This window comes from Pseudoalteromonas sp. RB2-MNA-CIBAN-0110 (assembly GCF_040309305.1).
GTDB lineage: Bacteria > Pseudomonadota > Gammaproteobacteria > Enterobacterales > Alteromonadaceae > Pseudoalteromonas > Pseudoalteromonas arctica.
This window is the reverse complement of the sequence record NZ_JBEOOQ010000030.1, coordinates 1-57671: the sequence shown is the minus strand read 5'-3', so window position 1 is coordinate 57671 and position 57671 is coordinate 1. Positions and strand designations below refer to the sequence as shown.

The window sequence follows — 57671 nt, the reverse complement described above, 5'->3', positions numbered from 1 at the left end:
ACAAATGCGTAACAGAAAAAGGCACAGTTTTTTCTCAACTTCCCTGTGACGACGAAGCAACGACTTATAAAGTTAACACAACGGGTAATCAGTATTCTGGTCCTAAGGTTGACTACACTAAACAACTGAATGAGCTTGAACGTGAAAGGCTTCTATCTGGCTTACAGGCAGAGCTTCGCAGTAATAACCATAAACTAACAATACTTGATCGTAATAAAGAGCGTGCTGAATATAAACAACAAGAACGGTTAAATCATATTCTAGCCATTGATGATAAAAAGCGTATTACTAAAGACATTACTAAAAAACTAAAAATAATTAATAAAGAGTACAAAAAAGACGTATTGGTTATTACTAAACAAATTAAAATTCTCGAAAAAAAGATAGCTCAATACCAATAAATCACTCTTAATTAGCAAGTAATATTTATCTTGGTTTTAAACTTAAAATAACATACCCTTAACACAATAGAGTATAAGCTCTAGGGACTATTAAGGAGTGCAAATGCAGCCTCGCCATATTGCTGAATTAATTTTAACGGGTTTTAAAAGGCACTATCAGCTATTTCAAAAAACAACGGCCAAAGCCCCTCTCGCCTTTGCAAAAAAAGATTGGCAAGCAATTAATGATATCAGCCGTTTGCGTATCAGCTATTATGATGATCGTGTTAACGAAACCACACAAGCGCTAAAAAAAGAAACCCCAACAGAGCAATTAGATGAAAGCCTATGGCTCGAAGTTAAAAAGATATATCAGCACTTTTTATGTTTCCACCCTCAAGCAGAGCTCGCCGAAACCTTTTATAACTCTGTATTTTGCCGGCTGTACCACAGGCGCTATTTTCATAATGACTTTATATTTGTAGAAGCAACTTTGAAAGATGCTCCTTCAGTGCCTGTTGAGGCCGAATATAGGACATACTTTCCAGTAGTTGATGGCCTAAAGCCAACAATAAAGCGCATTATTAATCATTTTGATTTTAAAGCCCCATTTGTAAATTTAGAGCGTGATATTCGCCTTCTTGTTAAAGCTTTTTATAAACAAGCCCCCGATACACATCATCAACCTTGGCAAATGCGCTTTGATATTTTGCACACACCTTTTTACCGTAATAAAGCAGCTTACATAGTAGGACGTGTTGTTTCAAAAAGTGGTGTTCAGCCTTTTATAATCGCCGTATTACACGATGAAGATAACGGATTATATTTAGATGCACTTTTAACTAAATCGTCTCAAATGCGTGTCATTTTTGGCTTTGCCCGCGCCTACTTTATGGTAGAGACTCATGCGCCTTCAGCACTTGTCCGGTTTTTGAATCAGCTTATGCCAAACAAAACACTTGCTGAGCTCTATAATGCAGTGGGTTTTCACAAGCAGGGTAAAACTGAGTTTTATCGAGAGTTTTTAAATCACTTATCTCACTCAAGTGATGAGTTTACAATTGCACCGGGGACTCCCGGTATGGTGATGATGGTATTTACCCTTCCCTCATTTGGTTATGTTTTTAAAGTAATAAAAGACAAATTTGGTGAAAGTAAGCCCTTCGGCCGTGATACCGTATTAAAGCGTTATCAACTAGTAAAAAACCATGATCGCGTTGGCAGAATGGCCGATACCATAGAATATTCTAACGTCGTATTTCCTTTGGCGCGTTTTGATAGTAATTTACTTGCGCAATTACATAAAACAATTGGCTCATCAATGGTAATTGAAGGCGAATGGTTGATCATCAAGCATTTATATATTGAACGGCGAATGACACCTCTTAACTTGTTTTTAGAAAATGCTGATGAAGAAAGTGCCGCAGACGCGATTGAAGAATACGGGCAAGCTCTAAAAGAAATGATTGCCGTTAATATATTTCCTGGCGATATGCTCTTAAAAAACTTTGGTGTAAGCAAGCACAAACGTATTATTTTTTACGATTACGATGAAGTTCAATACCTAACAGATATGAACTTTAGAGCATTACCAAAAGCAAAGAGCTACGACGATTATTTAATGGATGAACAAAGTTACTCTGTTGCACCACAAGATGTATTCCCAGAGCAGTTATGTACATTTGTAATGCCTAATCCTATGTATAAAAAGTTTTTCCTCAGCACTCATCCAGAGCTTATAGATGTTAGCTTTTGGAAGCAGGCTCAACAAAATATAAAAAATGGGCAGGTAAGTCATATTTACCCTTACCCGACAGCACAGCGATTTATCCATCACTGGTAGACGCAAAGGACACACAATGAATATAAGTAAAATAGATTTAAATTTACTCGTTTATCTCGATACATTGCTTCGAGAATGCAATGTAACACGCGCTGCTAATCAATTGAGTATTACGCAGCCCGCAATGAGTAATGGCCTTAAACGTCTTCGTAACTTATTTAACGACCCTATTTTAGTTCGTACCAGCGATGGTATGGTCCCGACAGAGCGCGCTTTAGAGTTACAACCCGTTATTCGTGGCATATTAATGACGCTTGAAGAAACCCTAGCACCCAATAGAGAATTTGAGGCAAGCCAGAGTAAACGTGTATTTAGAATAATGGCCAGTGATTACGCTGCAAGTACGTTAGCGCCAAAGCTCTTAAGTAAACTACACGAAGAAGCCCCCGATACTACTTTAGATATACTCACACCAAGTGATGTAACCTTTCATGACGTAGAAAACGGCAAAGTAGATATGGCAATCAACCGCTTTGAAAACTTACCTCAGTCTTTTCATCATAAACGTATTTGGAAAGACAGTTTTTGCTGCTTAGTTAAGGCCGACAACCCTATTATTGAAAACTTTAGCCTCGACAGCTACTTAAAAGCGCGCCATATATGGGTGAGTAAAACAGGTTTTGGTGTAGGCGTGGGCATGGACCCTAAAGATGTGCAAAAACTTGGTTGGGTTGACGAAGCACTTGCCCACTTTGGTAAACATCGTAACATTGCCACTTTTACGCGTAACTACCATGTAGCGATTCATTTAGCTAAAGAGAAAAATTTGATTGCAACCCTTCCTTCAAAAGCCGCAAATATATATTTAGATGATCCGGGGCTTAAAATTTTAGAGCCACCATTTCCAATTCCTCCTTTTGAGCTTGATATGATTTGGAGCCCATTGTTACATCGCGATGCAAGTCACATTTGGTTACGTCAAAAAGTAGCTGAAGTAGCTGAAGAACTTAAATAACTTTATTACACAATATGATGTAAAAATTGCTAGGTTTAATATACCCGCCTAAACCTAGCAAATTTAAAAACCCATTTAAACCACTAACTATCAATAACTTAAATTAAATTTCAAATATTGGAACGTGCTTTGCTTTTATTAAATCGAACTATACATTCATTTAATAAAAGAGGTCATTATGAACACCCATCAAGGATCAGAAGTAAATCATATTACTGACATCATTCAAGTTATGAACAGCGGCATCGATTTTTATCAAAAAGCACAGGAAAAAGTTGAAGACCCTGCTATTGGCGCCCTTTTTCAGCGTATGATAGATGCCCGAAAAGTGAGTGTTGAGCGTTTGCAGCCATATGCAATTAATGAAAAAGGCGAACGCGAAGATGGTTCATCTTTCGCAGTTGAAGCACGTCGTGCATACACAGCCTTACTTACTACATTCACCTCACATAACGACAGCACGTATGTAAAAGAGCTTGAAGAAGTAGAAGATAAAACGCTTGTAGAAATTAAAGCCGCTATGGATAAACCACAACCGGCTGATTGCGAAGCTGCTCTGGCTAAAACATTATTAACGATGCAAAGCTGCCATGCAGAAATGAGCCGCATGCAAAAACATTAAGCTTACATAACGCATAAATACAACCCAGCCTAGCGCTGGGTTTTTTATTGCCTCTAATACCAACCTGCATAGATATTTAAGCAATTTAACGAATTAAATTACACTATAACGATGTTAAATAGACCCCATATATAAGCAAATTGGTATAAACACCACCTTATTTCGCCACATTTTGAATACATAATGAATACAAATATTTAATGTTATTAGAATATTTATTTAACCACGCTTTATTTTTGCTGTGCTAATTTTGTTAATAGGTACCTAAAACCTTGCTGTGGCGCCGCAGCATTTAATTAAAAATAAGGTCCAATATGAAAAGTAAACTAACTAAACTGCAAAATAATGCTGATGTAGATATGACCCCGATGTTAGACATAGTGTTCATATTACTAATTTTCTTTATTGTAACTACATCTTTTGTAAAACCTGTAGCTATTGAATTAAACCGACCACTCGACAGCCCTCAAATAGATAAGCCTGTTAAAAATGCTTTATTTAGAATTGATGAAAGCAACGGAGTATATTTTTCAGGGAGGTTAATTGATTTAGAGCAAGTTGCGACTAATTTAGCGATGTTCGCGGCTAAATATGAAATAAGTTCGGTACTTATAACCGCAGACGAAAACAGTACACATAATACTTTAATGAGTGTAATGAATAATATTAAGCAATACGATGATTATTCAATAAGTTTGATTTCTAAATAAAATCAGCCCAGGCTAAAACCAAAAAAAAGGGCCATACGGCCCTTTGAGTTAAATAACTAAAGGGAGGTTACTTAACCTAAATTCTGGCTAATAAATCTATCTCTAGCAGCTATTGTCAGCGTTAACTGCGTTGAATTTAATTGCAATAGGCCAGCTATTGACGCATAAATTCGCCTTGTTTTCACTGAAAATCTCTGGCTAGAGAAATCAAAGTTTAAATATCTTAACCAGAGTTCAGGTTATTAATTAAAAACGGTATTCTGCGCCTACGTAGTAGTAAGCACCGTTAAATCCAAATGGAGCAGAACGACGTGAGTAGTCAAACACACCTGAGCTACTTATTACTGTGTTGCCACTAGCATCCACAATAGTACCTGAGCGAGAGTTACCTATTTCGTTTTTATCTGGGTAAACATCAAACAAGTTATTTGCACCAATATTTACCGACAAATCTTCAGTAACGAAGTAGTTAACTTTAACGTCAGTTAAAATTTCTGCGCCATACGTTTGACGACCACCATCTTCTACTGTGTACTCACCAAAGCGATTAAGTGACAGGTTAACTGTCCAATCGTCACGTTGATAAAGCGCACTTAAGTTAATACGATCCTCTGGTTGCCACTCTTCAATAATAGAGATGTCTTCAGCTGAAAATATATCTTCTACGTTTACTGTCTCAAGGCTTGAGCCAGCAGGCGAAAATAACGATACAACATCTGTTTTAGTAAAGTTAGCTGCAAGTGTAAAATCAAGCGTGCCGCCTAAACCTTCAGTGTTCCACGTTGCTACAAAATCAACACCACGAGTTTCTGTATCAGCACCATTTAAGAAGAACTGACCTACGCCAGCACCCGCACTATTTAGTGCAGCATCAAGGCTTGTAGATAAACCTTTACCTAAGCGGTCACTAATTACAATACGGTCGTCAATATCAATTGAGTAGTAATCAACGGTTACATTAATATTATCTGTAACGTTATATACAATACCTAAACTACGGTTTTGTGATTTTTCTTCTTTAAGCTTTGGAATACCTAAGCTTTGCGCAAGTGTTGAATCATTTCTAAATGTACCAACCTCTTCTGCAACTAAATTACCATTAGTACCAACAACAAATTGCGTACTTACGTTATTAAAGTAAAGCTGCTGCATTGAAGGCGCTCTAAAACCTGAGCTTAATGCACCACGTAGTGAAATATCGTCGGTTACAGACCAGTTACCAGCAAGCTTAAAGTTTACTGTATCACCAAAGCCTTTGTAGTTATCGTAGCGAAGTGCACCCGATAAAATTACATCTTCAATCACATAAGCTTCTGCATCTACGTAAAATGAAATTACATCACGCGATTCATCAACTGATGATGCAGGAGCTGAACCACCAAATCCTTGTGAACCACCTGATGCATCTTCAGAACCAACACCACCACTTAAGCCGTTGTAAATACTTACACCGTTGGTTGTATCGTAATCGCGGTATGCGTACTCATTGCCTTCTAAAATGCGATATTCGTCAGTACGGATTTCAGCACCCATTGCTAAAGAATAATCATCAAAGTTTTGCGTAAAATCAATATTGATTGTTTGCAGTGATAATTCCATGCCGTAAGCGTACGCTTCACGTGGGATAGTTGTACGAATATCAGCAGCACTTAAACCTTGGTCATAACGTAAAAAGTTAGCGTATGAGGCATTGATAGTGTCACTTGTCGTGTAATCAATGCTGTTTTCACCATAGGTGTAAGATAAATCAAGGCTTGCATCGTTATCAAACTCAGTTTTATAACCAAAGTTGTACGAGATATCGTCGATAGTTGTATTAATTTTTGGTAAGAAACCTAGCGGAATCGTCGCATCATTATCTTGTAGTACTGGGTTACCACCTGCATTTGCATTATGACGGAAAAATGCAGCCGACTCATTTTCACGTGTTGAGTAAGTAATAAAGCCGTAAAGCTCGCCATCACCTAACTCGTAACCGGTATTAATTGTTAAACCAAACTGCTGAGAATCAGCATCACCAATTCTGAATGTATCACGATCGGCTGTCAGCTCACGCGGATCGCCAGCAAGTAAAGTACCGTCACTTAGTTCTGTACAACCATAAAACTGACAAGAGCCATGTAAACCTGCACGGTTAGTCGGTGCACGGTCACGGTAATTGATAGTTGTATTTAAATAACCGTCATCACCTAGCGCAAAGCCTTTATTAAAATCAAGGTTAATGGTTTCGCCATCGCCTTCAGAATATTGACCGTAGTTAATAGCCGCTTTGCCACCTTCGCTACCATCCTTAAGCACAATATTAATAACACCTGCAATTGCATCAGAACCATACTGAGCAGCAGCGCCATCACGTAATACTTCAATGCGTTTAATTGCAGAGGCTGGAATTGCATTCATGTCAGTACCTGCGGTACCACGCCCAACAGAGCCATTAATATGAATAATACTTGCTTGGTGACGACGTTTGCCGTTAATTAAAACCAATGTTTGATCGGGGCCCAAACCGCGAAGTGTCGCAGGTCTTAAAGCATCAGTACCGTCACTAATTGCAGAGCTTGAAAAGTTAAATGAAGGGGCGATAGACTGTAGCATACGACCTACTTCTGTTTGGCCTGTATTTTCAAGCGCTTCTGCACTTAAGATATCTACTGGAACGGGTAAATCTTCAACTGAACGTCCTGCTACACGGCTACCGACAATAGCAATTTTTTCAATTTTTTCTTGAGCGACTTCTTCTGCTGCGTTTACACCTTGCGAATTTACTGCAAGTAAAGCTGGTAATACTGCTGCACTGACCGCTGAAAGCTTCATCATGTTGTTATCATTCCTGTTGATTTGTTTGAGTTTTATACTCAGTAAACCATTTTGATCAACAACCGCATCGAGCTCAGTCCCACCTAATAATGCCTCTAGAGCATCTAGCTGAGTGTAAAATCCATAAACTGAATTTGCGTCATACTGCTTTGCCAACTCATAAGAAAACACCACGGTTTGCTCTGTTTGTTTAGCATATTCAATTAAGGCTTTGTCTGCTCGCTGCGCTTTTATATCAAATTGCACCATTTGCCCAGTGGTTTGAGTTGCTGCTTGTACACTCAAGCTAAAAATAGCCGGTACAAGCACACTAAATCCACTCAATAAATGCGTTTGGTTACTGCGCAACTTATATAAACAGCTGACAAACAAAAATCCTCTATGGTTTTGTTTCTTTTTTTTAATGTTTTTTTTACGTTCAATCTTTATTGATGCAACTTTATCTAACATTAGTTTGATTTGCATAACGTCTACTTATGATTCTGTATGGTGTTTTAGCGTTACTACATGCTCACCTAAACGCTCATGATCAATAGAAAAATTAGTCTGTAAACTCTCTAGTAAACCTTCAACGTCACCTGCTTTAAATACCCCAGCTACTTTAATACTGGCGAGCTCGGCTGATGAAAGCTCAAAACGTGTGGCGGTATAGCGACTTACTTCATTTAACGCATCACTTAGCTCTTCTCCATTAAAAATAAGCATGCCATTTTGCCATGCCAAATCGCGTTGTACGTCGTTCATTGAAAGCTGGGTAATTGGCTTTGTAACGCTTTGCTCTATAATTACTTTTTCGCCTGAGGTAACAATATTGGCATTAATTTGACGAATTTTTTGCGTGCTGTTATCTGCAAGCTGATAATCTTTAAAGTCATTTGCGTCAACCGCTACACTAGGATCGGTGATCATCACTTTGCCTTCGGTAACAACAAGCTCTAAATCTGATGAGGTATTACGCTGTACATTAAACACGGTACCGAGTGCTGTAAAGCTTTTGTCGCCGGCCATAACACTAAACGGACGCGTGGCATCTTTTGCTACATTAAAACGCCCTTCTCCTCGACTAAGTAACAACTGCCTGCGGCCTTTGCTATAAGCAACTTCTAGTAAGCTATTAGTATTAAGCTGCACTATAGTGCCGTCTGGCAATACATACGTTGCTTGCTCGCCTACTTTTGTTTTGTAAATTTTAGTGTAGTTAACTTTTGCAAGCTCTTGGTTATAGCCGTTTTCTAAATTAATTAATAAGTAGCTGCATACCATTAGTGCTGCAAATAAACTCGCTGCAATTGAGTAAGAAAACATCCACTTATTTTTTGATGCTTTAGTATTGTTACGCTGAGGAAATAAATGACTTAATTCATTTAATACCGAAAGCTCATCCCAAAGCTGAGCAAGCTCGTATATAGAGTCTTGATGGGCGATGCTTTGCATCATCCATAATTTAAATTGCTCTTTTTCATCATCAGTTAAACCACGATCAATCGCGCTTATCCAATCACATGACTTTTCTAAAATTAAATCTTTTGAATTAAATTGATGAACATTACTCATTCTGCGACCCTCTTAACTGATATAGGGTGTGCTTGAGCTTTAGGATGCGTTTGAGAGCCTTGCTCATGTTCACGCATGTACAACATGGTTTGTAACAACCCTTTGGCAATGTGTTTTTCAACAGTGCTTTGGCTTAACTGCATTTGGTCTGCGATCTCTTTTTGGCTCATGCCGTAAACTTTTTTTAATATAAAGCATTTACGGATCGATGAGCTTAGTTGCTCAGTAGCTCTACAAAAAAGTAAAAAGCGCTCTTTAGATGTGTATTCATCCTCAAGCTTCATTGATTTAAGTAATACGGGTAATTCGTTATCGTTTTCTAACGAATCATTAAATTTGTTGTCCCACTTAGCTATATGGTTAAGTGCTAGGTGTTTTGCTGTTTTAAGCATGTAACTGCGGGTAAACTGGATGTCTTGTTTTAAATCAGCTTCATAGCTTTTTACAAAGGTTTCTTGCACAATATCTTCTACATCGTCGGGTTGAACAATGCGCGATACAAAACGTTTGAGCTGTTTAGATATATCAACAAATGTTGACGTGAATTTTACTTTTTTCGTCATCCTTAACATCCACCTGTTGTTATTTTTGTTGTTATTTTTATTACCAATAGATTACGATTTTTTGATATAAAAACAAGCTCAAATGTTAATTCTGGGTTATTTAAATGGATAGGAAGATAAATGAGTAAATTTTTAGATTATATCCGACTTAGTTTCTTTGCATTCGGTTTACTACTTGGAGTGCAAATCCCTGCATTTATAAGCGATTTTGGCCAAGCATTATCAGCCCAATTAATTGAAGCTAATAGTGCCATTGCACCTTTTAAAAACGATGCAGCTAAGTATTTTAATAATGATTTAAATAAGCTAATTAAACACTATAAAAATATTGATGATGGGATTGTGAATAAAGGTGCAAGTAATATCAGTACACTTTACACACGACAACAAGACTTACAAATCGCTGTAAATAGGTTTGCGCAATCTCCATATATTTTTACTATGATCAGTGGCATGAGCGATGTAAAGCAACAAGTGTGGCAACGCTTTGAAGGTCAAATCATTTTAAAAAAAGACTCTATTATAGCCGCCATTGTTGCAGCTATTATAGTTGCCTTACTTGCCGAGCTTACTGGTTATTTGTTTTTAACTGGAGTAAAACGCTCATTTAAACGCTTATTCGCAGCTCAAAAATAGTGATTTCATAAAGTCATAAAATACATCGGTTTTGCGGGTAGTTAAGCTATTTTGCGGACGCAAAAACCAAACTGGTGCATCATCTTGTGCCATTACACCGGGCATAACTTCAACTAAAATGCCATTTTTAATATCTTCATGAATAGCTATCATTGATTTAATTGCAATGCCATGACCTGCAATGGCTGCTTGAGTCATATTGTCGGAATTAGAAATAGTAAAGCGTGTTCTTGCATTAAAAGTATGTGTTTTACCTTGTTCATCAAAAAGCTTTAATTGGCGCTGCCACGGCAGGCAAACCCAATAGTGTTCGCTCAATTGAGCTAAGCTTTTAGGCATGCCATATTTTTTTATGTAACTAGGAGCTGCGCAAAGTATACGTTTGTTGTTTACTATTTTCCGTGACAGTAAACCGGAATCATTTAATTGTCCTACACGAATTGCCACATCTTGTGCGTCATCAACCACATTTACAAAATGATCAGTAATTAAAAAATCAAGTTTTAGTTCAGGATAGGCCTGCTCTAACTCATTGAGTCTTGGCATTACGTATTTTGAAAAAATCCAAGGGGGCATAGTCACGCGTAATAAACCACTCACAGATGAACTACGCGCACCAATACTATGCTCAGCGTCGTGCAGCGCCTCCATTATAGCGCCAACTCGCGTATAAAATATTTCACCTGCGGGAGATAACCGTACTCGTCGGCTATCTCTAAAAACAAGTACTGTTGCAAGCTCACGTTCTAATTTACTTAAGCGATGGCTTACCGTTGCAGGCGATAAACGCTGCTCACGCGCAGCAGCAAGCACCCCTTTATTTTCAACTACTGCTATAAATGTTTCTAGGTCGCTTAAATTATACATAAAGATGCCATTGTGCACTTTTTAATGTTTAACATTTTCGAATGAAGCTTTCAGTTTTGCAATGTTTATTTAAATATGTAAAACACTATAATTGCAAATAGTCTAATTATTGAGGTTCAATCATGAGTTTAAAAGCGCAAATAGATGCCTATAACGTACAAAAAGATGCCAAGTTACCGGCTGACGTTTTAGCATTAATGAACACTACAAACGAAGAGCTTATTGCACAGCATATTAAAGACAATGCGTTGCAAATTGGTCAAAAAGTAGAAAACTTCAGCCTAGCCAATCATAAAGGCGAAAAGATTGAGCTTGCGGATTTATTAAAAAAAGGCCCGGTAATTATTAGCTTTTATCGTGGTGGCTGGTGCCCATATTGTAATTTAGAGCTAAAAGCACTTAATGACTACTTACCGCAATTTAAAACTCAAAATGCTCAGTTAGTCGCAATATCACCACAACTGCCTGATGAAACTCTCTCAACTGCACAAAAAAACGACCTTGAGTTTGATGTGCTTTCAGATGTTAGTAATAAAGTAGCTGAGCAATTTGGTTTATTGTTTACACTCGATGAGCGTATTCAAGCGTTATACACACAATTTGGTATTGATTTTGAACACTACTACGGCGATAAAAGCTTTAAATTGCCGCTACCGGCTACTTATGTGATAAACCAAGAAGGTATTATTACATACGCATTTTTAAACGAAGACTACACCCTACGCGCAGAACCTACTGATGTTATGGCAGCACTTGAATCGGAGAATAACTAATGTCTATTTTAAAATCGTTAAAAACACTTACTCTTTCACTACTTGTTGGCACAAGCCTTGTGTCAGGTTATGCAGTCGCTGATGAACCAAAAGAACAAACAAAGCCCAAAGTGCTTATTTTTGATGTAAACGAAACCCTACTTGATTTAACGTCAATGCGTACCTCTATTGGTAAAGCACTAGGCGGGCGTGAAGATTTATTACCACTGTGGTTTTCGACTATGCTGCACCATTCATTAGTAGATACAGTAAGCGGTAGTTATCACGACTTTGGGCAAATCGGGGTGGCATCACTTCTTATGGTTGCTCAAAACAACAATATTGATATTACTAGTGAACAAGCTAAAACAGCTATTGTTACGCCTCTTTTAACGCTTCCTCCACACAGCGATGTTAAAGAAGGACTGGCAAAACTTAGAGCACAGGGCTATAAATTAGTAAGCCTTACAAATTCTTCAAACAAAGGTGTAAAGGCACAGTTTGAAAGCGCTGGTTTAATGTCTTACTTTGATGCACGTTACAGCATTGAAGATATTAAAATTTACAAACCAGACTTACGTGCTTATGAATGGGTACTTAAAAAGCTAAATGTAGCACCAAATGAAGCAATGATGGTTGCAGCCCATGGCTGGGATGTTGCTGGCGCAAAAGAAGCGGGCTTACAAACCACTTTCATTGCACGCCCAGGTAAAGCACTTTATCCATTAGCTAAAAAACCAGATCACGTTGTGAAAGATTTACATGAATTAGCCGCTCTACTTAAATAAGTATGCGCTGATGAATCAATACCCAAGCGGCCAATGTTAGGATGACATTGGCCGCTTTTTTATACCTAACCCTAATAATTTAGAATTTTAGTGTATTTATTTTCATAAAAAACATGTTAAAAAATTGAATGTAAACAAAGCATTTAGCCCGCTATGAGTTACTTTATCTGCTAGCAATTTAGTACTCACAACGCTACTATTAAATAAATACGTGGTGGAGAACATAATGAATAGTGAAAGATTAGGTGAGTTTGAGCAGTACTTTCAAATTAATGAAAGTATAAGAGTGAATTTATTCGCCGTATCGAACGGACAAGTTCCTAAATCGCAGCTTGAGCTAGAAGACGATATCCCCCCACTATTTAGATTAGCAAATGAAGTAAGTGAACTTGAGCAAAGCTCGTTACGACCCCTGCGTAACCTAGGCGATATAGCACAAGAGCTAGCTACATTTTTACAAGCGCAGTCACGTAAAATAGATTTAATAATGAGCCATATTTTGGCCTCAGAACAAGCCCAAGATAATGCAATACAATGTGATAGCTACGGCGGTGGCGGTATTCGCTTTACATCACCCGAAGTACACTCAATTGGCCAAGCATTTAGAACAAAACTGTTTTTGCACCACGAAGCCTCTGCGGTTTATTGTTACACCGAAGTTGTGGCAGTAGAAAAACAAGATAGCGAACATTATCAATACACCCTACTCTTTACCGCAATTAGAACCACTGACCAAGAACTTATTGTTAGAGCAAGTTTACATGCTCAAACCCGCCAACTTAAAAAACGTCAAGAACTTGATCAAAACCAAGCCGATCTAAACAGTGATAATTAGCTGACATCTTTATGTAAAATGCTAAACTAGCGTCATCTTAATTAGTATATAATATTCATGAACTTTAGACTTTTACCAGAATGGGCCGAGCAAGACGCTGTTATGCTTACATGGCCTCATAAAGACACAGATTGGGCTGATAATTTAGCACGTGTAGAACCTGTATATATTGAGCTTGCTAAGCATATAACAACGCAGCAACAGCTTGTTATTGTGGCGCATAACAGTGCCTTAAAAATGCATATTACAGCATTGCTAAATAGCGCTAACATCTCTCTTAATCGTGTTCATTTTGTAGTAACGCCTACCAACGATACCTGGGCGCGCGATCATGGCCCGCTTACTTGCGCCGCTATTGATTCACCAGAGCAACTAAAAGTATATGATTTTACTTTCAATGGTTGGGGCAATAAATTTGAAAGCGCATTAGACAATCAAATTAATCGTACTTTGGTAAAAGAGCTAAGTAGCACAAACAACCAATATCAAGCGCTCGATATGGTACTTGAAGGTGGCGGTATTGAAATAAACGAGCATGGTGTGTTGCTAACAACCAGCGAATGTTTGCTTAACAAAAACCGTAACTCAGATTTAAACCCTGCTGACATAGAAGTACTTTTAAAAGAGCACTTGGGCGCAACACATTTTTTATGGGTTGATCATGGCTATTTAGCCGGTGATGACACCGACAGCCACATTGATACCTTAGTGCGCTTTGCTCCAAATAATACCCTTGTATATGTGCAGTGTGACGATAAAACTGATGAGCACTTTAGCGCACTTGATGCAATGGAAAAACAACTAAGAACCTTTAAAACTGCCGATAACACCCCATATAACTTAATTGAGTTACCGTGGCCAAAAGCCGCGTATGACGATGAGCAAACACGCTTACCGGCTACCTACGCTAACTACTTAATTATTAATAATGCTGTGCTTGTGCCAACGTATAATGATGCCAATGATGAACGTGCTCTAGCACAAGTTCAAAAAGCATACCCACAACACACTATTATTGGCGTTAATTGCCAACCAATAATTGAACAATTTGGCAGCCTGCACTGTATTACAATGCAATTACCTCGTGGATTTTTAGCTGGAGCAGCACAATGACAAGCCCTGCAAAATTAACCGTTGCGTTAGTGCAACAAAGCAATACCGATAACGCTCAGCACAATATGGCAAAATCAATGAGTGCCATTCGTGAAGCCGCTCAAAAAGGTGCAAAACTGGTTGTACTTCAAGAGCTACACCGAAGCCTCTATTTTTGCCAAACCGAAAATGTTGACGTATTTGATTTAGCCGAAACCATTCCAGGCCCTAGCAGTAACGCCTTAGGTGGGCTTGCTAAAGAGCTAAGCATTGTTATTGTGGCCTCTTTATTTGAAAAACGCGCTACGGGCCTTTATCACAACACCGCGGTTGTATTAGAACAAGATGGCAGTATTGCGGGTAAATACCGCAAAATGCATATTCCTGATGACCCTGGTTTTTACGAAAAATTCTACTTTACCCCAGGTGATATCGGTTTTGAGCCTATTCAAACCTCGGTGGGTAAATTAGGCGTGCTAGTATGTTGGGATCAATGGTTTCCTGAAGCTGCCCGCTTAATGGCAATGGCAGGCGCTGAAGTGTTAATTTACCCAACCGCTATTGGTTGGGATCCTAACGACGACATTGCTGAGCAAACTCGTCAAAAAGATGCGTGGGTTATTAGTCAGCGTGCCCATGCTGTTGCCAATGGTGTACCAGTAATTAGCTGTAACCGTGTCGGCCATGAAAGTGACCCAAGTGCGCAAAGCGATGGTATTGCGTTTTGGGGGAATTCGTTCATTGCAGGCCCACAAGGTGAATTATTAGCAGAGGCTAATAATACTGATGAGCAAATTTTAGTTGTTGAAATTGATCAAAAACGCTCAGAAAACGTAAGACGTATCTGGCCGTTCTTGCGTGACCGTAGAATTGATCACTATAAAGACCTAACAAAAATATACCGAGACTAAGAAATCTTAACTCAAGATGGCTCTTACTTGCTAAGAGCCAACTATAAATGGAGTAATAAATGGCGTTTGAGCAATGGGCAGCCTTGCCTTGGGTAAAATCTCAAAAAGATAAAATTCAATGGGGCCAGCTAAGCGGAAGTGGTTTAAGTATTGCCATTGCTGAAGGCGTTAAACAACAAGACAACTTAGTCTTGATTGTTACGCCTGATACACCAAGCGCACTACGCCTTGAAACAGAATTAGAATATTTATTACCCGATAACCCAGTAATGGTATTTCCTGATTGGGAAACTCTGCCATACGATCACTTTTCTCCCCATCAAGATATTATTTCAGCCCGTTTAGCCACTTTAAACACATTAAAAAAAGAACAACAAAGTGTGTTAATTGTGCCTGTATCTACCTTAATGTTGCGCACAGCCCCGGCCTCGTTTATTTACGGTTCAACAATAAACTTTAAAGTGGGCGACAAACTAGACACACATAACTTTCGTGACAACTTAGAGCAAGCTGGTTATTTAAATGTTCAACAAGTAATGGAGCACGGCGAATACGCTATACGCGGCTCTATCGTTGACTTATATCCAATGGGTAGCCCGCACCCATTTAGACTCGACTTTTTTGATGACGAACTCGATACAATTCGCTTATTTGATGTAGAAACACAGCGCTCTGATGAAAAAGTAGATAAAATTGAGCTACTTCCAGCGCATGAATTTCCTACTAACGACGCTGATATTGAACGTTTTAGAATAAGCTACCGCGAAAAATTTGGTGCAAGCTCGCAGCAAGACTCTGTATACATGCAAGTAAGCAAAGGTAACTGGCCTGCCGGTATCGAATACTACATGCCGTTGTTTTTTGAAAAGCTAGCGACTATTTTTGACTACTTGCCAGATACAACAACTGTTATGCAGCTGGGTGATTTAGAGCACGCGGCAGACACCTTTTGGCACGATGTAAATGTACGCTATGAGAACCGCAGAGTTGACCCACTTCGTCCATTACTTGAACCCAATGCGCTTTATCAGCCTATTGAAGAGCTGTTTTCTAATTTAGGCAATTTTGCACGTATTCGTTTATCTCTTGCAAAGCTTGGTACTAAAGCGGGCAATAAAAACTTAAGCGTTAGCGAGCTGCCTGCTATTCGAATTGATCATAAGCAGCATGAACCTTATGCCGCGTTTATAAATTATGTAGCAGAGCAAAAAAAGAAAAAAGGCCGCATATTACTCAGTGTTGAATCCGATGGTCGTCGCGAATCATTACTGAGCATTTTAAAACCAAGCGGTTTAAAATTTAAAGAATTTGAAACACTCGAACAATTTACAAAAAGCGCGAGTGATGTGGGTTTAATAGTAAGCCCGCTTGAGCAAAGTGTGGTACTTGGTACTAAGCCCAGCCTTTCTATTATTACCGAGCAAGAACTGCTTGGCATTAAAGTATCTCAGCGTAGACGCCGCAAGCACAAGTACGAAGCCAGCCAAGATGCACTAATCCGTAACTTAGCCGAGCTTAAGGAAGGTCAACCTGTTGTGCATCTCGATCATGGTGTTGGGCGTTACCAAGGTTTGCAAACAATTGATGCTGCAGGTGTAGTTACTGAGTTTGTTACGATTACTTACGCAAGTGAAGCTAAATTGTACGTGCCAGTATCTGCATTGCATATGCTGAGTCGTTACTCTGGTGGTGAAGAAGCCAGCGCCCCGCTGCATAAGCTTGGCTCAGATGCATGGGAAAAAGCAAAAAAACGTGCGGCTGAAAAAGTTCGCGATGTAGCAGCCGAATTACTCGACATTTATGCACAGCGCCAAGCAAAACCCGGTAATAAGTTTACTCTAGACGCCCCTGCATATCGCCAATTTAGCGATAGCTTCCCGTTTGAAGAAACTGACGATCAGCGCAACGCCATAGAAGCGGTGTTAGGTGATATGCAATCAAAGCAAGCCATGGACCGCTTAGTGTGTGGTGACGTAGGCTTTGGTAAAACAGAAGTGGCCATGCGCGCTGCTTTTGTAGCGGTTAACGATGATAAACAGGTAGCCATTTTAGTGCCTACCACCTTGCTGGCTCAGCAGCACTTTGAAAACTTTAAAGACCGCTTTGCTGATTTTCCTATTGAAGTTGGTGTACTTTCGCGCTTTAACTCCACTAAAGAGCAAAAAGACACGCTTGAAAAAATGGCGAACGGTAAGCTCGATATAGTTATTGGCACACATAAACTTATTCAGCATGACATTAAATTTAACGATTTAGGCTTACTCATTGTTGATGAAGAGCATCGCTTTGGTGTTCGCCAAAAAGAGAAAATTAAAGCCCTGCGTGCAGATGTAGACATACTCACACTAACTGCAACGCCAATACCGCGTACACTTAACATGGCCATGAGCGGCATGCGCGATTTATCAATAATCGCAACGCCACCGGCTAAACGTTTAGCGGTAAAAACCTTTGTACGCCAACGCGATGTAGAACTAATACGCGAAGCTGTACTACGTGAAATTAAACGTGGTGGCCAAGTTTACTTTTTGCATAACAATGTGGAAACTATTGACCGTGTTGCGCAAGAAATTAGTGAATGGGTGCCTGAAGCAAGCGTCACCTCAGCCCATGGTCAAATGCGCGAGCAAGAGCTTGAGCAAATAATGACTGACTTTTATCATCAAAAATACAACGTGCTGGTATGTACCACGATTATTGAGACCGGTATTGATGTACCGACAGCCAATACCATTATTATGGATAGAGCAGATAAACTTGGCCTTGCGCAATTACACCAATTACGTGGACGAGTTGGTCGAAGCCATCATCAAGCGTATGCCTATTTACTCACAGGTGACCCTAAAGCACTCTCTAAAGACGCGAGTAAACGCTTACAAGCAATCGAATCGTTGGAAGATTTAGGCGCGGGTTTTGCTCTCGCTACACACGATTTAGAAATTCGTGGCGCTGGTGAGTTACTTGGCGACGATCAATCAGGTCAAATGCAAACAATCGGCTTTAGTTTATATATGGAAATGCTTGAGCAAGCAGTAAATGCGCTACGTGAAGGAAAAGAGCCAACGCTTGAAAATCTACTTAAAAAACAAACCGAAGTAGATTTAAAACTGGCTGCACTACTACCTGATGATTACATACACGATGTTAATGCACGCCTAGGTATGTACAAGCGAGTTGCTAGTTGTGCTAACCTTGATGATATGGATGAACTACAGGTAGAACTTATAGACCGCTTTGGTTTACTGCCTGATGCCGCTAAAAACCTATTTAGCCTACAACTATTAAAAATGCAGGCAAGTAATTTAGGGATAACAAAAATTGAGGCAAATCCAAAAGGTGGTTACTTTGAGTTTAGCCAAGATACTAAGGTTAACCCTAGCTTCATCATTGGTTTGATACAAAGTGCGCCTAAGGTGTACAAAATGGATGGCGCAAATAAACTGCGCTTTGCAATTAGTGAAGCTAACGCTCGCGAACGCTTAAAAATGGTCACTGCAATGATTGCAGATTTCGAAAAAAAGGTTAGCCATTAATGTTGCTAAAAAAATCGCTAGTTATTTTATGCTGCTTGTTTAGCAGCACTGCATTTGCAGAACGCTGGTTTGAGGTTGAGGTGCTTGTATTTAAGCAGCGCCCTGCTCCGTATTTGCAAGAAGATTTTACACTTAAGCACAAAGCTATTGAGGATAAAAACTCTCTAGATTTAATGACCCCTCTTTATACAGAACAAGCAATGCAATCCTGTATAGATGGTGATGAGCGTTTTCAAAAACGCTCTTTTACCGATTCATTAGTTAATTCAAACCCGCAATCGGGTGTATGCGGTGACAGTACAAACTACCTGCAAAGCTACGATGAGCTACCTGTAACACCTCTAGCACCCGCTAAAGATGATATGCAGCAAACTTATTTATTAGCGCCAGAACAACTGCAATTTAAAGCGCAGTATAGGCAACTAGATCGCAAAGGATTAACACCTATTCTACATACTGGGTGGCGCTTTGAGGGCGCAAGTAAGTCGCGTGCTCCAAGTATGCATTTAATAGCAGGTAAACACCTTAAAAGTGATTCCAACGTAACCCCTAGCTATTCAAATCCTGATTTTATAAGTTTATTAAATTCACAACCTGAACTATTTAACGACCCAAACCAATCAAAAGCAGAATGGGAACTAGACGGTTTATTTAAAATACACTTACGACATTATTTATACATTACAGCTAATTTTGATATTAGCCAAAAACTAGAAAATGGCGATATAGAGTCAGCCCGCTTTTCTCAGTTTAGACGTGTAATAAGTGGTGAAGTACATTACTTTGACCACCCACGAATGGGCATGATCGTCCAAATCAGAAAATTCAAACATTAATACTAAGTAGGATATAACAATGAAAAAACTCCTTATCATCGCAGCTACACTAAGCCTTGCGGCTTGTTCTAAGGTAAGTCTTGAGAGTTACGAAAAAATCAAAGTAGGTATGGATAAGACTGAAGTTGAAACCATTTTGGGAAGTGCAGATAATTGTGTTGAAAAAACACTGCATACTAATTGTGTGTGGGGCGACGAAGCAAAAAATATCGAGATCACGCTAGTATCAGGCAAAGTAACTTTATATAGTAAACATGGTTTAGCTAATAAATAAATTTAAAAAAGGGATTGATTTTATCGGTCCCTTTTTTAATTACTAAAATTCATTTTTTGGAGTAGATAAGCTCAATATTAACGATTTTACTACGATTTAACGTTATTTTATAGCGTTGGTAAAGTGTTCTATCTTCCTCAGTTAGCACAAGCACCATGTTAAGTTGGTAGCGCCGTTCAACCGCCTGCTTAGATATTTTATTACTATCTAAATGATATAACTTCCCTTCACCACGTTTTAGATAACGTGCAAATGGCGCAAGACTAAATTGTAGCGTGTGCTGCAGTGTATCGTAACCGGGTAAAAATTCTTTCGCACTAACACGTGTCTCACTTGCAAAGTGTAACCACTGCGCGGCTTGTTTATTTTGCTGTCTACGTTTTGAAAAAATAGATTTCACTTCTTTAGGTATCTTTTTAAAGCGCATGTATTCAAGCCAAATTAGCTGACTCGCTACTTTGTCTTTGGTAATACTATTTTTAAAACTAAATCGCCACTTAGGTCGCCCTTGTACAATAGCTCGCCAGATCATACGTGTAATGTCTTCTTTAAATATTTCACGTAGCCCGTAAATAACCCCTAAAATTAAAATAAGCGTCGCGGTGACTTCAGTAAACGTTGAGCGGGCATTAAGTATCACAACCATCACAAATGCCATGATAACAGCTGTTACAGTGCCTTTAACTAATCGTTTAAGGTAGCTGTTAAGAAAACGCGTTTGGCGCTGTAATATAACGCCGTGCTCAATTAAGCGTTGTAACAAGCGCATTTTATTTGTTATTCGATTTGCGTCTTGCATGGTAGTTTCAGAGTTGTAGTTTTTCTCTGCTCGGTACGTATTTTCGTTTTTACAAAACTGCAGTAAATCGTTACGCTCTTTTGCATAATCGCTACTGCGTGGGCCTTCATCTAAAAGCTTTAAAAAAGATTGCTCAACATGCCAACTTAAGTAGTTATCAGCATTGGTAAAAAATGGCAGTAGTTTTTCGTCATCTGGCGTGTAGCGACGCAGCTTTTTTAAAAGCCCTTCACTTTGTTCATATACTTCGTTAGCGCGTTCGTAAAAGTCCTCAGCTTCATCAATTTTTAACGCGTCTTTTATATCAGCATCAAGGGCTAAACGCACTTGGTAACAAAATAAGTTAAGGTTTTGACGGTAATCTTGCTGCTCACCTTTGTTTTTACTAACAAAACGGCTTCGCACTAAAGGCAAGTGTATATTGTTAGCGTTGTAGGCTAAATGTGATTTGAAGTGGTTATTAAAATAAGATTCTTCGGTAAGCGTTTGCGGATTGATCCCCATTTCATTAGGGATAGAAAAATACAGATCTATGCGCTGTTCAGAACGAGGAGTTAGTTCTGGTTCAATGACAAAAGATAAGTTTTCATCTTGTTTTAACAATCAGTTCTCCTTCTAAAATATCGTTTTAGTGTACTTGTCTCCTTTGTTTTGTTCAATAAAAAAGGCTCAGTAAATACTGAGCCTTAATACGATTAATGTACTAGTTATTATAGTTTAATATTAATACCAGCAAATAAACGGCGACCTAATGTGTCATAAGTGTACGGATCAGTATTTGAATCGTAATTACCTGTGTAATACGGAGGCTCTTTATCAAACATGTTATTAATACCAGCAGAGACAGTTACTAAGTCATTAACCATGTAAGAACCACTAATATCATGATACACAATTGATGGTGTCGTTGGTGCAACACATTCACTCTGATCAAGTCTACAAGTAAAGCTATCCATCCCAGCAACGTAACGTGCTTCGTAAGTAGCATCCCAGCTATCACCACTTACTGTTAAGTGAAGATTTGATTTAATGTCAGCATAGCCACCGCTACCATTTGTAATGTAACCTTGATAGTCAATTACAGCACCTGTATCAACAACATATTCATCTAAATACGTTGTATCTAAGCCTGCTTTCCAGGCTAAACCTAACGCATCAAATGAATACTTTAAGTTTAAATCTATGCCTGATGTTTTCTCTGAACCGATATTGCGTAACTGGTTATTAAATACAATTCGACCATCTGTACGTACAAAAGCACCTGTATTTTCACATAGTGTAGTCCCAGTACCACTAGGGTCAATACACTGATCTACAACAAATTGGCTAGTGTAGGTGCTAATAGCGTTTTCGATTTCAATATCGTAGTAATCTACAGTCATTGAAAAACCATCAAGCCATTGTGGTTCGTACACAACACCGAACGTTAGTGTATCTGCTTCTTCAGGTGTTAAAGCAGCATTCCCACCAACTGTTACTTCTGCTTGGTCATCAGCACCAGGGTAAGTAACGCCATCATAAGATATTGCTTTACCAGAATATAGCTCATCAACTGTTGGAGCACGGAAAGCCGTTGAGCGAACACCACGTAGCATTAGTTCGTCATTTACGCGCCAAGTTAGACCTAGCTTCCAAGTATTATCTGAACCAAATGTGCTGTAGTCAAACGCACGTATTGCAGCACTTAATTCAACACTTTCAGCAAAAGGAGCATCAGCTAATAATGGTATTGCAAATTCTACATATGCTTCATCTACATTGAAACCACCACTTGTTGGATCAATACGAGGGTCGTTACCTAGGCCTTGTGCAGCTATTGAATCTGGATCCTGCCATGCTTTTTCTTGACGGTGCTCAACACCTGCAGCAAACGCAGCATAGCCAGCTGGTAACTCGAACATTTCGCCTGAAAGAGAGCCTGATACAATAAATAACTGACTTCCACCTGATTCTTGCTCTTTGTAAATATATTGACTTACGTTAGATTGAGCCCAATCAGCTTCGCTTAAAGGATTGAATATTCCAGCTTCTACATCTGCTGTTAGAGACGAAACATTATGAAGATTATCTGTTTTACTTACAGAGTCATTACGACCGAAGTTAGCTGAAATATCCCAAGAGTAATCATCAATTACACCTTCGGCACCAACTACAATACGAACAGTATCAACTGTTTGAGAATAATTGCGTGTACCGCTTTCACTCATTCTACGACGGTAGCTAATTGGATCACCAGCAGCATAGTTTGTAGCTGTTGTCACATACTGACCATCAGCTCCCTTCACGAATGCGTTATTTGCAACTTCGCGCTTGTCGTAGGTTTGTCCTAACAGACTGTCACCCATAGTGCTTGGGTCGTAATCAAATGCAAAGTTTATTGGTTGCGGTGCTAACTGTTGCTCTGACCAACGCTTAGTGTAAGTGAATTCACTAAAAAAGCTTGTGTCATCAGATATTTCATACGTTCCAAGACCTGTAATATTTAATCTGTTCATTGGTGTGTATAAGTAACTGCTACTTGCGTAGTTATATGCATCGGCAGCTGTTGAGTAACGATGTAAACTTCCACCTAACCCGCTCAAGCCACTATCATTAGCAACTCCAGTTTGTTCAATTTCATTTTTTTCATTCAAAATGGGCGCAGTCACATTGCTTTGAATATGGCCGCCTTCACTGAATGAAGAGCCACCACAATATAAACCGTTTTCATCTTCAAGTATTGGACAACTTGAGAAGTCACGATTACTTTGGCTTGCTTCACCACGATTTGTATATTGTGCACCAAAGACAATATTGCCTTTATCAAATGAAGTACCCACTGTAAAGTCAATAGAGTTTTCAGTTGCATCGTGCTTTGACGTCATTGCAGTGTTTACGTTTAAATCAAGGCCTTCAAAATCATTCTTCAGAATAATATTTACAACACCAGCAACAGCATCTGTACCATATACGGCTGAAGCGCCGTCTTTAAGTACTTCAATTTGCTTAATCATTGAAACTGGTATCGTATTTAAATCAACAGTAGATGCTGCACCAGTACCTGAATTGATCATACGACGGCCATTTACAAGTACCAAAGTACGTGGTGAGCCTAAACCGCGTAAGTTAATAGATGCATTACCACCTGAACCATTGTTAACGCCAGGGTTAGTCATTGCACCGCCAGCGGCGGTCATTTTCTGAAGCACACTATCAACTGATGTAGCGCCAGAAGCTCTGATCTCATCTGCACCAATGAGTGTAACTGGGCTAGCGGTTTCCATGTCAGAACGCTTAATACGAGAACCCGTTACTTGAATTTTTTCGATTGATTTTGCAGCTTCGTCTGCCGCTAAAACTTGTACACTTGAGAACATTGGGATCGCTGCAATGACAGCTAAACCAAGAGTTGATTTTTTCATGAAAGAACCCTACTTGTTGAAATTTACCTTTATTGGTAATGCTCACTTGTTATAAGAATAGTGAGTCAGGCGGGCAACTTAGGCGCCTTTAACTGAACGAAAACTTAATAACTGCTTACTTTGTATGCTTCAACAAAATAGAACATCTTTATTAGGAACATACGTTACAACTTGTTTCATTGTTAACTAGAAAATACACTTTAGTATCAATCAACTAATGATATCTAGACACTTAAAAAACACACCTGAAATCAAACTGGCTTACTTTGTAATTAAATGTAATCAACTGGATTGCGTACCAAGTTTGAATAAATTAACAAGTTAATCACAGCACATTATTAAAACCGCAAAACTAAATGTTAATTACTAACCCTATTTATGCATGTTTAGTGCTTGAATAGTCTTGTTTAGCTACTTTAGGAGGTTTTTTGATTAGATTTTCACTCAGTCATAATTAAAATTGAACTTTTTGAGATAAATTGGGCATTATTAGTATTTTGACAGGTGACACAATTTAAGGAGGCAATTAATTGATCTTGTTGCTCTAATAATCGTATGAATAGCAAACATCAATTCTCGTTAGAAAAGTGAGCTGTACCGAAGGAATCAGTCGGTAGGAGTAAATCTAATACGTTACATAAAAAGAGTAATTTAGTGTTTGTATTAAAGAGGTTGTATTATCTTTGACTGTTAGCTCTAAATTCCAGAGCATATTTTGCTCAGAACAAATGCCAACCATGGTATCACTTTGCCACAGGCCATTATGTTTTTTAAATTGCTGAGGAATGTAACCCATATACATAGTAATGCCTTTAAGCTTGGCATCTTCAATTGTAAGGTTTGTTGGTAAATCACTAAAAATAGTAAATGGAGTTTCGGGGGAAAGGGTTTTCTCGCTTAACCATACTTTAACATCATTTGAAAAAGTACAAGGTAAATTGGCTTCGCACTGCTCGTTTTTAAGAAATTTTTCATCTGTATTTTTAGAAAAATCACACGCTGTTAATAAAAAAAATACCGCCGTGAATAAACTTAATCTATATATAAGCATAACAATTTCGCACTAAAGAAAAACAAATACTAATAATCGCGACTGCAAATAACAAGTGCGAGTGTTACTATTAAGCCAAATTAGGCACAAACTGTATCAAAAAATAAACAACAAGCTCACAAACATTGATTGATGTCATAATTTTATGTAATTGACCTATCTTTTTTAGGCCAAAAAATTTATCATTTCACCCGCAAAAAATAAGGGTTTCTCAAGTTTTTTTCTGAAGCTTTCATGTATTGAAAGTTTTAGATAACACGCTTGAGAAAATAGTAGGCCCCACTTTTAAAGGTGGGTAATTCATTTCTAAACGCATTTATTGCAGCGGAAGCCAGAAAATGAGCCAAACAGTAGCATCACAAACTGAGTATAACTATAAGGTTGTACGCCAATTCGCTATTATGACAGTGATTTGGGGCATCGTTGGCATGAGTATTGGGGTTCTGATTGCTGCCCAATTAGCTTGGCCAGCACTTAACTTTGATACACCATGGTTAACTTACTCTCGACTACGTCCGTTACACACGAACGCAGTAATTTTCGCATTTGGTACCAGTGCACTTTTTGCGACGTCTTATTACGTCGTACAACGTACTTGTCAAACGCGTCTTTTCTCAGACAAACTCGCCGCCTTTTCTTTTTGGGGCTGGCAGCTAGTTATTGTATTAGCAGTAATAACGCTACCGTTAGGTATTACTAGCTCAAAAGAATACGCAGAACTCGAATGGCCAATTGATATTTTAATCGCTGTGGTTTGGATTGTTTACGCCGTTGTATTTTTTGGTACTTTGATTAAGCGTAAAGTGTCGCATATTTATGTTGCTAACTGGTTCTACGCTGGCTTTATTATTACTGTTGCAGTACTTCATATTGTAAACAGTATGGCAGTGCCTGTGTCGTTAACTAAATCATATTCAATCTATGCAGGTGCAGTAGATGCGATGGTTCAGTGGTGGTACGGTCATAACGCTGTAGGTTTCCTACTTACTGCTGGTTTCTTGGGTATGATGTATTACTTTGTACCTAAACAAGCAGGTCGTCCAGTGTACTCATACCGTTTATCGGTAGTTCACTTTTGGGCTCTAATTTCATTATATATCTGGGCTGGTCCTCATCACCTTCACTACACAGCGCTTCCTGATTGGACGCAAAGTTTAGGTATGGTTATGTCTATTATCCTATTCGTACCGTCTTGGGGTGGTATGATTAACGGTATTATGACGCTATCTGGCGCGTGGCATAAACTACGTACTGATCCAGTACTACGCTTCTTAGTTGTTTCATTGTCTTTCTACGGTATGTCTACGTTTGAAGGTCCAATGATGGCAATTAAATCTGTAAATGCGTTATCTCACTACACAGATTGGACAATCGGCCACGTACACTCAGGTGCACTAGGTTGGGTTGCTATGATTTCAATTGGTGCTATTTACCACTTAATTCCTGCGTTATTCGCGCAAGGTCGTATGTATAGCGTTAAATTGGTTAATACCCACTTCTGGTTACACACTGTAGGTGTTGTTTTATACATTGTTGCAATGTGGATTTCTGGTGTAATGCAAGGTCTAATGTGGCGTGCAGTGAATGCTGACGGTACATTAATGTACAGCTTTGTGCAGTCTTTAGAAGCGTCGCATCCTTTCTATATCATGCGCTTTGTAGGCGGTGTATTCATCGTAACGGGTATGTTAGTTATGGCTTATAACGTTTACCGCACTATTTCAGCTGAGAAAGAATCTCTGAAACTAGACGCGCAAGCACAATTAGCATAACGGAGTGAGATGATGAGCAAGAAAAATTCACAAAACAAACATGAAATAGTAGAAAAGAACGTTGGCCTTATGGCTATTCTGACTGTTTTTGCTATTAGCTTTGGCGCGTTAGTTGAGATCACTCCGCTAATGTTTCAAGACGATACAACTAAACCAGTGGAGGGTTTACGTCCTCTTAACGCTTTAGAAATGGAAGGCCGCGACCTTTACGTGCGTGAAGGTTGTTCTAACTGCCACTCACAAATGATTCGTCCTTTTCGTGATGAAGTTGAGCGTTATGGTCACTACTCTGTAGCAGGCGAATCAGTATGGGATCATCCGTTTTTATGGGGTTCTAAACGTACTGGTCCTGACTTGGCTCGTGTTGGTAAGCGCTACTCGGACGATTGGCATTATGCTCACTTAGTTGATCCACGTGCTGTGGTTCCTGAGTCAAACATGCCAGGCTTTCCTTGGTTAGCAGAGAATACGGTTGATACAAGCCTTACTCTGAAAAAACTACAACTTTTCCGTGATACTTTTGCTATTAACCCAGAAAACCCAAAACATCCGGGTTTAGGTTATGGCGATGATGCAGAGCTTCAAGCAGATGTTGATAAAGTTAATGCTATGAATGATGGCAAAGGCGCAACAGAAATCCAAGCTCTCATCGCGTATTTACAGCAACTTGGTACCCACTTGAAGTAAAAAATTATGGATTACGGAACATACAGAGGTATTTTGACTCTGGTAATTTTAGTATTGTTTATTGTGATTGTTGCATGGGCATATAGCAAGCGAAGCAAAACTCGTTTTGACAGCGCTGCTAATGCCATTTTTGAAGATGAAAAAAAACATGACAACACGCTCTCTAACGAGGAAAAGGAGTCTGAAAAATGACTAGCTTTTGGAGTATTTGGGTTATTGTATTAACCCTTGCATGCTTATGCATCATCTTTGGCTTATTAGTTTGGAACTTAAAAAACTATGCAGGCGTAGAAGAAGGTGAAAGCTGTGGACATGAATTTGACGGCATTGAAGAGCTAAATAATCCACTACCAAAATGGTGGACTTACATGTTTTTCGCAACTTTCATTTGGTCAGTATATTACCTTGCAGCTTACCCAGGTTTAGGCAACTGGGAAGGTTTAGGTAAATGGACTAGTTCTAATCAAGGTATTACCTCTTTAGCTGAATCTAAAAAAGCAGTTGCAGAGGCAAAAGCTGATGGTCGCTTTGTAAAACTTGATAAAGAGTACGAAGCTGCAGAAGAACGCTTTGGTCCTATTTTTAATAAACTTGCACAAGTACCCGTTTTAGATTTAGTTAACTCTAAATTTGAAGGTGATGCAGCGCAGCAAGTAGCGCTTGATAATGGTAATAAACATGAGCAAACAGATGGCCAAGTAGCCATTGAAATTGGTCAGCGTTTATTCTCACAAAACTGTGCGCAATGTCATGGCTCTGATGCACGTGGTGGTACTGGCTTCCCTAACCTAACTGATAAAGATTGGTTATATGGCGGAACACCTGACAAAATTAAAGAAACACTTCTTTATGGTCGTATTGCAGCAATGCCAGCTTGGGGTCCTGCTCTTGGCGAACAAGGCGTTAAAGAAATGACAGCACATGTGCTGAGCCTTTCTGGTCGTACTGTTAACCAAAAAGACGCAGACGCAGGTGCCGCTAAGTTTGCAATGTGTGCCGCATGTCATGGTGCTGACGGTAAAGGGTCAGTTGCACATAACCTACCGTTTGGCGCGCCTAACCTGACTGATAACATTTGGTTATATGGTGGTTCTCAACGTGCTGTTGAAGAAACTCTTAACCACGGCCGTGCCGGTGTAATGCCTGCATGGAAAGACATTTTAGGTGAAGATAAGATTCACTTATTAACTGCCTATGTTTACAGTTTATCGCAAGATAAATAAGCACGCGGTTAATAAAATGTTTATAAATTAATTTATTTAATTCAATAGATTAATCCAGATCAAAAAAGCCTCCACTGTGAGGCTTTTTTTTAGTCTTTTACGTATAATTCCTATAAAATAACGCTTCCTAAACTAATTTTAGAGACACTATGCAACCTACTCCGTGGTATAAAAATTTTTGGCCTTGGTTTTTAATCTTCTTTCCGTTAGTTGCCATTATTGGCTGTATTAGCTTATTTATTACGGCAATAGGTAACGGTCCAGATATGGTTGTTGACGACTACTACAAAAAAGGTAAAGCAATAAACTTAGAACTGACTAAGTTTGAAAAAGCAAAAGCACTTTATTTACATGGCGAATTGAATGTAACCAACGACCGCGTAAGCTTTAAATTTACAAAAGGCGACAGCAGTAACGTGCATGTATTAAAACTCTCGTTTTACCATCGCACCATCAAAGCGCATGACTTTGAAGCAACACTTACTCCTAATGCCAATCAGGAATTTACTGCATTACTTAACGAGTATACGCAAGGTGCCTACTCTGTATTTATTGAGCCAATAGATGGCAGTTGGAAAATGAAAGAAAATATAACGTTACCAACTGAACAAACCGTTTTAGTTACTCCTAATTATAAGTAGTAATAACTATGTCTAACTCTTGCTTTCATTGCCTTGAAAGTGTGCCAAACGGATTTAGCGCAAACGTTATAATTGACGATAAAGCTCAGCCAATGTGTTGCATTGGCTGCCAAGCTGTTGCGCAAAATATTGTTGATCAAGGTATGACCGATTATTATAAATACCGAACGGTTCGTGCTGGAAAGGTCGAACAGCTGGTACCTGAGCAACTCGCATTTATAAAAAGTTATGACAACGAAGACATCCAAGACGAATTTATAGCCACTAACGATAATATCTCAGAGGTATTATTGAGCGTTGAAGGTATAACCTGTGCCGCGTGTGCATGGCTTATAGAAAAACAACTCTTAAATTTAACCTCAGTTAAGCGTGTCGATGTAAATACATCCACCAACCGCGCGATGATTCAATGGGACAAAACCAGCACTCCATTGAGTGAAGTTATTACTTCCCTAGCTAAAATTGGCTACAAAGCCTACCCGTTTCAATCAGATGTTGAAGCTCAGCAAAAACAACAAACTGCCAAAGCCTATATTCGGCGCTTAGGTGTTGCAGGCTTAATGACCATGCAAGTAATGATGTTTGCGTTCGCCATGTACTTTGGCATGTTTTCAGGCATGGACAGTAACTTTGAGCAGTATTTTAGATGGATCAGCTTGGTACTGGCCTCTCCGGTTATTTTATATAGCGCACTGCCCTTTTTAACCAATGCTATAAATGGATTAAAAGCAAAACAGCTCAATATGGATTTACCCGTATCACTGGCTATTTTTGGCGCATTTGGTGCAAGTTGTTACGCCACATTTATGCAAGTCGGCGAAGTGTATTTTGAATCTGTATGCATGTTTACCTTTTTGCTGTTATTAGGTAAATATCTTGAATTTAGAGCGCGTTTAAAAGCCAGCGAGTTTACTGCAAATTTACAAAAATTATTGCCATTAACAGCCCGCACCATTAACGAAAGTGGCGAAGAGCTTATAATTGCAGCCAAAAAACTAAAACTTAATGACGTAGTGCTTATTAAAGCCGGCGAAACAATTCCTGCCGATGGCGAATTAATTAAAGGTAAAACTACGGTTGATGAATCAATGATGACGGGGGAACATCAACCCGTTACAAAGTTTATTGGCCATAATGTCTATGCCGGGTGCGTTAACCACGACGGCGTTATTGAAATAAAAATTAATAAAATTGGTCAAAATACACTTTTAAATCAAATTATACGCTTGCAACACAACGCATTAACCAAGCGCCCTAAACTGGTTGAAATTACAGATAAAGTTGCGCAATGGTTTATAGCGTGCCTGCTTATATTTGCTTCACTAACAGCTATTGGCTGGTATCAAATTGATCCTGAACACGCATTTTGGATCACTATTTCGGTTTTAGTTGCTACCTGCCCGTGTGCCCTGAGTTTAGCCATACCTACCGCACTCACATGTGCAGTGGCAACGCTTACCCGCAAAGGCGTATTAATAAAACAAGCGCATGTGCTTGAAACGCTCTCACAAATTACTTTATTTGCATTTGATAAAACAGGCACACTTACGCAAGGTAAATTTAGCCTTGATGAAGTAGATATAATCGATAAACAATATACAAAATCGCAAGTGCTAGATATAGCAGCCATGCTAGAGCGTTATTCTGAGCACCCTATCGCCAGTGCATTTGATGAGTTTACGCCAGCTCACCGCAGTCTTAATAGCGTTGAAGTACATCCAGGACTGGGAATTAGCGCACAAGATGCAACTAATCATTACGCAATTGGTAAAAGTGGTTGGTTTAATAGCAAAAAATCGAATGCACAAGCGAGCTTGTATATAAATAAGCAAGTTGTTGCACGCTTTTACTTTGTTGATAAAGTAAAAAGCGATGCTAAAAAGCTTATAGACTCACTTCAATCGCAAAACTTAACCTGTCACATGTTAACCGGTGACGCGTCAGATGCTGGGCAAAAAGTAGCTAAGCAACTTAAACTTGAAAGTGTTCAATTTGGATGTTCTCCACAAGATAAACAAACCGCCGTTGAGCAATGGTCTTCACAAAATGAAGTCGTTGCAATGGTAGGTGATGGTGTAAACGACAGCCCGGTATTTGCTAGTGCGCACTTATCTATTGCTATGGAAACCGGTGCAGACATATCAAAAAATAGCGCCGATGTAGTGCTTCTTAATAGCGATTTAGCCTCCATTGGTCACTTATTTAATGTAGCAAAACAAACCAGACGTATTATTAAGCAAAATCTTGCGCTGTCTTTATTGTATAATGCTTCAATATTACCACTGGCAGCGTTGGGCTTAGTTGCTCCTTGGATGGCTGTTATTGGCATGTCTGCCAGCTCAATTATTGTGATTAGTAATTCACTAAGGCTATTAAAGTTATGAGCATAATTTACATTTTGATCCCTATCGCCATTTTGTTCGTCATTATTGCTATTGGTGTTTTCTTTTGGGCAGTGAAAAGCGAGCAGTTTTCGGATTTAAACAAGCAAGGTCATAGTATTTTGTTTGAAGATGACAAAGAGCAACATAACAAAAGTAATGATTGACCCTCTTTATACCAGCGCATTTTTAATGGGACTAATCGGTAGCGGTCATTGCATTGCTATGTGTGGTGGTATTGCAAGCTCATTACAACTGGCAAGTGACAAACGTAAAACATTTACCTATTCATTTGCTTATAATATTGGACGTGCACTGAGCTATATGGCTGCAGGCGCACTTGTTGCTGGTATTAGCAGCCAATTTGCAAGGCAAAACACCTCCTTCTCTTTAGTACTTTCGTTCATTGCAGCTATTTTTATGCTCCTCGTTGGCGTGTATATAATGCGCTTGGGCCCTACTTTGCAATGGTTAGAGAAAATTGGTAAAACCTTGGTGTGGCAACACATTGTTAAACTAAATAAATATTTAATGCCTATTAACTCTCCTTTTAAAGCCCTAGGTTACGGTGCTTTGTGGGGATGGCTGCCATGCGGACTTGTATACTCAGCGCTTACATGGGCGATGACTAGCCCAAGTGCCCTTGACGGTGCCTTAGTTATGCTTTGCTTTGCTTTGGGTACTTTTCCCGCGATGATTACATTAGGCGTTACCGCGCAAAAACTAAATACGATTATTAACCATCCATGGACCCGAATTGTATTAGGCAGTGTTATAATTTGGTATGGTATCTACTTATTGATTATTGCAACTGACAAACTGGTACATTAATCTATTCGCATTATTAACCTTTAAGGTTATTTTGCAGTCGTGTATAAAAATTTAAACGGATTAAATTATGGATTTCTCTCAAAGTCGCGCTAAAGGTAATTGTGCTATTAGCTGTAATAACTGCAGTATTAGTCAATTGTGTTTGCCATTTTCACTCAATGGCCAAGAAATGGACAAGCTTGACGAAATTATTGAGCGAAAAAAACCACTCCATAAAGGCGACTATCTATTTGAATCAGGTGCACCTTTACAGGCTATTTATGCGGTTCGTTCTGGTTCATTTAAATCGTACACGTTATCGGAGCGAGGTGATGAGCAAATTACCGGCTTTCATTTAGCGGGCGACCTAGTTGGTTTTGACGCAATAAGTAAAATGACTCATCCCAGTTTTTCGCAAGCACTTGAAACGTCAATGGTGTGCGAAATCCCATTCGATACTCTTGATGAACTATCAGGAAAATTACCAAAACTTCGCCAACAAATAATGCGCTTAATGAGCAGTGAAATTACTTACGATCAAGAAATGCTGTTATTACTCAATAAAAAATCAGCAGAGGAACGCTTAGCTAGTTTTATTTATAACTTGTCGGAGCGTTTTGGTGAGCGTGGTTTTTCGCGTAAGGAATTTAGATTTACGATGACTCGCGGTGAAATAGGCAATTACTTAGGCCTAACAGTAGAAACCATTAGTCGTTTATTGAGTCGTTTTCAAAAAGCTGACTTAATTAAAGTAGAGGGTAAATTTATTACAATTTTAGATAATGATGCCTTGGCTAAAACAGCGGCGATAGTTAAGCCTCGCTAAATTAAATAGTTTGATTTAGAACAACAATTTATATGCTACCCCTTTAACTGTTTTATATTTACGTTACACTAAATGTACACCCGTTAGGTAAATGGAGTAGCATATGAACACTATTAAACGCATTATTGCGGTTATTGACCCCACCAAAGATGATCAACACGGTTTAGCACGTTCAATAGATTTAGCTAAAAAATCTGGCGCAAGTATTACCGCCTTTATGACGGTTTACGACTTTTCTTACGAAATGACGACAATGCTATCTGGCGATGAACGCGAAGCAATGCGCGATGCCGTACTAAAAGATCGCCAGCTATGGCTAAACGATTTAGTTTCCCCTTACAAAGATATAAATATTGAAACCCAAGTGGTTTGGCATAATCGTCCTTACGAAGCCATAATCGATACTGTAATTGATGAAAAGTACGATTTAGTAATTAAAGGCACACATCAACATGGTGCACTTAAATCAGTTATTTTTACCCCGACCGATTGGCACTTAGTACGCAAATGCCCAGCTCCGGTATTATTTGTAAAAGAAATGGCATGGCCAGCAAACGGTAATATTTTAGCTGCTGTAAATGCGGTTAGTGAAAACGAAGAACATGTAGCACTTAATAAACGCGTTATTAAAGACGCACAATATTTATGTGAACTTGCCAACGCAAAACTTAATTTAGTTAATGCCTACCCAGCAACTCCTATTAATATCGCCATCGAAATTCCTGAGTTTAACCCAGGACTTTATAACGAATCAGTTAAAAAGCATCATCATGAATCAACCAATGCACTTGCTGCAGAGTTTAATTTAAACCCAGAGCAATGTTTTATTGAAGAAGGCCTGCCAGAGGATGTAATCCCTGATGTAGCGAAGCGGTTAAATAGCGAATTAGTTGTTATTGGTACCGTAGGTCGCACGGGCTTAAGTGCCGCTCTTGTAGGTAATACAGCAGAGCATGTAATTGATAGCCTAGACTGTGATGTACTGGCACTCAAACCCGATGGTTACGTGAGCCCTATGGCAAAGGATTAATTTTAAGCCTTATGTACAAGTTATAAGCGAGTTATTTTTACGTGTTAATAAGGCATGTTTAAATCAATTTTAATTACATCCTAAACTCGCATATTCAGGTGGTTTGGGTATAATACGCCCCTTTATTTTTAGCAAATAACTTTGCTGTATTGTTTTACTAGGGGGCGTAATTGTCACACTCAGATCAAGCTAAAGCTCAATTTAACTTAAATAAGCTGCAAAAGCGTTTACGTCGCCAAACTGGTCAAGCCGTTATGGACTTCAATATGATTGAAGAGGGTGACCGTATAATGGTATGTCTTTCTGGCGGCAAAGATAGCTACACAATGCTTGAAATGCTTCAACATTTAAAACGTGTAGCACCTATAAAGTTTGACCTAGTTGTTGTAAATCTTGATCAAAAACAACCTGATTTTCCTGAGCATGTTTTACCCCAGTATCTTGATAAATTAAATGTTGAATACAAAATTGTAGAAGAAGATACTTACAGTATTGTTACCGATATTATCCCTGAAGGTAAAACAACGTGTTCACTTTGCTCACGCTTACGTCGTGGTATTTTATACCGCACAGCAAAAGAACTAGGCGCTACTAAAATAGCCCTTGGTCATCACCGTGACGACATGATTGAAACATTGTTTTTAAATATGTTTTACGGCGGAAAACTAAAAAGTATGCCGGCTAAATTAATGAGTGATAACGGCGAGCATATGGTTATTCGCCCACTTGCATACTGTAAAGAAAGCGACATAAGCCAATACGCATTTGTACAAGGTTACCCTATCATTCCGTGTAACCTATGTGGCTCGCAAGAAAACTTACAGCGTAAACATACAAAAACAATGCTCGCTAAATGGGATGCGGAGCACCCGGGTCGTATTGAAAGCATTTTTACAGCAATGCAAAACATAGTGCCTTCACATTTAGCTGACGCCGACTTGTTTGATTTTAAAAACTTACAAACAGGTGAAGTAATTGATGGTGGCGATATAGCCCTTGATAAACCAGACATTCCTAAAGTGCCTGTGGCTAATGAACTTGATGAACAAGAAGCGCCAAGTGTAGTTACTATAAATCTAAGCTAATATAAGCTAATATAAGCTAATATAAGCTAACAAATTTAAGGGGGTTGTATTTATGTACAACCCCCTTAAATTTACCAATTCAGCATTGCGTTCTATTTTTAACTATCAGCTAAGCCTTGTAAAAATTCCAAACTTAACTTTTCTTGTGCATTAGCCTGATATGGTAATTGCTGCAAGCTATCGTACGAAAAATCATTAATATCAAAATAACTTATTTCACTATTCCCAAAGCTATTTCGCTCACCTGGGCTTGGCGACATTCTCTCAATAACAAAGTCGCTTAAGCGCATATCTGTAATGCCTTGTGGTAACACCGACCAATGAGCTTTCAAATTAAGAGTTTGGCTTCCCTTCGTTAACCGCTCTTTAGATACTAAATGAGCAAGTGGTGTATCGCCACTGTATAAATTAGCCCTAACACGATACAAACCACTTTTTACTACCGCTATGTTAGCTGGCAAAATCATGTTTTCGTTTTGTGCATAAGCCGTTTCAAAACCTGTTAAAGTTGCACTAGGCGGCATATATTGAATTTGCGCAACCACTGGAACTTTTTTACCGGCAACATCACCCTCTACAAACACTTGTAAGCTACGAGGGTAATCTTCATCCTCTTCAAATGTAATAATTGCTTCACCGTCACGCGCATTGCCTGTATGGGTATTTAACACTTCTTTTGTATCTGTATTTGCAAGCTCAACGACCACTTTTCCAAGCCCTTGAGCGCTTATCTTTATTGTTATTTCTTCTGGGTATACAAAACGATATTGCTTAAGACTTAACGTTAAAGCATCGCCACTTTCATCAATAGGGCTCGATACCGGGTAGAATTGATTTGGCTTTAATCGATCTTCATCTAATGGACTCAATGGTTGAGAATAAGGAGGAAATTTAAGTGCACTTTCATATTGCATAACCACTTGCTGCGCTGCTTTTGTTAAATCTTCATTAAACGCGATTTGTTTTTTTGATTGTGTTTTTTTTGCTGTAGGTACATCTATAGGGATCACCTTTACAGGCGATAAATCAGCTACGCTCTCACTGTGTTTAACCTGAGGTTTTATTGGCTCAGCAGCTTTATGAGCATCATTTTTACCTGTAAACCATAGCGAGAATAAAATAGTGCTAATAATTAAAGCAACGACATAAAATTTTTTCATTTTTATATTTCAATCTTTTATAAGGCGTATAGTTTCTAACTACACGCCTTGTATGTTATGGAATCACATTGTAAATAAGTGCTGATGCGCTTAAATTATTTGAATCCTTAATATAACGATATTGTTTTTTCCAAAACCAACTACCTGTAGTTTTATCAAACGTATTAAAACCTACAGTGTCACCTTCCACATTTACGTTATTCATGGCTATTGTTACATTACCTTTTCGCTGCGCGTTATGTATTTCGTTATGGCTATAACTGTCACTCATCATCATTGGATAATGGTTTGGCATAAAGCTACTTACTGCATCACCTTGCGATTTTAAATGGCCATTTGTATCAATACTGCTGCTACAACTTCCAAACGAGCCAGCCGAACTGGCACCACATGAAGAGTGCGATGCAACAACCGAATCATCATTGCCTTTTAAAAAACCACCCGTTAAACCCAAATATGCATTTCCATCGGCAACAAAGCGTAAACGAGGTGTACGTGCATCAGGGAATGGTGAAATTTTACGTGCATTGTTTACTTTTAAATCGTGTAATACACCAACGGCCTCGGTTACATCACTTCCTAGCCACCATTTGAGTGCTGCATCGACCGCAAAGTTCCATGATGCGCCAGTTAAAGCACTAACAGCTACGTCAGCCAGCTCACTTCCACCACCCGCGCCTGCTAAATCAAACGTAGCAACAATATTAAGCGGCTCTAAGCCTTCGTTTTCTAACCAGTTTTCTTGATTATCAATAATATGGCGTGCAACTAAGTCTCCTGTTGAATGTGTTACAAATACACAGCCATCACTGCATAAATTAGAGCGTGAAATTTGCTTTAGCTTTGGCCACACCCAATCGGTAGCAATTTTACCTTCAATACGTTCATAAGCAGGCCAATCAATTCGCTCATCTGCACGATTATTCCAGTACGATTGCCAATATGTTTCACCATCATTGATTACATCACTACCCGACTTATTTGTTATTTGCGAAGTTTGTAACCCATGAATTAATATAATTTTGTAGTCTTTACTCGCTGCAGAAAAGCTCATTAACATAGCTAACCCCGCACCAATTAGGTGGCTTGGCTTAATTAATTTGTGTGTGCGCTTTGTGTTGTTCATACAATTCCTTAATGTTGTGTACTTAATATTTTATTATCATTTAAGGTATTCATGTTGGTTTACATAAGCTTGTCAGCTTAGGTGTTCACTAGGGTCTGTTGTTCTTTGCGGATTAAAATTTGTTCAAACTAGAGGCTATTTAATCACGGCGCGAGATTTGTAACCTAGTGGGCTCGGTAACTGCTCCTGCGTTACTCTACTGGCTTACATCCATGTAAGAATAAGTAAAAACCGAGCAACAAAGAGTAAATAGCCTCTAGGAAGTACCCTTTGGGCAGCGTCTGTTTGGCATTAATGCTACGTTATCGCCTATTTATGGGGAACAACCACACTACTTAGGCTCTGCCTTGCCTAAATACCAAACAGACTGCTGCAAATTTAACCTTGAAAGATCAACAGACTCTAGTATTAGGAACAACGAACAAAAATGCAACAACTTATTATCATTTAGGAAAGAGAAGAAACTTATTTCATACTGATTAATGAGTTAATAGAGGTATAGTTGTTATATTTGAAATTATTAGATGGGTTTCAAGGGGTATATTGAGGGTAGTAAGATTAAAGCGGATACCATTGAAAGTGCCCGCTTTAGAATAAGGACGAAGCTAATCTAACCGTTAGCTTTAAGTTCACTGGTAAATTGCCCAATCGCATTTACAACTTCTTGTGCACCTTGTTGGATCTCTTGCATCACTTCACCAGATTCTTTAGATAACGCCAAGCCTTGCTCTGCCTTCTCTTTACCTTTTTCTATTACAGCCACCGTATTTTGGGTTTGTGATTGGTTGCGCTGTACAACTTCTACAATTTCTTCTGTTGCTTTTGAGGTACGCGATGCAAGCAATCGAACCTCGTCTGCAACCACAGCAAAGCCTCGTCCCTGCTCGCCAGCTCTTGCCGCTTCAATTGCGGCATTTAATGCTAATAAATTTGTTTGCTCAGCAATACTACTAATGCTTTGTACAATACTCGATATTTGTTGCGACTGCTGATCAAGCGCTGAAATTTCACTTGCAGCTTGCTCCATATTTATAGCCAGCTCAGTCATTACTGCAACAGTATCTTGTATAACGCTCGCACCTTGCTCTGCTTTTTTATCAGTTTGGGTAGAGGTGCTATAAGCAATTTCGGCAGCTTGTGATATAGCAATTTCTTGATTTACTTGATCAGTAATAACAGTTGCAAACTTCATTACTTTATAAAGCTCATTCGCGTCATTTGAGATTGGGTTATATGACGCTTCTAGCCAAACAATGTTTCCATGTTTATCTACACGCTTAAAACGCTCAGCAATAAACTTACCTTCTCTTAATTTAGCCCAAAATTGCAGATACTCTTGGGAGTTATACTCTGAAGCCTCACAAAACGTACGGTGATGTTTACCTAGTATTTCACTTTCTTGATAACCCATTGCAGCTAAAAACTGATCATTTGCTTTTAAGACATGGCCTTCTAAATCAAATTCAATTACCGCCATAGAGCGATATATCGCTTTAATAGTATCGCTTTGCTCGCGAGAAGCCGTAATTGTTTTTGTAAGTACACTTCCGAATATAGAAAAATAGAGCAACTGATCTTGCTCCCCTTTTACTGGATGTACTATTAAACGTAACCATTCAGCTTTACCATCGCTGCGCATAACTTGCAATGCACCGCCCCAATGCCCTTCTTTTTTAATAGCTTGCTGCAGGCTTTTAAATTCTGAAGATTGACGAGACGAATCTGTAATAAAATCGTCAAAAGAATTATTAGTTAGGTCGTCTTCACTGTAGCCTAGGTTTTCTAAAAACTTATCATTGGCGTGCGAAATTCGGCCATCATAAAGAATGTTTAGTACTAACATCTCTCGGTAAAGCCCTTCCCACACTTGTTGTAATGGGTAAAGTTCAGCTTTTAGAGAAGCTATTTCGTTTTGTTTATTTTTAGAAAAAAACATTAATATCCCTACTAATACATTCGATATGAAATGAAATTAATTTTATTATAGAAGATATTATTTATAACGCGATAAATAATAAGAGCTTTAATTACTAGATTCAGAAAGTTTTAAAATAGCCAATACATAAACACTGGTATCTACAAATATGTGGATACATCAATAAAATAACTTCTATGTCCCAGCAGAACTTTTAATTCTCAAACTTTAATCTTTCATACAATCCAGACGCTCTCGATACGCTTTTATTCATTGCTAATTGCAGTACTTTTTTGTCAGCCACCAGCTCAAACTTATTTTTAGCACGGGTTATTCCCGTATACACTAATTGCCTGTTAATACCCATGCGCGCTTGTTTTAGCGGTGGCAGTACCATGGCTGTGTAACTAAACTCTGAGCCTTGTGATTTATGAATAGTCATTACATAGACTTTATCGTGTGCAGGGAGTCGTGCAGGTGAAAATGCTCGTTGATTACCTTGCTCGTCAATAAATATGGCTTTGAGCTGATTACTTTCATCGGGCATTAAAATACCAATATCACCGTTAAATAACTTAAGCTGGTAATCGTTTTGGCTCACCATAATAGGCATACCCGTGTAGTGGTGAGTATTAGGACTTACGGTAATTAAACCTTGCTGTTGCAACACGCGCTCTATTCGTTGATTTAAGCTATGAACGCCGTAATCGCCCTCTCGTACCGCAGCTAAAAGCTGATAACTAGCAAAAGCAGTATGCACCTGTGCAACATCTGCACCTTGGGCAATTAAGTTAAGGTATTTTGCATAATGACTTGCTGCACTTTTAACGAGCTTTTCAATCGGTTTTACTACAAAATCGTAATCTAAAATTACATCGTTAAAACGCCCTTCACTACTTTCTTGCTCTACGTAATTTAAAATACCGGTGTTATTGGTGTTTACCGCAAGTGCGAGTTGACCAATACCGCTTTGTGCGTCAAATCGATAACTGTGCTGTAAAAAGGCAATGCAATCTGCAAGTTTAAATTCACTCACGCTTTGCGATACGAGTTTAGGTTTATTATTAAAACATAAACTATTTAGCTCATCACAACGTGCTTGCGAGTAGCTTGGCGTTTGCCCAAGTGTTAAACCTTGGCATAAATCGCTCATTACGCTGCCGGTATCCACCGAGGCAAGTTGGTCTTTGTCACCTAAAAGTATTAATCGCGCGTGCGCAGGCAGCGCTTCTATTAATTTAGCCATCAGCGATAAATCGACCATACTGGCTTCATCAATAATTAGTACATCTAAATGCAGCGGATTGCTTTTGTTATGCCTAAATTTATTAGTAAACGGTTTTACGCCCAATAAGCGATGAATAGTTTGAGCGTTTTGTGGTATCAGCGTTTTAATATTATCAGGAATAATTGTTAGTTTATTTTTAGCACCTAAGACTGACTCACTCAAGCGTGCAGCGGCTTTACCTGTAGGGGCCACAAGTTTAATGCTAAGGGGTGCTGTTTCATAAAGTGACTGTAAAATAGCCAACAACTTAGTCACTGTAGTGGTTTTACCTGTGCCAGGCCCACCCGTGATCACACTAAAGCCTTTGGTTGCAGCAATCGCGCACGCCACTTTTTGCCAATCAGTTTCAACAGTTGAATCAGCAGGAAAATAGGTATTTAAAAGCGCTGCCAATACTTCATTATTAATATTGAGCTTTCGCTCGCTCATGCTTAATAATCTATCTGCGAGTGTTTGCTCATAACCGGCAAGGCGCGCAAAATAAAGTCGCTCGTTAAACAGTTGTAGTGGTTTATTTTCGCCTACGCTTTCATGGCTTTGTAAATAATTAAGCGCCGTATGTACGTTAAAGTCATCACTAAACGGGCTTAGCGTACTGGGTACATTGCCATCGAGTTTATTAAAGTCACTGTTGCGCAAGTTAAAAGGATTACTCCAATCAACTTCATTTAAGGTTAGGCAGCTATGTTGGCTTTGCTGCGATAAGCACAGTAATAAAATAATATAAAATAATTCATTGTGAGTTTGCTCAATGTCATTAGCACACAGTAATTCCGCGAGCTTTACATCAACTACACGTAGTCGGTTTTGCGCTAATAAATACTCAAGTAACGGCACTTCGGTAATCGCATTATTTATCGTAATGCCTTCTTGTACGGCACCTGGCGCAGTATTTTGTACTACCATTTTAGCTTCATCATTAAGTGTCTCGTCTATATCGTCAAACAAGCCAGGTTGCTCATTTAAATCGCTCATAGCATGGCTCCTTGGCTAAATAAGCCATCTAAAATAGTTACTTGCTCTACAGTTAGCTTTTTAAAGTACACGCCTTGCCCTGCCGGCATTCCACGTAAAAACGTGTAATACACACCGCCTAAATGGGTTTCTATCGAGTAATCGGCTATACGTTGCTTTAATAAACGATGCAGCGCTACCGTGTAGATTAAATACTGTAAATGATACTGATGACTGCTCATTGCTTGCTCAAGCATATCGCCTTCGTAATCAGCTGGCGTACTGCCTAAATAATTAGACTTATAATCTAAAATATAATACTTGCCTTGGTAGCAAAATATTAAATCGACAAAGCCTTTTAACAAACCTTTTACTTGTGAAAATTCAAGCTTACTTTGCGTAAAGCCAAAATGTTTAACCAGCATTTCGTTTAGCTTAGGTGCACTTAAGCTCTCAAGGGGTAAATTAAATTCCATTTCGACTAGGCAATCACCTGGTGTAAGCACACCTAATGAAAGAAGGCTGTTTTCTAGAGAGCTTTTATCTAGGGGGCACGCAAGAACATCGAGCACCCATTTTTCGGCCACTTCTCGCCATTGCTCACCTATGTGATACTTTTCAAGGCTGCGCTTAACTACCTCAGATAAGTTTTGCTCGGTATTAGTTGGGTGAACTATTGGGCTAATAAAATCTATTTGTTCAAATATTTCGTGCAAACAGCTACCCGGCTTTGGTCCTTTAGGAAAACTATAAGGTGACGGTAGTTCGTCCTCTTGCACTGCAAACTCGTCTTTTTCGTGATCTTCATCACTTCGCCCTGGGGCTAATTGGTCGCTGTGCTTTTTAAAGCTCAACGCACTAAAGCTGGTTGCTCGCCAGTTACGCTCAATATTTGCCGTTACTCTATTAACACTTAATGTTTGCTGCGCAATTTCACTATTACTAAAACAAAGCGTGCCCTGCTCTAATAACGTTTGCGAGGTAAATTGCTGATAGCTCATCGCGCTATTAGCGTCGCAAAACTCACTTAAATGCGTGCGCCATGTTTGGCTACTAGCAAGTTCAAGCCCTGCAAATAAAACATGCCCTAGTGCACTACTTTGCATTGCTAAGCGGCTACTCTGCCCTTGCCCAATGTTATAAACACCAAGTGCACAAAAATGCACAGCGCGAGTAAGTGCTACATACAGCAGGCGTAAATCTTCCGCTAGGCGCTCTTGCTCTGCTTTTTGAAGGGCATCTTCGTCTTTACTTAAATCATAAATTAGTTTGCCATTATTGTGATAAAGCGCTTCTTTAGTTTCGCGATAGCCACTAGCAAACGGCATAAATACCAGTGGATATTCAAGCCCCTTTGAGGCATGCATAGTGACAATTTTAACTAAGTTGGCGTCACTTTCTAGGCGTACTTGTACTGTTTCACCGTCTTGTTGGCTTACTTTTTGTGCAAACCAGCGTAGTAAACGCAGCGTACCTTCAAGCTCTATTTGTTTTTGCTGAAGTATTTCGCCCAAGTGCCTAAAGTCTGTCAGCCAACGCTCTACGTTATACCCTAACCCTTGCCATTTAGCGCTAAGCTGGTTGTGGCTCATTAAGCGCTCAAGCATTGCCATAGCGCCTTGCTTGTTCCAAATGTGGCTAAGTTGTGCAAAAAAGTTTAAATAGTCTTGCCATTTATTTTCATCATCGGCGAGTGCGTGTATTTCGTTATAACTTAAACAAAATAATGGACCAGCTAAAACACCGCGCAGCAATGACTCATCATATTGTCCATGCAGCGCTGTTAAAAAGTTAAGTAGGTGATGGCTAAGCTCTTGACTAAAAACGCTTTCTCGTGATAAGTACACGCTGGCTATTTTGGCTTCGCTAAGCGCTTTTTTCATTATTTGCGCTTCAACACGGTCGCGCACTAATATACAAATATCGGCAGCGCTTACAGGGTTACTGCCAATACACGCGTCCCCTTGTTTTGCTTTTTCAAGCAGGGTCACTATTTTATTAGCAAAGTGAGTGGCTAAATGCGCTTGCCCTACACCTTTGTTGGTTGGTTTGTTTTTTTCATCGGCGGCTTCATCCACAAATACATTAAATTCGAATGCGGTAGCGGGTTTGCCATCAATTAAAAAAGAATCATCTGCTTTTTTGCCTTTAGCAGCCACTGCGTTAAACGGTATGGCGTCGTTATAAATAAAGCTGTTAGCGTGTTTGCCAAATAAACTATTAACGCTATTTACTATGTCGGTGCTTGAGCGAAAGTTAGTACCCAGCGTAAATTGCTGATCAGTCTGTACAGCTTCTTTTGCGCCAATATACGTAAAAATATCCGCGCCCCTAAAGCCATAAATAGCCTGTTTAGGGTCGCCTATCATGGCAAGCGTGGTATTTTGTTGCCCATAAATTTTACTAAAAATACCGTACTGAATCGGATCGGTATCTTGGAATTCATCAATCATGGCAACCGGAAACAACTGCGCAATTTTTTGCGCCAGTACGTCGCCTTGCTCGTTATTAAGCGCACTATGTAAATTGGTCAATAAGTCATCTGGGGTGATCACGCTTTGCTCTTGCTTGCGCTTAACTATTGCAGCTTTTACCCAGCGTGCTGCATGTTGTATAACTGCTATTTTGAGCCCTTGGTTTATGGTGTTATTAAGGGCGACAAGCTCGTCAAATTGACTCAGCAATGGATGCACAAATAATGGCTGATTTTTTTTATAGTTGCCTGCATCGCTTAAGTTTTCTGTACTCCACACTTCAAACGAATACTTGCTAGTGCCAAATTCAAAAAACAAATCACCGCCTAAACAAAATGCCTCAAGCGCACCAAGGCTGCCTTTTCGTGCTGGCGTTTTAGACCCGCTTAAACCCGAGCCTTTTATAGCACCTATAAACTCTTGCTCTAACACCGCTTTTTTAAATGCAGGTACACGTGTTATGTACTCGTCACGCGCCTCCCATACATCGTCTAATTTTATTTGTGGCGTAATGTGCGCATTAGCTTTGTTTAAAATGCTCGCCACTTGAGCGAATAAAGCCTCGGGTGCGGCAAATACATCTAAAATAGCATCGGTGCGTTCTTTGTTAAGTGGGTATACAAACGCACGCCAAAAATCTTTAATGGTTTCGAGCAGTATGTCGCGCTCATCTAAAATAAATTCGAGATTAAACGCCACACCCGACTCAAACGCATGTTGTTTTAGCATCCGCTGACAAAAGCCATGAATGGTAAAAATAGCCGCTTCGTCCATTGATTTAGCAGCTGCATCGAGTAAATCAAACGCGCGATGTTTATCATCAATTTTGGCAATTACGCCTTCAATGAGTTCGTCGTTTGGGTCTTGCCCAAGCAGTGCGTCGCGTGCAGCAATAATTCGGCTGCGCACGCGGTCTTTAATTTCTTGGGTGGCGGCGTCGGTAAAGGTTACAACCAAAATTTGCTCAACACTGAGCGGCGTATTTAACTCACCTTCTATTTGCATGCCTAGTAAGTAACGTAAATACAGCCCCGTAATCGTATAGGTTTTGCCGGTACCCGCACTGGCTTCTATTAAACTTTGACCAATGAGCGGCATAGTAAGAGGATTAAGTGCTTGCATGGTCACTCTCCTTTGCGTGTTCAAATAAAGGCGTGAGCAATTTATCACTCCATTTTATAAATTCTTCTTGGCAGTCGTTTAGCGATTGCACCGTTAAGCGAATATACGGATTTTCGCCCTCGCCTCGCCCTATGTATTGCGGGCTAAATTTGCTCATTGCTTTTGTTATATCGCCGCCGCTTTTAACGTATTCATAACCACTTACCGGAAAAAATGGCACAGGCTCTGCGCGCAGCGCTTTGTATAACTCAAACCAATCAAGTAACAATGCATCGGCATCAGCTTTATTAATTGGCGCAAAGGTAATTTGCTTATCGAGCCCAAGTAACAATGTTTCTACTTGTTGATCCATACTTTGCGCTGCGAGGTGATAAATAAAGCCTTTAATTAAATCTTTCGCTTTAATACTCGCACTGCGATAAAACACTTGTTTTTGCAAATAAACATGATTGAGCCAGCCCTCTATTTTGGTGCCTTCAATAGTAAGCAAAACTTCTATTGGCTCACTTTTCCCGCCTTTAATGTGCTCTTTTACTTGCCCTGCAAGCGCGTCAACTCGGTGCTCCATACCCTCAAATATGAGACTGCCTACATTGGCTTGAGGTAACTCACCCCGCTGCAGTATTTGCTCGGTACTTAGTGGTTGCTCGTTTATATTGGCTTTAAGTATTTCATCAAGGTAAAAATAACGGCGCAGTGCATCTAGGCTAAATGGTTCTTCGTCTTTTGCTACTTCGTTAAATTGTGGCAGGCGTAAACCTAATGTTTGCTGATAAAAGCTCTCTTGTGCGCTGCACACACTTCTAATAAACACGTCTAGATCTAGCTGCTCTGGCACAGTCACATCAAGTGCAATAACTGGCTGTGGTTTAATTGACTCACTTGGCAGCCAAATTGGATTATAACTGTGGTTGCTCAACACAGTATTGGCTTGCTCATCGGCTAAATAATAATGGCTATTAAAGGGCTGTAAATGCTGCTGATTGATTAGACATGCGGGCAGCGTTTTTTCACTTTTATCGCTTAATACAAAACTACGCCCAATATATTCTAACAGCTCACTTACAAGCGTTGATGGCATGCGCGGTTGGTTATCAAAACACGAGCGACCAATGTAACTCATGTATAAGTTGTCGCGAGCACTTAATAGCGCTTCTAAAAATAAGTAACGGTCATCTAATTTACGTGATCGGTCACCTTTTTGCTTTTTAGAATAAGGCACTAAGTCAAAACCAATGGGCTGTACGTTACGCGGGTAGTCGGCATCATTTAAACCCAGCATGCATACCACTTTAAATGGCACGGCGCGCATGGGCATAAGCGTACAAAAGTTTACTTGCCCGACCAAAAACCGCTGCCCTACGCCTTTTTCTTGAATGCCTTGTTTAATCAAGTAACTAACAATACGCTGCGAAACCGCTTTGCTGTAATCGCCGTTGTCGTGGTGCTTTTGTAACTCTTCGAGCACGTTTTGAAGTACTAATAAATCCCAGCTGTCATCGCTTTCACTTTCGTATATTGCGTTTAACAGCTCGCTTAAAATATGCGCTTTATTAGTGAGCGTATCATCGCCCGTTAGCTGCTCTTTAAAGCTTTGCAGTACATCAATAAAGTGCACGAGCTTATTGAGTGTATCAAGCGCCATACCTTCTACTTCATCAGCGCTGTAAATACCGTTAAACGGGCATTGCTCGTCGCGCATGGCAATACCAAGCAGTAAACGGTTGAGCCCATGTTGCCAGGTATTTAAATCGATAGCGGGCAAATCAAAACTGCTTTTATGCGCTGCGTTTATACCCCATTTAACGCCTACACGTTCAAGCCAGTATTGAATTTGCTCGTATTCGTGCGCTTCAAGTCCAAATTTTGCGGCTATTTGCGTCACTTGTAATAAATCGAGAATATCCGACACACCAAAGCGCGAAAACGGTAAGTTAGCTAAACTCGCAAATGAGCTAAGGACGGGCTTTTCTTGCTCTATGGCTAAATCGGCCAATGCGTAAGGAATAAAGCGGCTGCCTTGTGCCCCGCCAAATACAGCTTCAATATAAGGGCTGTAAGTGCCTACATCGGGCATCATGACGATTATGTCTTTGGGGGTAAGCGCTGGGTTTTGATTAAATAAGTTAAGTAAGTAGTCGTGCAAGCGCTCAACTTCTCTGAGCGGTGTATGGCAATCGCTGAGCGTAATGCTAGTGTCGGCTGCGCTGATTGGTAATTTACCTTCGTCGTTTATAAACCACTCTTTGTTATCGGTCAGTGATTCGCCTTTAAACGCAAGCTGATAAATCTCGCTTTGTACTTGCCCTAGTAAGGTGTCGTCAAACACATCAATAAAACCGTCAATCCAACGGGCATCTAGCTGTACAAGTTGTTCAAAATAGTCGCGACCTAATTTACCCCACGACGATAACAATGGATTACCTATAAAGTAGTATTCTTCATCTGGATTGGTTTGTTTTTTTTGTTGCGCTTCCACCAGCGGCATTTTAGCGTATTTAGCGCTTATTTTAGCTGCTGTTTTTTCATCTATAATATCGCCCCAGTAATGCTCACTCGGGTTAAAAAAGAATAATATAACCTCTGTTTTTTTACTCAGCGCTTCAAATACGTCTAGCTGGGAGCTGGCAATCGCCGATATACCAAATAAGCTAATGCGTTGTGGCAGTATGCTATTGTCCATAGTCTCAAGTGCTGCAAGTAACTGCCCTTGCATATTAGCGCGATGAAATTGGCTTTGCCCAAGTTCTTGGCTTAGTTTTACAATGCGTCGCCATAAGTCAGGCTGCCATGGGGCAATGGTTACATCTACGTCATCAAGCTCATCTTTGCCGCTATCCCATGTGGCTATCCAGTGCGGTCGGTACATTAAATATTGGTCGTACACATCGGCTATTTTTTCGCACAGTGCAAAGGTTTTTTGCCCGTCTATATCGCCCTCTAAATAAGTTTTTAGCGGCAAATAAAGCGGTTCATCAATGCAGGTTGGTAAAATTGCGAACAGTTTCCAAGCAAGGTTGGGCTTATTAAATGCCGACTCTTTAGGGACATTTGGCAGTAATTGCTGATACAACTGCCAAATAAAGCTCGACGGCAGCGGAAAATCTACCTGCGCTGCGACCCCTAAGTTTTCGCTCAAACCTATTTTTAACCACTGCGACATACCCGGCGATTGCACTAGCACCACCTCTTTGTCGAACGGGCTTTGCAATGGGTTTATTTTTAATAGCTGGTGGAACTGCGCTTGCAGGGCTTCCATCCGGTTTGATTGAATAATATTTAGCATATAACACTGACCTTGCTTGAGATAAAACCAGTGTAAGATATTTTCAATATTAGGGGTAGCGCAAACGGGTAATTGGCTTTAATAAATCAGAGAGTTAAGAACTAACTTACAGATTTTATACGCACAGCATCTATTTTATATACTGTGCGTAGTAGTGAGTTTATTTATAAGGGCTAATACTTGATAAACTAAAGTCACTTTGCATTATTACTTCGCCATCAATGCCTTTTAATTTAAGTGAAATAGTGGGGTCAATTTGCTGCCAGTCTATGCTTAAATCACCATAATTTACGTTATGAGTAAAATTCCCTACTCGGTGTTTGTTAGGGCTTACATCTTTCCACTTTTCAGTTAAGCCAGAGCTGGTCATCTCAATTAATGGGTAATCAAGGTTTTGCTGATACTTTGATATTTCACCCCAGTGCGTATCGCCGCTGATGATCACTACCCCATTTACCTTATGCTTTTTAATCAATGCAAATAAACGGTTTCTATCTTCAGGAAAGTTTGCCCATGACTCCCAACCTGTAAAATCGGGTAAAAGCTGTAAGCTTGAGGCAATCAATTTTATTGCAGCAGGCTTTTTAAGCTCTTGTTCAAGCCATTGCCACTGGGCTTCACCTAGCATTGATGCGCCCTTCACTTCACTAGGACTATACGGGCCTTGGTTATTTAACTTACGCTTAGTGTCGTATTCAAGCTCACCTACATGGTTTAGCGCATCACGGTTCCAACGTAAATCAGGCATTATTACTTGTATGGTTTGCTCATTTTCACCATACAAGTACGAGGTATAAATTCCATCAGGACGAGTGCGACGCGCTGAGTTTACAGGTTCATCCCAAAAATTAAGCATAATTTGGCGTGATTGCTCTTTATGCGGATACTCTTTACCTGCATCGTTTTGGCCATAATCGTGGTCATCCCACATGGCAATGATAGGCGTTTGCGCTTTTAACGTTTTAAAACCAGGCTTTGCCCCTAAACGTTGGTACTTATCGGCAAGTACATCCATATCGTTGGTATCGCCGTAAATATTGTCACCCAAAAATATAAACAAATCCCCTTGCTCTTTGTTAATTGCATTAAATATGGGTATGTTTTTATCTTGATGCCCACACGAACCAAATAGAATTTTAGATGGCGCGGCAGTAACACTTGCGCTAATAACCAAACTCAACGCCAAGGCAGATAGGGTCAATGGTTTTAATAGGTTCTTCATTTTAAAATCTCGCTAATAGCAGGCGCCATATTTGAATTTATTTCATTTGGGTTCTGCCCAAGAGCCTTTAAAACGGTAGCCGCTATTTGCACTTGTTTAAGCTCATTTTCAGTTTTAATTAAGCCACGTCCTTTTATTGCGGGGCCAATGGCTGCAAGCCAAATATGTTCAGAGCCGACAATTCCTTCTGGGTAGGTATTTTCACCTAACTCTAGTTCAGCAAGTGCACGTTTAGAGCTGTGATGTTGCCAATCGTTGGCATTATTGCCACGGCCGTGATCAGTAGTAATAATTAGCGTGGTGTTATTTTTATAACCCGCTGTAGTTTGAATGGTTGCCCATAAGTCTTTTATAAACGCGTTGCCTTGCCGATTTAAGGTATTGATCGTAATGACCATCATGCGCAAAGTCATCGGTTTCGCCTAAACTTATCACCAACAACTTAGGCTTTTTAGCCAACATATACGCTTTAGCAAAGCGATATGTAAAACTATCTAGTCGTACGTTATACCAAGGACTGGGAATTTCATTTTGTAGCGCATTTAAGAGTGGCGCATCGGTGAATAAATTCTCTTCAATTGACATAAAACCTGCATTTACATACACGTTACTGCGCTTAGTATTTACAATGTATGGGAATACATCCCAACTACCAAATAAGGCAGTGCTATCTTTAAACTCAGGTAACTTATCTAAACGCTCTAAAATAGTTTTATTTGGGTTGAGCACTTTGTTGTTACTATTTATATTTTCGTCAACTTCACCGGTGAGTATTTCGTTATAACCAGGGTATGAAAAATACCACGGGTTACTTACCGACATAGTAGAGCCGTTAGTCCTATCGCCAATAATTACACCTTGTTTAGCCACTACTTGCGTTAAAAAAGGCATTAGTAATTGCTGGCGCTCATTTGCTGTTTTTGCCCAAAATTGGGTCTTTAATTGCTCAAGCTTTTTAACAAAATCAGTATTATTAATTAAGCTATTATCAGCCCCATTAAATACTTCTTGCCAGCGTACTCCGTCAAGCGTTATCAGCACTACATTTTGCGCTGCTGTTGCAAAGTTGCTCGCTAATACACTTAAGCTAAATAGTGTTACTTTTATAATTGTTTTCATCGCGTTTGCGCCCTTTCATATAATAAAGCCCATCAATGATGGGCTTTATTTTAATTCAATTACTAAAACCTAATTAAAAGTCAGCGGTAAATGTAACTGCTGCGGTGCGATGCGCACCAATGTAATAAGTAGCGCCGTTACCGGTACCACCTGCTAAGTAGCTTTTGTCAGTAACGTTATAAACAACAAACGATACGTCAATGGCTTTAAACGGGCCTGCATCTACGTCAGTTGAATAACCTGCATTAAAATCAAGTACGGTGTAGCCGTCTACTTTATTGCGGGCGCGCGTGTCTTCGTCTTGCCATGCACCTAAACGCTCGCCGGTGTATTTAGCCGATAAACCAACACGAAAGCCATCGCTAAAGTAATCGGTAGATACCACAAATAAATCCTCTGATGAATCTATTATGCTGTCGCCTTTTCTAAAGCTTGGTGCTACCTCATTACCACTTTCGTCTTTTAATATTACGCCCTGTGAATCGTATGCATTTGGATCATCGGATGAATACTCAGAACTGCTATTCGTATACGACGAGTACACGCTCCAGCTTGGTGTTAGCATATAGCTTGCTGCAAGCTCGAGCCCATTTGAGTCAATACCCCCTACATTTACGTACGAGCCATTTGTACCAATCGTGTAATCAATGCCGTCTGTGCCACTACCAGGGGCAATAAAGGTAATCCGATTATCAAACTTAACACTGTAAGCCGTTGCTGTAATAGTTAATCTGTCGGCTTGGTAACGTACACCAAAGTCGATATTGTCGGCAGTTTCTGGCTCTATGTTTGTAAGTGTTGAACTGTCTCGCTCAAGTACACCGTCTTTTATTGCGGAAAAATTCTCGCTGTAACTGGCAAATAATTCTGTGCTGTTATTTAGCTGATACAATACGCCACCGCTAAATAAAACGTCTGAGTCGCTATCTACTTTATCTGATCTTTCGTTAGCAAAGTGGTCGTACTTTTGTAATTCAACTAAATACTGTTTTGCACCAATATTTAATGTTAAGTCACCAAAATTAATCGAGTCTTGTAGGTACCATTTGAATGTATCGGTATCAAAAGTGTTTTTGTATTGTGTCCAGTAAGGCGTGCTATCAAAGTGATGATAAATACGCGCATCAATTACTTTGTGCCAATCACGCGATTCGTCACGCTCGCTTTGCTCATACCAAAAGCCCGCTTCTATATCGTGATCACCAAATGTAGCTTGGTAATTTGCCGTTACACCTAAACGATCTTTGTTGTAATGCGTATGGCGGTAAGACATAACCGGCGTTGCTGTTGCATCGTAACACGCAGGATTTAAACCAGGACCCGACTCCCATGGCCAGCTCAAACTTTGCGTACAATCGGCATTTGGTGCAAGCGGATTGCCTTCACTATCAGCAAAACCATAAGAGCCTGCATTAGTACCTCCCTGCGTTGTTGGTTCGCCATTTTCATCAACAGGCGTTGTTAAGTAAGGTGGGATCCAATCGCCGCGACCTGAATTTTTATGGTAATAAGGGCTAACGGTTAATAATGAAGTTGGCGAAATCGCGTATTCAAATTTTAAATAGCCTAAGGTATTTTCACGAAGCGTTCCCCACCCTTCTGCAAACATTTGGTCAAAGTGCGGAACTCCTGTCCAATTCCATGTTAGCTGATCCCACTCTGGTGTTTGTTCAAACTGCTCAAGGCTTACGCTGTTATAGTTTGTCTCGCTTACATCGTCGTAAGATAAACGACCAGTGAGCGTTAAATCGTCAAAATTAGATACAAACTTAAGCTCTGCGTGTTGGTTGTCTTTGCCCCCATTACTGCCAGAACCAATCCAGCGGCTTGTATCTGTTTGCGAGTAACTTACGTACGCTTGTGTGTTATTAAAAACAGTGCCTGTTTCGTGTTTAAAGTAATAACGCGTGGCGTCGTGGCTGCCTGATGTATAAGCAAAGGTAGTGCCTTTTTCAAGGCTTGGGTCTTTACTTACAAAGTTAAATGTCCCGCCTAGTGCTTCAAGTGAAGCCGACTTAATATCAGACGTACCTTGACCTACTTCAACCGTTGCAAGGTTTTCGCTATCTAGGTAACGGTTAGCTTTAGCACCACCGCCATAATTAGAGCCACCATTGGGAATGCCATCAACGGTCATACCTAATTGTTGTTGGTTTCCATCAATACTAAAACCACGCATGGTGATTGTAGTAGACCAATCGTCGCCACCAAATGCATCACCTTCGTTTATGCTAATACCTGGTAAATTATCAATAACTGATAATATGCTCGATACCGAACTTTGTTGCTCAAGCATTGCAGGCTCAATAACATTGTTAGCGTAGCTCGTTGGTTTAGCAACCACGGTTACTTCTTCTATGGTGTTGTCGTTAGCATGAACAGATGTTGATACAGCCATGGCAATAGCCATGCTCAAAAGCGATTTGTTTTTTAAAGCGTACATTGTTGTCCCGTTTGATTTTAATTATGAAATATGAAAACGCGGACAGTATGAATTTTAAATATGACAACGAGGATGAACTTTATTTACATAAAAATTAAACAAATATGGAAGATTTATGGCGGGAATATGTACAAAAAAAGACACCCAAAGGTTTAACTTTGGGTGTCTTAATTATTTTCTAGAACTTATTACAAATAGTAATTTATTTCAATTGTGCAAGCATTTCATCGCTGTATGGTACTAACTCTTCACCGCTTGCAATTTTGCTAATGTAATCTGGGTTTGCAATAAGTGGGCGACCAATAGCAATTAAGTCAAACTTAGCATCGTTAATAGCTTCTTTTGCTGACTCAAAACTATAACTACCTACGCCTACTAATGTACCTTTGTAGCCTGCTCGTAAAAATTCAGAGATGCTTTTGCCTTCAAGCGAGTCAAAGCGCATGCTGTCGTCAAAAATACCGCCGTGTAAGTACGCTAATTCTCTGCTTTCAAGTTCTGTTAATAAGTAATCAAATACCGCTTTATCGCGGCTATCTTCGCTCATATTAAAGTAAGCACCCGGTGTTAATCTAAGTGCAGTACGATCACTGCCTACAGCAGCAATAACCGCATCGGTTACTTCTAGTGCAAAACGCGACATGTTTTCAGGCGTTTGACCATATTCGTCGCTGCGTGTATTTGCAGCGTAATGTAAAAATTGGTCAACTAAATAACCGTTAGCACCGTGAATCTCTACCCCATCAAAGCCTGCTTCAATTGCGTTTTCAGCAGCTTTTGCGAAATCAGCAACTAGACTTTTAATATCATCAGTAGTGGCTGCTTTTGGTGTGATGTATGTAAGCTCACGCATACGAGGGACAGAGCCTTCAACGCCAATTGCTGATGGAGCAAGTACATCGCCATCAAAAAAGTGAGGGTGTGCAACACGGCCAACATGCCATAGCTGTGCAAACATTTTGCCGCCATTAGCGTGCACAGCGTCAGTTACTTTTTTCCAACCTTGAATTTGCTCGCTGGTAAATAAACCCGGAGTATTTGGGTAACCTTGCCCATCTGGACGAATAATAGTTGCTTCACTAATAATTAAACCGGTTTCGGCACGGCGAGCATAATATTCAACCATATCTTGTGTTGGCACTAAGTTATCATCAGCCATACAACGCGTTAATGGCGCCATAAGTACGCGGTTTTTAAGCTCAATCGTGTTATTTAATTTAAACGGAGCAAGTAGATCAGTTGTCATTTTTCAATCCTTCATTAAGTATATGCTTACTACAATGTGGCCTTTTTACAAACATTCAAGCTTATTTTTGAATGATCGCTCAAATTAGTGAGAAATTATACTGATCAATCTACAAATTAGATCTGCATTGCTGAAATTAAATAGCAACTTTTCAACACTCTGTCATATAACTCGATATACTTGTGTGCATATAATTTAGATATATTAATATCAATAGTAATTAAGAGTGAGCTAATTATGACAACGCCAAATTTAAGCGAAGAACACGCAGTAATTTTAGGACTTGGAGCAAAAAAACGCCTAGCCTATATGTTCGAAACCGTACAACAGTTCAAGCAAGTATGGATTTTAAACGATGATGATGGCTGCGTTATGCTTGCCAACGAAGATGACGACTGTGTGCCAGTTTGGCCAACTCGTGAATTTGCAGAAGCATGGGCAACTGGAGAATGGGCTGGCTGCAGCGCTAAAGCAATCCCACTTGCTGACTGGTTTAGTCGCTGGACACCGGGTCTTGAGGAAGATGACTTACTTATTGCTGCCTTCCCTACAGAGGAAGATGATGGCACGATATTGTTTTCAGATGAGTTTGAAAAACAATTAAGAGCACCAAAGCAAAAATATTAAGGTTCAAAGCCTAAATACTCAGAGTTCTAAAATTTATAAACGCGGCACTTAATTTAGTAGCCGCGTTTTTATTGGCAATATCTAAAATTCAAATAAGCCTGTGTAATTGCATCTGGATTTTCTACTTGCGGATAATGCCCAAGCTCTACAAACTCTTGTACGCGCGCATTGGGAATAAGCTTTTTATAATGCTCAATCATATGCTTACCAGAGATGGGGTCTTCTGCGCCTGCTATAAACGTAAGTGGTATATTGCTATTTATGATGGCACCAACCCAGCGTGCTCGGTTTTGCTGCCTCTGCTTTATATAACTAATGAGTTTGGGCATTACGGCTAAGCCATCTTTATAAATTAGCAGCTCCCAAAGTGTGTCTACCACTTGTTTTGAAGGCGGTGTACTTTTACCAAAAATAGTAAGTAGATTATTGGCAAATTTTTGTTTATTCATTAATTTTGGCACTATCCAACCTAGCTTTGAAAGTAAAAGCTTTTGTATAAATAAGGGTTTATGCACCTCAGGAAATAACCCACCATTTAAAAAGCACACACTGTTTATTTTAAAGTCACTTTGGCTAACGACTTGCCTTGCTAATAACTCTTGAGCCACAGTATCGCCATAGTCATGAGCTAAAATATGTATATCATTAATATTTAACGTTTTTAAAAATTGAGTATATAAGTCGGCTTGTTCAGTAATTTTATAGCCTGCATTTTTAGGTTTATCTGACAAACCAAAACCTAGCATATCGAGTGTAATTACAAAATAATGTTCACTAAGGGTTTGCCACATACCTTCCCAGTCCCAACTAGCACTTGGAAAGCCATGTATTAAAAGCAGCGCAGGCTTAGTTATATCACCAGCTGTTTTAGTAAAAATTTGATGGCCACTAATTTGAGTAAATTGACCCTGTGATTGCCACTGTTGAAGAGAAAACATATATTAGCTTAATTTTTATTATTGATTTGTTAGTTTTATCATAAAGATAATGAAAAAAGGAAACAAAACCAATGTATAAATTTGCATTGGCTTATTAAACGTTATTTTAAAATTTAATAGTGTAATCTACATAAACTCGATGGTCAGCTCTATCGCCTTTAACACCATCAACACTGCCTGATTTTTCGGTTGTATAACCTACAAATAACCAACGTAAGCTTAAGCCTTTTATTTTCTCAACTTTATAGCGAGTATCTACAGCCCAATATTTTTCGTCGGCTGTACCACCTAACTTACCCAATGCAGAGTTTTCAGCATCGCTGCCGTCTGTGTAGTAAAATTTAGTTGTTAAGCCAGGCGATACTGCTTTCAAATCAATTCCTAAACGAGCTTGCCATGATGTTTCATTTTGGTTTGTTAAATCGGCACCAATTAATGAGCGAGTTGGAAATGGGTTTGTACCATGGTCGCCACTGAAATTATCTTCAATCCAAGCATCACTTACTTTAGTAAATGCCGCACCTACACTCCAAATATCTTTTTTCCAATCAGCATCTAGGTAATAGGCAAATCCATCGTTTTCACTTTTAGTTAAACCTGTTAATGCACCAGATGTATCTTCATCATCTAAATCTCCGCCCTCTGCGCCTGTTACAAATAAATCACCATCATCTTGTGAGGTAAATATGCCAGTTGAAAGGGTTAACTTACTTTGCTCAAGCTTAATGTCGTAACTGATTTTTAATCCGATTTTACTTAAATAATTGTGCGAATTTAAATATTCAGCCTCTAATATTAGATTGTCTTTTTTATGCGTAGCACCTACGCCCCAAATTACGCTAATAGCACCAGTTGCCGATTGATCGGTAGAAAAGTCTTCCCATCTATCATCGTGTCGACGGCTCCATTTATCGTAAACGTAACCGTATAATTTAGTGTTACCAATTTTGTAATCGCCAAAAACGCCTCTAAAAGTATTAGGAATAGCCCGACTCCCAGAGTGAAGTGGCATAGTTAATTTGGCCACCTACTTAGAGATGTTATTATGCATCTCATCAAACGTTAGGTGATACAAAT

44 protein-coding genes and 1 pseudogene (1 of these 45 running past the window's edge) are annotated in these 57671 nt (G+C 39.5%); 26 read left to right on the top strand and 19 right to left on the bottom strand.

From position 1 onward, the window contains the following. From AAEY68_RS14595 to AAEY68_RS14575, 5 genes are all read left to right on the top strand, one after another. Positions 1–401, top strand: partial view of a DUF4124 domain-containing protein gene (locus AAEY68_RS14595; protein ID WP_024594387.1) — the 3' portion only. It extends 82 nt beyond the left edge of the window; 401 of the gene's 483 nt are visible here — the last part of the coding sequence; its start codon lies off the left edge, out of view; its stop codon occupies positions 399–401. A gap of 103 nt (positions 402–504) precedes the next feature. Next, on the top strand, positions 505–2223 hold the full coding sequence (aceK, locus tag AAEY68_RS14590) for a bifunctional isocitrate dehydrogenase kinase/phosphatase (protein ID WP_007585698.1): 1719 nt from the start codon (positions 505–507) through the stop codon (positions 2221–2223). 16 nt (positions 2224–2239) lie between these two features. After that, entirely contained in the window at positions 2240–3178 is a 939-nt protein-coding gene (locus AAEY68_RS14585) for a LysR family transcriptional regulator (protein WP_002961484.1), read from the top strand. A gap of 178 nt (positions 3179–3356) precedes the next feature. Further along, entirely contained in the window at positions 3357–3800 is a 444-nt protein-coding gene (locus tag AAEY68_RS14580; RefSeq protein WP_024594386.1) for a ferritin-like domain-containing protein, read from the top strand. Between the two features lie 314 nt (positions 3801–4114). After that, entirely contained in the window at positions 4115–4510 is a 396-nt protein-coding gene (locus AAEY68_RS14575) for an ExbD/TolR family protein (protein ID WP_024594385.1), read from the top strand. A 246-nt stretch (positions 4511–4756) separates the two neighbouring features. Here the strand turns inward: AAEY68_RS14575 and AAEY68_RS14570 are convergent, their stop codons facing one another. Genes AAEY68_RS14570 through AAEY68_RS14560 form a run of 3 tightly spaced genes read right to left on the bottom strand, consistent with a single transcriptional unit; the run spans position 4757 to position 9444 of the window. Continuing rightward, positions 4757–7792 carry a TonB-dependent receptor plug domain-containing protein gene (locus tag AAEY68_RS14570; protein ID WP_024594384.1) on the bottom strand — a complete coding sequence of 1012 codons (3036 nt, stop codon included), beginning with the start codon at positions 7790–7792 and terminating at the stop codon, positions 4757–4759. 9 nt (positions 7793–7801) lie between these two features. Beyond that, complete coding sequence (locus AAEY68_RS14565) at positions 7802–8881, bottom strand: FecR family protein (RefSeq protein ID WP_007585689.1); 1080 nt, start codon at positions 8879–8881, stop codon at positions 7802–7804. Further along, positions 8878–9444 (bottom strand): RNA polymerase sigma factor, encoded by a 567-nt coding sequence (locus tag AAEY68_RS14560; RefSeq protein WP_024594383.1) that lies wholly within the window; start codon positions 9442–9444, stop codon positions 8878–8880. Before AAEY68_RS14560 ends, AAEY68_RS14565 begins: the two co-directional genes overlap by 4 nt. A gap of 120 nt (positions 9445–9564) precedes the next feature. On the opposite strand from AAEY68_RS14560, the gene AAEY68_RS14555 reads away from it, so the two are divergent. Continuing rightward, positions 9565–10080: a DUF2937 family protein gene (locus AAEY68_RS14555; protein WP_024594382.1), complete on the top strand. Its 516-nt coding sequence runs from the start codon at positions 9565–9567 to the stop codon at positions 10078–10080. Here the strand turns inward: AAEY68_RS14555 and AAEY68_RS14550 are convergent. Further along, entirely contained in the window at positions 10060–10947 is an 888-nt protein-coding gene (locus tag AAEY68_RS14550) for a LysR family transcriptional regulator (protein ID WP_007585683.1), read from the bottom strand. The two genes, AAEY68_RS14555 and AAEY68_RS14550, sit on opposite strands and share 21 nt — an antisense overlap. A gap of 122 nt (positions 10948–11069) precedes the next feature. Here AAEY68_RS14550 and AAEY68_RS14545 point away from each other — a divergent pair, with 122 nt between their 5' ends. The 8 genes from AAEY68_RS14545 (at position 11070) to AAEY68_RS14510 (ending at position 19968) form a co-directional block, all read left to right on the top strand. Beyond that, positions 11070–11720, top strand: coding sequence for a peroxiredoxin-like family protein (locus AAEY68_RS14545; RefSeq protein WP_024594381.1), 651 nt, complete (start codon positions 11070–11072; stop codon positions 11718–11720). Then, positions 11720–12487, top strand: a complete 768-nt coding sequence (locus AAEY68_RS14540) for a haloacid dehalogenase type II (RefSeq protein ID WP_010554072.1) — start codon at positions 11720–11722, stop codon at positions 12485–12487. Before AAEY68_RS14545 ends, AAEY68_RS14540 begins: the two co-directional genes overlap by 1 nt. Positions 12488–12713: 226 nt before the next feature. Continuing rightward, positions 12714–13322 carry a PilZ domain-containing protein gene (locus tag AAEY68_RS14535; protein WP_024594380.1) on the top strand — a complete coding sequence of 203 codons (609 nt, stop codon included), beginning with the start codon at positions 12714–12716 and terminating at the stop codon, positions 13320–13322. Positions 13323–13379: 57 nt separating this feature from the next. Beyond that, complete coding sequence (locus tag AAEY68_RS14530; RefSeq protein WP_024594379.1) at positions 13380–14435, top strand: agmatine deiminase family protein; 1056 nt, start codon at positions 13380–13382, stop codon at positions 14433–14435. Further along, positions 14432–15325: a carbon-nitrogen hydrolase gene (locus AAEY68_RS14525; protein WP_024594378.1), complete on the top strand. Its 894-nt coding sequence runs from the start codon at positions 14432–14434 to the stop codon at positions 15323–15325. The genes AAEY68_RS14530 and AAEY68_RS14525 overlap by 4 nt, the downstream gene beginning before the upstream one ends. A gap of 59 nt (positions 15326–15384) precedes the next feature. Continuing rightward, positions 15385–18858 carry a transcription-repair coupling factor gene (mfd, locus tag AAEY68_RS14520; protein ID WP_024594377.1) on the top strand — a complete coding sequence of 1158 codons (3474 nt, stop codon included), beginning with the start codon at positions 15385–15387 and terminating at the stop codon, positions 18856–18858. Then, complete coding sequence (locus AAEY68_RS14515; RefSeq protein WP_024594376.1) at positions 18858–19694, top strand: peptidoglycan binding protein CsiV; 837 nt, start codon at positions 18858–18860, stop codon at positions 19692–19694. The genes mfd and AAEY68_RS14515 overlap by 1 nt, the downstream gene beginning before the upstream one ends. Positions 19695–19713: 19 nt before the next feature. Beyond that, positions 19714–19968, top strand: a complete 255-nt coding sequence (locus tag AAEY68_RS14510; RefSeq protein WP_024594375.1) for a lipoprotein — start codon at positions 19714–19716, stop codon at positions 19966–19968. 49 nt (positions 19969–20017) lie between these two features. Here AAEY68_RS14510 and AAEY68_RS14505 read toward each other — a convergent pair whose 3' ends face one another. The 3 genes from AAEY68_RS14505 to AAEY68_RS14495 form a co-directional block, all read right to left on the bottom strand. Beyond that, positions 20018–21370 (bottom strand): hypothetical protein, encoded by a 1353-nt coding sequence (locus tag AAEY68_RS14505; RefSeq protein ID WP_350586213.1) that lies wholly within the window; start codon positions 21368–21370, stop codon positions 20018–20020. Positions 21371–21477: 107 nt separating this feature from the next. Beyond that, positions 21478–24168 (bottom strand): TonB-dependent receptor, encoded by a 2691-nt coding sequence (locus AAEY68_RS14500; RefSeq protein WP_350586212.1) that lies wholly within the window; start codon positions 24166–24168, stop codon positions 21478–21480. A gap of 625 nt (positions 24169–24793) precedes the next feature. Then, positions 24794–25219, bottom strand: coding sequence for a hypothetical protein (locus tag AAEY68_RS14495; protein WP_350586210.1), 426 nt, complete (start codon positions 25217–25219; stop codon positions 24794–24796). Positions 25220–25557: 338 nt separating this feature from the next. Between AAEY68_RS14495 and ccoN the strand changes: the two genes are divergently transcribed. From ccoN to ttcA, 11 genes are all read left to right on the top strand, one after another. Then, positions 25558–26991 carry a cytochrome-c oxidase, cbb3-type subunit I gene (gene ccoN, locus AAEY68_RS14490; RefSeq protein WP_024594372.1) on the top strand — a complete coding sequence of 478 codons (1434 nt, stop codon included), beginning with the start codon at positions 25558–25560 and terminating at the stop codon, positions 26989–26991. Positions 26992–27003: 12 nt separating this feature from the next. Continuing rightward, positions 27004–27678, top strand: a complete 675-nt coding sequence (gene ccoO / locus AAEY68_RS14485; RefSeq protein WP_010554062.1) for a cytochrome-c oxidase, cbb3-type subunit II — start codon at positions 27004–27006, stop codon at positions 27676–27678. A 6-nt stretch (positions 27679–27684) separates the two neighbouring features. Next, the gene (locus AAEY68_RS14480) at positions 27685–27870 is read left to right on the top strand and encodes a cbb3-type cytochrome oxidase subunit 3 (RefSeq protein WP_010554061.1); all 186 of its coding nucleotides are present in this window, start codon (positions 27685–27687) and stop codon (positions 27868–27870) included. Further along, a complete protein-coding gene (gene ccoP / locus AAEY68_RS14475) occupies positions 27867–28901 on the top strand; it encodes a cytochrome-c oxidase, cbb3-type subunit III (protein ID WP_197189386.1) in 1035 nt (344 codons plus the stop codon). The genes AAEY68_RS14480 and ccoP overlap by 4 nt, the downstream gene beginning before the upstream one ends. 149 nt (positions 28902–29050) lie before the next feature. Continuing rightward, positions 29051–29542, top strand: coding sequence for a FixH family protein (locus AAEY68_RS14470; RefSeq protein WP_101216175.1), 492 nt, complete (start codon positions 29051–29053; stop codon positions 29540–29542). Positions 29543–29550: 8 nt separating this feature from the next. After that, the gene (locus AAEY68_RS14465; RefSeq protein ID WP_350586207.1) at positions 29551–31926 is read left to right on the top strand and encodes a heavy metal translocating P-type ATPase; all 2376 of its coding nucleotides are present in this window, start codon (positions 29551–29553) and stop codon (positions 31924–31926) included. Continuing rightward, positions 31923–32090: a cbb3-type cytochrome oxidase assembly protein CcoS gene (gene ccoS, locus AAEY68_RS14460; RefSeq protein WP_002963071.1), complete on the top strand. Its 168-nt coding sequence runs from the start codon at positions 31923–31925 to the stop codon at positions 32088–32090. Before AAEY68_RS14465 ends, ccoS begins: the two co-directional genes overlap by 4 nt. Continuing rightward, positions 32083–32754 carry a sulfite exporter TauE/SafE family protein gene (locus AAEY68_RS14455; RefSeq protein WP_024594369.1) on the top strand — a complete coding sequence of 224 codons (672 nt, stop codon included), beginning with the start codon at positions 32083–32085 and terminating at the stop codon, positions 32752–32754. The genes ccoS and AAEY68_RS14455 overlap by 8 nt, the downstream gene beginning before the upstream one ends. A gap of 67 nt (positions 32755–32821) precedes the next feature. After that, the gene (locus AAEY68_RS14450) at positions 32822–33559 is read left to right on the top strand and encodes an FNR family transcription factor (RefSeq protein WP_007585636.1); all 738 of its coding nucleotides are present in this window, start codon (positions 32822–32824) and stop codon (positions 33557–33559) included. Between the two features lie 103 nt (positions 33560–33662). Then, positions 33663–34589 carry a universal stress protein UspE gene (uspE, locus tag AAEY68_RS14445; protein WP_007585634.1) on the top strand — a complete coding sequence of 309 codons (927 nt, stop codon included), beginning with the start codon at positions 33663–33665 and terminating at the stop codon, positions 34587–34589. Between the two features lie 170 nt (positions 34590–34759). Next, entirely contained in the window at positions 34760–35674 is a 915-nt protein-coding gene (ttcA, locus tag AAEY68_RS14440; RefSeq protein WP_007585631.1) for a tRNA 2-thiocytidine(32) synthetase TtcA, read from the top strand. A gap of 98 nt (positions 35675–35772) precedes the next feature. Here the strand turns inward: ttcA and AAEY68_RS14435 are convergent, their stop codons facing one another. The 10 genes and pseudogenes from AAEY68_RS14435 to AAEY68_RS14390 all read right to left on the bottom strand — a co-directional run bounded on the left by AAEY68_RS14435 (position 35773) and on the right by AAEY68_RS14390 (position 55029). Then, entirely contained in the window at positions 35773–36834 is a 1062-nt protein-coding gene (locus AAEY68_RS14435) for a hypothetical protein (protein WP_350586204.1), read from the bottom strand. A gap of 55 nt (positions 36835–36889) precedes the next feature. Then, positions 36890–37960, bottom strand: coding sequence for a hypothetical protein (locus AAEY68_RS14430; protein WP_007585627.1), 1071 nt, complete (start codon positions 37958–37960; stop codon positions 36890–36892). Positions 37961–38570: 610 nt separating this feature from the next. Next, positions 38571–39896 carry a methyl-accepting chemotaxis protein gene (locus AAEY68_RS14425; protein WP_350586202.1) on the bottom strand — a complete coding sequence of 442 codons (1326 nt, stop codon included), beginning with the start codon at positions 39894–39896 and terminating at the stop codon, positions 38571–38573. Between the two features lie 193 nt (positions 39897–40089). After that, entirely contained in the window at positions 40090–42138 is a 2049-nt protein-coding gene (recD, locus tag AAEY68_RS14420) for an exodeoxyribonuclease V subunit alpha (protein ID WP_350586200.1), read from the bottom strand. Further along, positions 42135–45713: an exodeoxyribonuclease V subunit beta gene (gene recB / locus AAEY68_RS14415; protein ID WP_350586198.1), complete on the bottom strand. Its 3579-nt coding sequence runs from the start codon at positions 45711–45713 to the stop codon at positions 42135–42137. Before recB ends, recD begins: the two co-directional genes overlap by 4 nt. Next, positions 45700–48999 carry an exodeoxyribonuclease V subunit gamma gene (recC, locus tag AAEY68_RS14410; RefSeq protein WP_350586196.1) on the bottom strand — a complete coding sequence of 1100 codons (3300 nt, stop codon included), beginning with the start codon at positions 48997–48999 and terminating at the stop codon, positions 45700–45702. The genes recB and recC overlap by 14 nt, the downstream gene beginning before the upstream one ends. A 160-nt stretch (positions 49000–49159) precedes the next feature. After that, entirely contained in the window at positions 49160–50221 is a 1062-nt protein-coding gene (locus AAEY68_RS14405; protein ID WP_350586194.1) for an alkaline phosphatase D family protein, read from the bottom strand. After that, a pseudogene (locus AAEY68_RS14400) lies at positions 50218–51340 on the bottom strand (phosphoglyceromutase). The gene AAEY68_RS14405 and the pseudogene AAEY68_RS14400 overlap by 4 nt, the downstream one beginning before the upstream one ends. A gap of 73 nt (positions 51341–51413) precedes the next feature. Next, positions 51414–53783, bottom strand: coding sequence for a TonB-dependent receptor domain-containing protein (locus AAEY68_RS14395; protein WP_350586192.1), 2370 nt, complete (start codon positions 53781–53783; stop codon positions 51414–51416). Between the two features lie 202 nt (positions 53784–53985). Beyond that, entirely contained in the window at positions 53986–55029 is a 1044-nt protein-coding gene (locus AAEY68_RS14390) for an alkene reductase (RefSeq protein WP_350586190.1), read from the bottom strand. Positions 55030–55266: 237 nt separating this feature from the next. Here AAEY68_RS14390 and AAEY68_RS14385 point away from each other — a divergent pair, with 237 nt between their 5' ends. Beyond that, on the top strand, positions 55267–55656 hold the full coding sequence (locus AAEY68_RS14385) for a DUF2750 domain-containing protein (protein WP_010554046.1): 390 nt from the start codon (positions 55267–55269) through the stop codon (positions 55654–55656). A 68-nt stretch (positions 55657–55724) separates the two neighbouring features. Here the strand turns inward: AAEY68_RS14385 and AAEY68_RS14380 are convergent, their stop codons facing one another. Together AAEY68_RS14380 and AAEY68_RS14375 are read right to left on the bottom strand one after the other, a co-directional pair. Further along, the gene (locus AAEY68_RS14380; RefSeq protein ID WP_169043457.1) at positions 55725–56594 is read right to left on the bottom strand and encodes an alpha/beta fold hydrolase; all 870 of its coding nucleotides are present in this window, start codon (positions 56592–56594) and stop codon (positions 55725–55727) included. 106 nt (positions 56595–56700) lie between these two features. Then, positions 56701–57606: an OprD family outer membrane porin gene (locus AAEY68_RS14375; protein WP_350586187.1), complete on the bottom strand. Its 906-nt coding sequence runs from the start codon at positions 57604–57606 to the stop codon at positions 56701–56703. Positions 57607–57671 lie beyond the last annotated feature (65 nt).

Coding starts and splice junctions, on each gene's coding strand:
- AAEY68_RS14455 (WP_024594369.1), top strand. CDS start 32,083: ATGATTGACCCTCTTTATACCAGCGCATTTTTAATGGGACTAATCGGT.
- AAEY68_RS14580 (WP_024594386.1), top strand. CDS start 3,357: ATGAACACCCATCAAGGATCAGAAGTAAATCATATTACTGACATCATT.
- AAEY68_RS14430 (WP_007585627.1), bottom strand. CDS start 37,960: ATGAACAACACAAAGCGCACACACAAATTAATTAAGCCAAGCCACCTA.
- recB (WP_350586198.1), bottom strand. CDS start 45,713: ATGCAAGCACTTAATCCTCTTACTATGCCGCTCATTGGTCAAAGTTTA.
- AAEY68_RS14405 (WP_350586194.1), bottom strand. CDS start 50,221: ATGAAGAACCTATTAAAACCATTGACCCTATCTGCCTTGGCGTTGAGT.
- AAEY68_RS14435 (WP_350586204.1), bottom strand. CDS start 36,834: ATGAAAAAATTTTATGTCGTTGCTTTAATTATTAGCACTATTTTATTC.
- AAEY68_RS14380 (WP_169043457.1), bottom strand. CDS start 56,594: ATGTTTTCTCTTCAACAGTGGCAATCACAGGGTCAATTTACTCAAATT.
- AAEY68_RS14515 (WP_024594376.1), top strand. CDS start 18,858: ATGTTGCTAAAAAAATCGCTAGTTATTTTATGCTGCTTGTTTAGCAGC.
- AAEY68_RS14385 (WP_010554046.1), top strand. CDS start 55,267: ATGACAACGCCAAATTTAAGCGAAGAACACGCAGTAATTTTAGGACTT.
- AAEY68_RS14530 (WP_024594379.1), top strand. CDS start 13,380: ATGAACTTTAGACTTTTACCAGAATGGGCCGAGCAAGACGCTGTTATG.
- uspE (WP_007585634.1), top strand. CDS start 33,663: ATGAACACTATTAAACGCATTATTGCGGTTATTGACCCCACCAAAGAT.
- mfd (WP_024594377.1), top strand. CDS start 15,385: ATGGCGTTTGAGCAATGGGCAGCCTTGCCTTGGGTAAAATCTCAAAAA.
- AAEY68_RS14395 (WP_350586192.1), bottom strand. CDS start 53,783: ATGTACGCTTTAAAAAACAAATCGCTTTTGAGCATGGCTATTGCCATG.
- AAEY68_RS14390 (WP_350586190.1), bottom strand. CDS start 55,029: ATGACAACTGATCTACTTGCTCCGTTTAAATTAAATAACACGATTGAG.
- AAEY68_RS14375 (WP_350586187.1), bottom strand. CDS start 57,606: ATGCCACTTCACTCTGGGAGTCGGGCTATTCCTAATACTTTTAGAGGC.
- AAEY68_RS14425 (WP_350586202.1), bottom strand. CDS start 39,896: ATGTTTTTTTCTAAAAATAAACAAAACGAAATAGCTTCTCTAAAAGCT.
- AAEY68_RS14525 (WP_024594378.1), top strand. CDS start 14,432: ATGACAAGCCCTGCAAAATTAACCGTTGCGTTAGTGCAACAAAGCAAT.
- AAEY68_RS14560 (WP_024594383.1), bottom strand. CDS start 9,444: ATGACGAAAAAAGTAAAATTCACGTCAACATTTGTTGATATATCTAAA.
- AAEY68_RS14565 (WP_007585689.1), bottom strand. CDS start 8,881: ATGAGTAATGTTCATCAATTTAATTCAAAAGATTTAATTTTAGAAAAG.
- AAEY68_RS14500 (WP_350586212.1), bottom strand. CDS start 24,168: ATGAAAAAATCAACTCTTGGTTTAGCTGTCATTGCAGCGATCCCAATG.
- AAEY68_RS14550 (WP_007585683.1), bottom strand. CDS start 10,947: ATGTATAATTTAAGCGACCTAGAAACATTTATAGCAGTAGTTGAAAAT.
- AAEY68_RS14495 (WP_350586210.1), bottom strand. CDS start 25,219: ATGCTTATATATAGATTAAGTTTATTCACGGCGGTATTTTTTTTATTA.
- aceK (WP_007585698.1), top strand. CDS start 505: ATGCAGCCTCGCCATATTGCTGAATTAATTTTAACGGGTTTTAAAAGG.
- recC (WP_350586196.1), bottom strand. CDS start 48,999: ATGCTAAATATTATTCAATCAAACCGGATGGAAGCCCTGCAAGCGCAG.
- AAEY68_RS14555 (WP_024594382.1), top strand. CDS start 9,565: ATGAGTAAATTTTTAGATTATATCCGACTTAGTTTCTTTGCATTCGGT.
- AAEY68_RS14570 (WP_024594384.1), bottom strand. CDS start 7,792: ATGCAAATCAAACTAATGTTAGATAAAGTTGCATCAATAAAGATTGAA.
- AAEY68_RS14480 (WP_010554061.1), top strand. CDS start 27,685: ATGGATTACGGAACATACAGAGGTATTTTGACTCTGGTAATTTTAGTA.
- AAEY68_RS14450 (WP_007585636.1), top strand. CDS start 32,822: ATGGATTTCTCTCAAAGTCGCGCTAAAGGTAATTGTGCTATTAGCTGT.
- ccoN (WP_024594372.1), top strand. CDS start 25,558: ATGAGCCAAACAGTAGCATCACAAACTGAGTATAACTATAAGGTTGTA.
- AAEY68_RS14470 (WP_101216175.1), top strand. CDS start 29,051: ATGCAACCTACTCCGTGGTATAAAAATTTTTGGCCTTGGTTTTTAATC.
- ccoP (WP_197189386.1), top strand. CDS start 27,867: ATGACTAGCTTTTGGAGTATTTGGGTTATTGTATTAACCCTTGCATGC.
- recD (WP_350586200.1), bottom strand. CDS start 42,138: ATGAGCGATTTAAATGAGCAACCTGGCTTGTTTGACGATATAGACGAG.
- AAEY68_RS14545 (WP_024594381.1), top strand. CDS start 11,070: ATGAGTTTAAAAGCGCAAATAGATGCCTATAACGTACAAAAAGATGCC.
- AAEY68_RS14575 (WP_024594385.1), top strand. CDS start 4,115: ATGAAAAGTAAACTAACTAAACTGCAAAATAATGCTGATGTAGATATG.
- AAEY68_RS14510 (WP_024594375.1), top strand. CDS start 19,714: ATGAAAAAACTCCTTATCATCGCAGCTACACTAAGCCTTGCGGCTTGT.
- AAEY68_RS14535 (WP_024594380.1), top strand. CDS start 12,714: ATGAATAGTGAAAGATTAGGTGAGTTTGAGCAGTACTTTCAAATTAAT.
- ccoO (WP_010554062.1), top strand. CDS start 27,004: ATGAGCAAGAAAAATTCACAAAACAAACATGAAATAGTAGAAAAGAAC.
- ccoS (WP_002963071.1), top strand. CDS start 31,923: ATGAGCATAATTTACATTTTGATCCCTATCGCCATTTTGTTCGTCATT.
- AAEY68_RS14465 (WP_350586207.1), top strand. CDS start 29,551: ATGTCTAACTCTTGCTTTCATTGCCTTGAAAGTGTGCCAAACGGATTT.
- AAEY68_RS14585 (WP_002961484.1), top strand. CDS start 2,240: ATGAATATAAGTAAAATAGATTTAAATTTACTCGTTTATCTCGATACA.
- AAEY68_RS14540 (WP_010554072.1), top strand. CDS start 11,720: ATGTCTATTTTAAAATCGTTAAAAACACTTACTCTTTCACTACTTGTT.